Source organism: Candidatus Phyllobacterium onerii (assembly GCF_028331445.1).
GTDB lineage: Bacteria > Pseudomonadota > Alphaproteobacteria > Rhizobiales > Rhizobiaceae > Phyllobacterium > Phyllobacterium onerii.
In genome coordinates this window covers 1-57,671 of record NZ_JAQMHX010000015.1, presented here as the reverse complement: position 1 = coordinate 57,671, position 57,671 = coordinate 1, and the positions used below count along the sequence as shown (strand labels likewise).

General features: G+C 56.6%; 51 protein-coding genes, 1 tRNA gene and 1 pseudogene (1 of these 53 running past the window's edge). 19 read left to right on the top strand and 34 right to left on the bottom strand.

All coding sequences use genetic code 11. From position 1 onward, the window contains the following. The 3 genes in view from PHA01_RS24585 to cysG are tightly spaced (at most 23 nt apart) and all read right to left on the bottom strand, a layout consistent with a single transcriptional unit that may run on beyond the window. Positions 1-894 carry the 5' portion of a nitrite/sulfite reductase gene (locus tag PHA01_RS24585; RefSeq protein ID WP_271898915.1) on the bottom strand. Its footprint begins 777 nt before the window's first position, so the window shows 894 of its 1,671 coding nt (coding positions 1-894); its start codon is at positions 892-894; the stop codon falls past the left edge of the window. A gap of 23 nt (positions 895-917) precedes the next feature. Beyond that, positions 918-1,226 (bottom strand): DUF2849 domain-containing protein, encoded by a 309-nt coding sequence (locus PHA01_RS24580; protein WP_271898914.1) that lies wholly within the window; start codon positions 1,224-1,226, stop codon positions 918-920. A gap of 18 nt (positions 1,227-1,244) precedes the next feature. Further along, complete coding sequence (gene cysG / locus PHA01_RS24575; protein WP_271898913.1) at positions 1,245-2,696, bottom strand: siroheme synthase CysG; 1,452 nt, start codon at positions 2,694-2,696, stop codon at positions 1,245-1,247. A 342-nt stretch (positions 2,697-3,038) separates the two neighbouring features. On the opposite strand from cysG, the gene PHA01_RS24570 reads away from it, so the two are divergent. After that, the gene (locus tag PHA01_RS24570) at positions 3,039-3,434 is read left to right on the top strand and encodes a VOC family protein (RefSeq protein WP_271898912.1); all 396 of its coding nucleotides are present in this window, start codon (positions 3,039-3,041) and stop codon (positions 3,432-3,434) included. A 50-nt stretch (positions 3,435-3,484) separates the two neighbouring features. On the opposite strand, the gene PHA01_RS24565 is transcribed toward PHA01_RS24570, so the two are convergent. The 7 genes from PHA01_RS24565 to rph are packed head-to-tail and all read right to left on the bottom strand — an operon-like array spanning position 3,485 to position 8,406. Continuing rightward, positions 3,485-4,180: a methyltransferase family protein gene (locus PHA01_RS24565; RefSeq protein ID WP_271898954.1), complete on the bottom strand. Its 696-nt coding sequence runs from the start codon at positions 4,178-4,180 to the stop codon at positions 3,485-3,487. A 14-nt stretch (positions 4,181-4,194) separates the two neighbouring features. Further along, positions 4,195-4,560: a YraN family protein gene (locus PHA01_RS24560; RefSeq protein WP_271898911.1), complete on the bottom strand. Its 366-nt coding sequence runs from the start codon at positions 4,558-4,560 to the stop codon at positions 4,195-4,197. Beyond that, entirely contained in the window at positions 4,557-5,456 is a 900-nt protein-coding gene (gene rsmI, locus PHA01_RS24555; RefSeq protein ID WP_271898910.1) for a 16S rRNA (cytidine(1402)-2'-O)-methyltransferase, read from the bottom strand. Before rsmI ends, PHA01_RS24560 begins: the two co-directional genes overlap by 4 nt. 9 nt (positions 5,457-5,465) lie before the next feature. Beyond that, positions 5,466-6,629 (bottom strand): radical SAM family heme chaperone HemW, encoded by a 1,164-nt coding sequence (gene hemW, locus PHA01_RS24550; protein ID WP_271898909.1) that lies wholly within the window; start codon positions 6,627-6,629, stop codon positions 5,466-5,468. Beyond that, on the bottom strand, positions 6,626-7,273 hold the full coding sequence (rdgB, locus tag PHA01_RS24545) for an RdgB/HAM1 family non-canonical purine NTP pyrophosphatase (protein ID WP_271898908.1): 648 nt from the start codon (positions 7,271-7,273) through the stop codon (positions 6,626-6,628). The genes hemW and rdgB overlap by 4 nt, the downstream gene beginning before the upstream one ends. Next, the gene (locus PHA01_RS24540) at positions 7,270-7,677 is read right to left on the bottom strand and encodes a VOC family protein (RefSeq protein WP_271898907.1); all 408 of its coding nucleotides are present in this window, start codon (positions 7,675-7,677) and stop codon (positions 7,270-7,272) included. The genes rdgB and PHA01_RS24540 overlap by 4 nt, the downstream gene beginning before the upstream one ends. A 12-nt stretch (positions 7,678-7,689) precedes the next feature. Further along, entirely contained in the window at positions 7,690-8,406 is a 717-nt protein-coding gene (rph, locus tag PHA01_RS24535; protein WP_271898906.1) for a ribonuclease PH, read from the bottom strand. A 135-nt stretch (positions 8,407-8,541) separates the two neighbouring features. Here rph and hrcA point away from each other — a divergent pair, with 135 nt between their 5' ends. From hrcA to PHA01_RS24520, 3 genes are all read left to right on the top strand, one after another. Next, positions 8,542-9,609 carry a heat-inducible transcriptional repressor HrcA gene (hrcA, locus tag PHA01_RS24530; RefSeq protein WP_271898905.1) on the top strand — a complete coding sequence of 356 codons (1,068 nt, stop codon included), beginning with the start codon at positions 8,542-8,544 and terminating at the stop codon, positions 9,607-9,609. 74 nt (positions 9,610-9,683) lie between these two features. Next, complete coding sequence (gene grpE / locus PHA01_RS24525; protein WP_271898904.1) at positions 9,684-10,397, top strand: nucleotide exchange factor GrpE; 714 nt, start codon at positions 9,684-9,686, stop codon at positions 10,395-10,397. A gap of 114 nt (positions 10,398-10,511) precedes the next feature. After that, entirely contained in the window at positions 10,512-11,165 is a 654-nt protein-coding gene (locus PHA01_RS24520) for a trimeric intracellular cation channel family protein (protein WP_271898903.1), read from the top strand. Here PHA01_RS24520 and PHA01_RS24515 read toward each other — a convergent pair. After that, positions 11,157-12,149, bottom strand: a complete 993-nt coding sequence (locus PHA01_RS24515) for an adenosine kinase (RefSeq protein ID WP_271898902.1) — start codon at positions 12,147-12,149, stop codon at positions 11,157-11,159. The genes PHA01_RS24520 and PHA01_RS24515 overlap by 9 nt on opposite strands. 164 nt (positions 12,150-12,313) lie before the next feature. Here PHA01_RS24515 and PHA01_RS24510 point away from each other — a divergent pair, with 164 nt between their 5' ends. Continuing rightward, on the top strand, positions 12,314-13,033 hold the full coding sequence (locus PHA01_RS24510) for a sulfate transporter family protein (protein ID WP_271898901.1): 720 nt from the start codon (positions 12,314-12,316) through the stop codon (positions 13,031-13,033). On the opposite strand, the gene nth is transcribed toward PHA01_RS24510, so the two are convergent. Further along, positions 13,026-13,784 carry an endonuclease III gene (nth, locus tag PHA01_RS24505; protein ID WP_417021031.1) on the bottom strand — a complete coding sequence of 253 codons (759 nt, stop codon included), beginning with the start codon at positions 13,782-13,784 and terminating at the stop codon, positions 13,026-13,028. The two genes, PHA01_RS24510 and nth, sit on opposite strands and share 8 nt — an antisense overlap. 34 nt (positions 13,785-13,818) lie before the next feature. On the opposite strand from nth, the gene PHA01_RS24500 reads away from it, so the two are divergent. The 4 genes from PHA01_RS24500 to cueR all read left to right on the top strand — a co-directional run bounded on the left by PHA01_RS24500 (position 13,819) and on the right by cueR (position 18,430). Next, positions 13,819-14,313: a DUF2244 domain-containing protein gene (locus PHA01_RS24500; RefSeq protein WP_271898899.1), complete on the top strand. Its 495-nt coding sequence runs from the start codon at positions 13,819-13,821 to the stop codon at positions 14,311-14,313. A 77-nt stretch (positions 14,314-14,390) separates the two neighbouring features. Next, entirely contained in the window at positions 14,391-15,290 is a 900-nt protein-coding gene (locus PHA01_RS24495) for a bifunctional helix-turn-helix domain-containing protein/methylated-DNA--[protein]-cysteine S-methyltransferase (protein WP_271898898.1), read from the top strand. Between the two features lie 242 nt (positions 15,291-15,532). Further along, on the top strand, positions 15,533-18,025 hold the full coding sequence (locus tag PHA01_RS24490; protein ID WP_271898897.1) for a heavy metal translocating P-type ATPase: 2,493 nt from the start codon (positions 15,533-15,535) through the stop codon (positions 18,023-18,025). Between the two features lie 6 nt (positions 18,026-18,031). Further along, positions 18,032-18,430 carry a Cu(I)-responsive transcriptional regulator gene (cueR, locus tag PHA01_RS24485; protein ID WP_271898896.1) on the top strand — a complete coding sequence of 133 codons (399 nt, stop codon included), beginning with the start codon at positions 18,032-18,034 and terminating at the stop codon, positions 18,428-18,430. Here the strand turns inward: cueR and PHA01_RS24480 are convergent. The 6 genes from PHA01_RS24480 to PHA01_RS24455 all read right to left on the bottom strand — a co-directional run bounded on the left by PHA01_RS24480 (position 18,423) and on the right by PHA01_RS24455 (position 29,567). Next, complete coding sequence (locus PHA01_RS24480) at positions 18,423-18,716, bottom strand: Dabb family protein (protein WP_271898895.1); 294 nt, start codon at positions 18,714-18,716, stop codon at positions 18,423-18,425. The genes cueR and PHA01_RS24480 overlap by 8 nt on opposite strands. A 96-nt stretch (positions 18,717-18,812) precedes the next feature. Beyond that, the gene (gene preA / locus PHA01_RS24475; RefSeq protein WP_271898894.1) at positions 18,813-20,123 is read right to left on the bottom strand and encodes an NAD-dependent dihydropyrimidine dehydrogenase subunit PreA; all 1,311 of its coding nucleotides are present in this window, start codon (positions 20,121-20,123) and stop codon (positions 18,813-18,815) included. Positions 20,124-20,134: 11 nt separating this feature from the next. Continuing rightward, a complete protein-coding gene (locus PHA01_RS24470) occupies positions 20,135-21,592 on the bottom strand; it encodes an NAD(P)-dependent oxidoreductase (RefSeq protein WP_271898893.1) in 1,458 nt (485 codons plus the stop codon). Positions 21,593-21,808: 216 nt separating this feature from the next. Continuing rightward, the gene (locus tag PHA01_RS24465; RefSeq protein ID WP_271898892.1) at positions 21,809-25,018 is read right to left on the bottom strand and encodes a hypothetical protein; all 3,210 of its coding nucleotides are present in this window, start codon (positions 25,016-25,018) and stop codon (positions 21,809-21,811) included. Positions 25,019-25,268: 250 nt separating this feature from the next. Further along, positions 25,269-28,343 (bottom strand): efflux RND transporter permease subunit, encoded by a 3,075-nt coding sequence (locus PHA01_RS24460; RefSeq protein ID WP_417021034.1) that lies wholly within the window; start codon positions 28,341-28,343, stop codon positions 25,269-25,271. Between the two features lie 72 nt (positions 28,344-28,415). Beyond that, positions 28,416-29,567: an efflux RND transporter periplasmic adaptor subunit gene (locus PHA01_RS24455; protein ID WP_271898890.1), complete on the bottom strand. Its 1,152-nt coding sequence runs from the start codon at positions 29,565-29,567 to the stop codon at positions 28,416-28,418. A gap of 270 nt (positions 29,568-29,837) precedes the next feature. Between PHA01_RS24455 and pncB the strand changes: the two genes are divergently transcribed. Beyond that, complete coding sequence (pncB, locus tag PHA01_RS24450; RefSeq protein WP_271898889.1) at positions 29,838-31,145, top strand: nicotinate phosphoribosyltransferase; 1,308 nt, start codon at positions 29,838-29,840, stop codon at positions 31,143-31,145. Positions 31,146-31,162: 17 nt separating this feature from the next. Here the strand turns inward: pncB and PHA01_RS24445 are convergent, their stop codons facing one another. Beyond that, on the bottom strand, positions 31,163-32,179 hold the full coding sequence (locus PHA01_RS24445) for a LacI family DNA-binding transcriptional regulator (RefSeq protein WP_271898953.1): 1,017 nt from the start codon (positions 32,177-32,179) through the stop codon (positions 31,163-31,165). 421 nt (positions 32,180-32,600) lie between these two features. Here PHA01_RS24445 and PHA01_RS24440 point away from each other — a divergent pair, with 421 nt between their 5' ends. Next, positions 32,601-33,188: a hypothetical protein gene (locus PHA01_RS24440; RefSeq protein WP_271898888.1), complete on the top strand. Its 588-nt coding sequence runs from the start codon at positions 32,601-32,603 to the stop codon at positions 33,186-33,188. Positions 33,189-33,251: 63 nt separating this feature from the next. Here the strand turns inward: PHA01_RS24440 and rpsA are convergent, their stop codons facing one another. From rpsA to aroA, 4 genes are all read right to left on the bottom strand, one after another. Then, positions 33,252-34,952, bottom strand: a complete 1,701-nt coding sequence (rpsA, locus tag PHA01_RS24435) for a 30S ribosomal protein S1 (protein ID WP_106714926.1) — start codon at positions 34,950-34,952, stop codon at positions 33,252-33,254. Positions 34,953-35,074: 122 nt separating this feature from the next. Continuing rightward, the gene (cmk, locus tag PHA01_RS24430; RefSeq protein WP_271898952.1) at positions 35,075-35,755 is read right to left on the bottom strand and encodes a (d)CMP kinase; all 681 of its coding nucleotides are present in this window, start codon (positions 35,753-35,755) and stop codon (positions 35,075-35,077) included. A gap of 293 nt (positions 35,756-36,048) precedes the next feature. Further along, on the bottom strand, positions 36,049-36,375 hold the full coding sequence (locus tag PHA01_RS24425; RefSeq protein ID WP_271898887.1) for a hypothetical protein: 327 nt from the start codon (positions 36,373-36,375) through the stop codon (positions 36,049-36,051). Between the two features lie 21 nt (positions 36,376-36,396). Then, positions 36,397-37,746 (bottom strand): 3-phosphoshikimate 1-carboxyvinyltransferase, encoded by a 1,350-nt coding sequence (gene aroA, locus PHA01_RS24420; RefSeq protein WP_271898886.1) that lies wholly within the window; start codon positions 37,744-37,746, stop codon positions 36,397-36,399. Positions 37,747-37,988: 242 nt separating this feature from the next. Here aroA and PHA01_RS24415 point away from each other — a divergent pair, with 242 nt between their 5' ends. Both PHA01_RS24415 and PHA01_RS24410 read left to right on the top strand, forming a co-directional pair. After that, positions 37,989-38,372, top strand: a complete 384-nt coding sequence (locus tag PHA01_RS24415) for a TIGR02300 family protein (protein WP_114429811.1) — start codon at positions 37,989-37,991, stop codon at positions 38,370-38,372. Positions 38,373-38,533: 161 nt separating this feature from the next. Then, a tRNA-Ala gene (locus tag PHA01_RS24410) sits at positions 38,534-38,609 on the top strand. A gap of 191 nt (positions 38,610-38,800) precedes the next feature. On the opposite strand, the gene PHA01_RS24405 is transcribed toward PHA01_RS24410, so the two are convergent. Continuing rightward, positions 38,801-39,571, bottom strand: a complete 771-nt coding sequence (locus tag PHA01_RS24405) for an alpha/beta hydrolase (RefSeq protein WP_271898885.1) — start codon at positions 39,569-39,571, stop codon at positions 38,801-38,803. A gap of 212 nt (positions 39,572-39,783) precedes the next feature. On the opposite strand from PHA01_RS24405, the gene PHA01_RS24400 reads away from it, so the two are divergent. After that, the gene (locus PHA01_RS24400) at positions 39,784-40,746 is read left to right on the top strand and encodes an AraC family transcriptional regulator (RefSeq protein ID WP_271898951.1); all 963 of its coding nucleotides are present in this window, start codon (positions 39,784-39,786) and stop codon (positions 40,744-40,746) included. A 299-nt stretch (positions 40,747-41,045) separates the two neighbouring features. Then, positions 41,046-41,177: a hypothetical protein gene (locus tag PHA01_RS29610; RefSeq protein WP_465248743.1), complete on the top strand. Its 132-nt coding sequence runs from the start codon at positions 41,046-41,048 to the stop codon at positions 41,175-41,177. 335 nt (positions 41,178-41,512) lie between these two features. Here the strand turns inward: PHA01_RS29610 and PHA01_RS24395 are convergent, their stop codons facing one another. Beyond that, the gene (locus PHA01_RS24395; protein ID WP_271898884.1) at positions 41,513-41,788 is read right to left on the bottom strand and encodes a DUF2277 domain-containing protein; all 276 of its coding nucleotides are present in this window, start codon (positions 41,786-41,788) and stop codon (positions 41,513-41,515) included. Positions 41,789-42,051: 263 nt separating this feature from the next. On the opposite strand from PHA01_RS24395, the gene PHA01_RS24390 reads away from it, so the two are divergent. Further along, complete coding sequence (locus PHA01_RS24390; protein WP_271898883.1) at positions 42,052-42,792, top strand: response regulator transcription factor; 741 nt, start codon at positions 42,052-42,054, stop codon at positions 42,790-42,792. Between the two features lie 3 nt (positions 42,793-42,795). On the opposite strand, the gene PHA01_RS24385 is transcribed toward PHA01_RS24390, so the two are convergent. The 5 genes from PHA01_RS24385 to PHA01_RS24365 all read right to left on the bottom strand — a co-directional run bounded on the left by PHA01_RS24385 (position 42,796) and on the right by PHA01_RS24365 (position 48,361). Then, the gene (locus tag PHA01_RS24385; protein WP_114429814.1) at positions 42,796-43,077 is read right to left on the bottom strand and encodes a transposase; all 282 of its coding nucleotides are present in this window, start codon (positions 43,075-43,077) and stop codon (positions 42,796-42,798) included. 102 nt (positions 43,078-43,179) lie between these two features. Beyond that, the gene (locus tag PHA01_RS24380) at positions 43,180-44,616 is read right to left on the bottom strand and encodes an HlyD family type I secretion periplasmic adaptor subunit (RefSeq protein ID WP_271898882.1); all 1,437 of its coding nucleotides are present in this window, start codon (positions 44,614-44,616) and stop codon (positions 43,180-43,182) included. Between the two features lie 11 nt (positions 44,617-44,627). Then, positions 44,628-46,343 (bottom strand): type I secretion system permease/ATPase, encoded by a 1,716-nt coding sequence (locus tag PHA01_RS24375; RefSeq protein ID WP_271898881.1) that lies wholly within the window; start codon positions 46,341-46,343, stop codon positions 44,628-44,630. A gap of 92 nt (positions 46,344-46,435) precedes the next feature. Beyond that, complete coding sequence (locus PHA01_RS24370; RefSeq protein WP_271898880.1) at positions 46,436-47,011, bottom strand: PE-PGRS family protein; 576 nt, start codon at positions 47,009-47,011, stop codon at positions 46,436-46,438. Positions 47,012-47,275: 264 nt separating this feature from the next. Further along, on the bottom strand, positions 47,276-48,361 hold the full coding sequence (locus tag PHA01_RS24365) for a hypothetical protein (RefSeq protein WP_271898879.1): 1,086 nt from the start codon (positions 48,359-48,361) through the stop codon (positions 47,276-47,278). A 404-nt stretch (positions 48,362-48,765) separates the two neighbouring features. Between PHA01_RS24365 and PHA01_RS24360 the strand changes: the two genes are divergently transcribed. The 3 genes from PHA01_RS24360 to PHA01_RS24350 all read left to right on the top strand — a co-directional run bounded on the left by PHA01_RS24360 (position 48,766) and on the right by PHA01_RS24350 (position 52,681). Continuing rightward, on the top strand, positions 48,766-50,214 hold the full coding sequence (locus PHA01_RS24360) for a gluzincin family metallopeptidase (protein WP_271898878.1): 1,449 nt from the start codon (positions 48,766-48,768) through the stop codon (positions 50,212-50,214). A gap of 16 nt (positions 50,215-50,230) precedes the next feature. After that, a complete protein-coding gene (locus PHA01_RS24355; protein WP_271898877.1) occupies positions 50,231-50,836 on the top strand; it encodes a nuclear transport factor 2 family protein in 606 nt (201 codons plus the stop codon). 111 nt (positions 50,837-50,947) lie between these two features. Further along, entirely contained in the window at positions 50,948-52,681 is a 1,734-nt protein-coding gene (locus tag PHA01_RS24350; RefSeq protein ID WP_271898876.1) for a hypothetical protein, read from the top strand. Here the strand turns inward: PHA01_RS24350 and PHA01_RS24345 are convergent. From PHA01_RS24345 to PHA01_RS24330, 4 genes and pseudogenes are all read right to left on the bottom strand, one after another. Then, the gene (locus tag PHA01_RS24345) at positions 52,670-55,864 is read right to left on the bottom strand and encodes an AAA family ATPase (RefSeq protein ID WP_271898875.1); all 3,195 of its coding nucleotides are present in this window, start codon (positions 55,862-55,864) and stop codon (positions 52,670-52,672) included. The genes PHA01_RS24350 and PHA01_RS24345 overlap by 12 nt on opposite strands. 128 nt (positions 55,865-55,992) lie before the next feature. Further along, a pseudogene (locus PHA01_RS24340) lies at positions 55,993-56,634 on the bottom strand (SDR family oxidoreductase); the annotation flags it as partial. A 3-nt stretch (positions 56,635-56,637) separates the two neighbouring features. After that, on the bottom strand, positions 56,638-57,192 hold the full coding sequence (gene rfbC / locus PHA01_RS24335; protein WP_271898874.1) for a dTDP-4-dehydrorhamnose 3,5-epimerase: 555 nt from the start codon (positions 57,190-57,192) through the stop codon (positions 56,638-56,640). Next, positions 57,185-57,671 (bottom strand): sugar nucleotidyltransferase (locus PHA01_RS24330; RefSeq protein ID WP_271898873.1); only part of this gene is annotated, 487 nt, incomplete at its 5' end. The genes PHA01_RS24330 and rfbC, both read right to left, overlap by 8 nt.

Here is a 57,671-nt window from a genome sequence, read left to right as displayed (position 1 = left end):
CAGATTTGGCGGCGCGAAGTAGGTGTCGATGGCATCGACGTCCTCCTGCGGCAGTTTGAGATCGGTTTCCTTGATCGCCTGCCATTCGGCCTCTATCTGACGGGTGATTTCTTCAGTACCGGTCTCGTGCACGAGGATCTTGATGCGCGCCTTGTACTTGTTATCCCGGCGTCCACTAAGGTTGTAAACGCGCACGATCGCTGTCGTGTAAGTCAGCAAATCCTCGACTGGCAGGAAATCGCGAATTTTCTTGGCGACCATCGGCGTGCGGCCCTGGCCACCGCCGACATAGACGGCAAAGCCGAGTTCGCCAGCTTCGTTCTTCTTCAGATGCAGGCCAATATCATGAACCTGGATCGCAGCGCGATCGCGGTCAGCGCCTGTTACGGCGATCTTGAACTTCCGTGGCAGATAGGAGAATTCCGGGTGCATCGACGACCACTGCCGAAGGATCTCGGCATAAGGGCGTGGATCCCCGACCTCATCCGCGGCGGCACCAGCAAAATGATCGGCGGTCACGTTACGAATGCAATTGCCCGAGGTCTGCAGCGCATGCATTTCCACCGATGCGAGCTCGTCGAGAACTGCTGGAATATCCTTGAGCGCAGGCCAGTTGTACTGGATGTTCTGGCGCGTGGTGAAGTGACCATAGCCGCGATCATAGCGGCGGGCGATATGAGCGAGCTTGTGCATCTGACGACTGGACAGCGTGCCGTAGGGAACTGCGACACGTAGCATATAGGCGTGCAACTGCAGATAGACGCCATTCATCAACCGCAGCGGCCGGAACTGCTCTTCAGTCAGTTCGCCGGAAAGACGGCGCTCCACCTGATCCTTGAACTGTTCAACGCGAGCAGAGACGAACGCGTGATCAAACTCATCATAACGATACATACTGCGGTCTTTCGATTTTCAGGTCAGGCGGCTTTAGGCTTTTCAGCCTGTTTGCCGAGGTCAAGACGAATGGTGGGTCCGAGCTGACGGATGCGCTCGCGCAGACGGACTGGATAAAGATCTGTACCGCGTTCTTCGACGTCGATGACATTCACGTCGATGACGAGGTTGGACTTGATCGCGGATTTGCCGGCTTCTTCGAGCGCATCAACCGCTTCCGCGTGACGCGCGATCAACGCTCCATCGATATGTTCCAGCCACTCGCCGTTGGCGCCGAGCCATACAACTTCGCCATCGGTCAGGCGGTTTGCAGTCAACACTTTAACGCTCATGATCTTCATCCTTCGCAGTTATGCAGCATTGGGTTCAAGGTGGTGCTGCTCCACGGAATTCTTTGCATTGGCGGAAAGAGGTTCGGCCTTGTCGATGGCAGCGCCCGCTACCGCATCGCCGATAATCACCATAACCGGGCCGTCGAGATCGTCGCGCTGTTCCAGCGCCGGCAAATCACTGAGCGTGCCATGGAACATGCGCCGGTCTACGCGCCCGGCATTCTCGATGACGGCAACGCCGGTATCGGCATGAAGCCCCGCCTGCATCAACCGTTCAGCGACGGAAGCAGCGACGCTGCGGCCCATGTAGACAGCGATGGTCGCACCGGAAATAGCGAGGCGCGCCCAGTCGGGCAGCACTTCGCCAGCCATGTCGTGACCCGTGGTGAAGACGAGGGACGATGCGACACCACGCAGGGTAAGAGGCAGCTGCATATCCGCTGCAGCGGCAAAGGCCGATGTGATGCCGGGTACGATCTCGAAGGCAATGCCGGCGTCGCGCAACGCGGCCATTTCTTCACCTGCACGGCCGTAGACCAATGGATCACCCGACTTCAGGCGAACGACGCGCTTGCCTTCACGTCCAAGCGCGACGAGCAGATCATTGATCTCGCTCTGGCTCTTGGTGTGGCAGCCTTTGCGCTTGCCGACGGAGAGCCGGGTCGCATCGCGGCGACCCATCGCAACCACAGCTTCCGGCACCAGGGCGTCATAGACGATAACATCGGCCTCCATGAGGACGCGGTGCGCGCGCAATGTCAGAAGATCTTCGGCGCCAGGCCCCGCACCGACAAGCCAGACGTAGCCCTTCGGGGCGGCCTGATCGTCGAGGAGACCGGCTGCTGCCTGGTGGGCGCCTGTCAGGTCATTGTTGTAAATCTTGCTGGCGACATCGCCCGAAAAGAACGAGCGCCAGAACAGGCGGCGCGGCAGTCCTTTTTTGACCAGCTTCTCGACCACAGGGCGATAGGCATTGGCAAGACGTGCGAGATCGCCGAGCCGCGGCGAGAAAGCGGCATCGATACGGGCGCGGATCATCTGCGTCAGCACCGGGCCGGTGCCTTCCGAACCGATGGCAATGGCGAGCGGCGCGCGATTGACGATGGCGGGCGTGTAGAAATCGCAAAGGTCGGGGCGGTCAACGACGTTGACTGGAATGTGCTGGCGGCGCGCTTCATCCGCGATCTCCGCATCCTGGTCTTCATCGCCAGTGGCGACGAAGACCAGCTTTGCGCCGGTCAGTTGCTTGGGAGCAAATTTTGTCGCGATGTGTTCGTAGCTGCCGTCACGCAGGAAAGCGGCAAGTTCGGGTTCAGGCTCAGCCGCGATTACCCGAACGGTAGCGTTGGTCTGGCTTAAAAGTCGCGTTTTGTTCAACGCTTCCTCGCCATTGCCAATCACCACAAGCACTTCATTCCGCACGCGGAAGAAGGCAGGAAAAACCGAAAGCTGGCTGGAACGCATGGACATAAACAGGGGTATCCCGATGGTTCCGAGGATTATCCCTGATCCGCTTTCGTTTTATAAGGAACAGAAGTGCGCCAATTGTCGCGGGTGAGCATGGAATTTCTGAAAATGCCGGAACAAGCGGATTCGCATTCTATGCGCTCAAAGGGACACACGCCTAGCCATCGCCTCCTGAGGCAAAGCACGACATGCTTGATCGTCCGTATTCGCGAGGCATCGATACACGACTAGATTTATCGTGTTAGCGAGCAAATGCAAGTAATTTTTTCTTGCTACGAATGTCGGATCGCGGAACTCCGGTTCGTCCTCTATAGGAAACCCGTTGAATGAAGAGGAGATTTATTCATGCGCATGATTTTCGTGAACCTGCCAGTAAAGAACATTGAGGCTACACGGGTCTTTTTTGCCGCTTTGGGATTCAGTTTCAATCCCGATTTTTCTGACGACAAGACCGCCTGCATGGTGATCGAGGAAAACATCTTTGCGATGCTCATGGAGGAGGATCGGTTTCGGGATTTCATCAACAACGATATCAGCGACGCCACCAAGGCGCAGGAAGTGCTGATCGCACTTTCTGCCGGGAGCCGCGCGGAAGTGGACGACATGCTGGCCAAGGCGCTCAGCGCCGGCGGCAAGGCGTGGAAGCCAAATCAGGATCTCGGTTTCATGTATGGGTGCAGCTTCCAGGACATCGACGGTCATGTCTGGGAAGTCGCGTACATGGACATGTCCGCACAGTAGAAAACTCTACAGCAATTGGCCGTCCTCATGTGAGGGCGGCCTGTTGCATTTTACCAGATACCGGGGATGAGGTGCGACTTTACCTTTCGACAATAGGCGTCATACCCCGATAGATTTGCTTTCAGATAGCGCTCCTCATCCAGCAACCGCATGGCAATGACGACGCTCAAGAGCATCGCAACGGGTAGCGCCCATAGCGAGCCGAGCGCCAGAGGCGTTGCCAGGAAAAATACCACTGCGCCCGAGTACATGGGATGACGCACCAAAGCGTAAGGGCCGCTGGAGATAACGTTCTGCCCGGATTTCACTTCGATGATGCTCGACGCGTGACCGTTCTCGCGTAAAGCCAAAAACATGATCCAGAATCCGACGATAACAAGGATGTTAGCCAAGACGACGAGCCAAACCGGCAAGGGCAGTCCGGTGCAGTGCCGCTCTATTCCCGGCACGATATACATCAGGAGGCCGACCACACTGGCCGCGCCCTGAATCCATTTCTGCGAGGTTTCTCGCTCGGCGCCCGCACCGGCTTTCTGCCGGCTGGCAACAAGCGCCGGATCGTGCTTGACAAAATAGAATGTCAGCCAGAACATGCAAAGCGTGAAGACAACCAGATAAAGCCACCCTTGCCAGAAGCGGAATGTCCATGCAGGAACGTGCACCAGAAGTACCAACACCACCAAGGCCTTGATGCATCCCCCGATTGCCGTTTTGCGCAGCTTTTCGAGGTCAAGTGGTTGCTTCATCACGCTATGTCTCCTCAGGCTGTAAACACCGCAGGCACGTGCACAGGCCAGCGCCATGGCAGGATAGCAACAAGATCGAAACGAAGGGAGAGACGGGAATGGTCTGGCTGGCGCGCGAGCCACAGATCGGCGGCGGCTTCGATGCGGCGCATGGTCAGGACATTGACCGAATCCATCGCCTGTTCGAGTGTTGTTCGAGCCTTGACCTCGACGATGAGTACGACATTTCTACGCCGGGCGATCAGGTCGATCTCCCCGAGTTTCGTGCGATAGCGGCGGCCGATGATGCGATAACCTTTCAGTATCAGGGCAAGGGCAGCAAGGCGCTCGGCGGAGTGACCGCGACGGTAGGCCTTGTGGCGCTTGCCAGACGCGGTCATTTCATCGCCAGGAGTCGTTGATACAGCTCGCCCTTGGGCCGCCCGGTCATGCGCGAGGCCTCTCCGGCGGCCTTGGCGGGCGACATTTCAAGGCTAAGCGCACGCAATAACGCATCGATGTCATCATCGGTTCGAGGCACGTGCTCGTCTTCAGGAGGAGCAGCGATGACCAGCACTACCTCTCCCCGTATGCGATCTTCGCCGTCGAATTCCGCCGCCAGCTCCTTGAGTGGCAGGGTGACGATCGTCTCATAGGTCTTGGTCAGTTCGCGGCAAAGCGAGGCCTGTCGTTCAGGGCCGAACACTTCGACCATATCTGTCAGAGTCGTTGCTGCACGATTGGGCGATTCAAAGAACACCAATGCAGCATCGAGCGACTTCAATTGCTCAAGTTTGGCGCGTCGCTGACCCTGTTTCGACGAAAGAAAGCCGGCAAAATAAAACGCATCCTTGAATAAACCAGACGCCGTGAGCGCAGCGAGAACCGACGATGCACCGGGGATCGGTACGACGCGAATGCCTGCCGCCTTTGCTTCCGGCACCAGCCGCCCACCCGGGTCGGAGACCAGCGGCGTACCTGCATCGGAAATCAACGCCACGCTTTTACCCGCCAGCAGCGCTTCGATCAGCTTGGGTCCCGCCATATCCGCATTGTGTTCGTGATAGGCATAGGGACGCCGCGAAATACCATATCTGTCGAGCAAAACCCGGCTGACGCGCGTGTCCTCGCAAGCGATGACATCCGCAGCGGCCAAGGTTTCGATCCCGCGAATGGTCATGTCGCCGAGATTGCCGATCGGTGTCGCCACGATATAAAGCGCCGGTTCCAACGGCCGGGCGCGGAACGAGGCACTGCCGATCTGATAGTCCCGCTCTTTTGCTTCCCCTTCGGACAAGTCTCTTCCTTAAGCTGCGAGATCGGCGATGACTGCATTGAGCACGATTGCACCTTCGGGCGTCGTGCGGATGCGACTGTTGCCGATATATTCGATAAGACCCTGTTCGGCCAAGGAAATCACACGGCTTTCCTTGACACTATGTCCGGTCAGACTCTCGTAACGAGAGAGATCTATACCCTCGACGAGACGCAATCCCATGAGCAGGAATTCGTCGCCCTCTTGTTCGTGCGTCAGAAACTCTTCTTCGACGACGCCATGACCTGTAGTTTCGACCTTCTGCACCCAGGTTTCGGGATGACGTTCGGTGATCGTCACTGCGCGGGTGCCGTTTTCGAGGAACCGCCCATGCGCTCCCGGACCGATACCGACATATTCGCCGTAGCGCCAATAGATGAGATTGTGCTGCGACTCCGCACCCGGCGCGGCATGATTGGAAATCTCGTAGGCGGGCAGGCCATGCCGTGCCGTGACCTCTTGCGTCTCCTGATAGAGCATTGCCGCATGATCACCATCGGGCGTCACGAGTTTGCCGGCTTTCCAAAGGTTATAGAACTGCGTGCCCTCTTCAATCGTCAATTGATAGAGCGACAGATGGTCTGCGGCATAGGAGATGGCCTTCGCCAGTTCGTCGCGCCATGCGGCAATCGTCTGATCGGGCCGCGCATAGATCAGGTCGAACGAGAGCCGGGGAAAAATCTCCCGCGCCAGTTTGATCGCGGCAAGCGCCTCCTCGACATTGTGCATCCGGCCGAGCCGGCGCAAATCTGGATCGTTGAGGGCCTGAACGCCAAGCGAAACGCGGTTCACACCGGCGGCGCGGTAACCTAGGAAACGGTCGGCTTCAACGCTGGTCGGGTTGGCTTCGAGCGTGATCTCGATATCGTTTGGCACATGCCAATTGCGCGAAATCTCGTTGAGAACGGATGCCACGGTTTCCGGCTGCATCAGCGAGGGTGTGCCACCGCCGAGGAAAATGCTCGAAACGGTGCGCGATCCGGTCCGTTCCCGCATTGTCGTCATTTCGCGTGCGAAGGCTGCGGCAAAGCGCGGTTGATCAACAGCTTGATGCCTGACATGCGAATTGAAGTCGCAATACGGGCATTTGGCCATGCAGAACGGCCAATGGACATAGACGCCGAATCCCGACTCGCCTTTGTCGGACTGGTTCATCCGGCGTCCAGACAATCTTTGGCAAAATGCTGGAAGGCGCGGGCGCGATGCGACAGTGCTATAGCATCGCCAGGCTTCCAGCCATGCTTTTGTTCGGCCGTCATTTCGCCGAATGTCAGGTCGTAACCTTCCGGTTTGAACACCGGATCGAAGCCGAAACCGGCCGTACCGCGGGGCGGCCAGACAAGTTCGCCTTCCACCTCGCCGCGATAATAATTGGCTTCGCCATCGGGCCATGCAAGGCAAATGACCGAGACGAAACGGCCGCTGCGATTCTCGGGGGCGCTAGCGCCCGCTTGCTGCATCTCAGCTTCGACCTTCTGCATGCCATGGGCAAAGTCGCGCTTGCCATCGGGCAATTCCGCCCAATTGGCCGTATAGACACCCGGTTTACCCTCTAGAGCGTCGACGCAAAGGCCCGAATCATCGGAGAGCGCGACAAGACCGGTGGCCTTGGCAGCGGCGAAAGCTTTGATATAGGCATTTTCCTCAAAGGTCGTGCCGGTTTCATCCGGTTCCGGCAGCCCAAGATCTTTCGCCGATACCACTTCGAAGCCAAAAGGTCCAAGCAGGTCGATCATTTCATCGATCTTGCCTTGATTATGGCTGGCGACAAGCAGCTTGCCTTTTTCGAGTGTCTTCATTTCAGATTCCATAATTTCGGTTCGGCAAATTCGATCGAATTGCCCGACGGATCGCGGAAATACAGCGAATGCGCCCCGTTCGGCCAGTCGAATTCGCTTTCGATGGCAACTCCATGCGCCTCAAGATGGGATTTCCACCCGGCAATTTCATCCCGCGTCGCTCGAAAACACACATGACCTGGACCGGTGGCACCATGGGAGGGTATCGGCAAACCACCTTTCGAGCGTTCCTTCAGTTTTTCCGGGTCAAACAGGATCAGCACGCCCGGCCCGCAGCAGAAGAACACGGATTCTTCGCCAGCACGCAGGATGCATTCAAGCCCGAGCACATCGCCGTAGAATCGTGCAGCCGCCTCGACATCGGTCACATAAAGCGCTGTTTCCAATATTCCCGAGGGCTGCATGGTGAAATCCCGTTAACCAACGGCCATTTTCTGCAAGGAGACCAAGCGGGTGATGCCGTTGCGGGCAAGGCCCATCAGCGACAGCAATTCCTCTTCGGTGAAGGGTTCGCCTTCGGCGGTTCCCTGTACTTCGACGATACCACCCTTGCCGGTCATGACGAAATTGGCGTCGGTCTGCGCGGTCGAGTCCTCAAGATAATCGAGATCGATCACGGGTGTGCCATTGGAAATGCCGCAGGAAATGGCCGCGACGTGATCCTTCAGCACCTTTTCCACCTTGAGCATCTGGCGCGTTTCCATCCAGCGCAGGCATTCGTGCAGCGCAACCCAGCCGCCGGTAATCGCTGCGGTACGGGTGCCCCCGTCAGCCTGGATGACATCGCAATCCACGGTGATCTGCACTTCGCCGAGCGCCTGCAGGTCAACGACCGCGCGCAGCGAACGGGCGATCAACCGCTGAATTTCCAGTGTGCGGCCGCCCTGCTTGCCCGAAGAAGCTTCACGGCGCATGCGATCGCCGGTCGAGCGCGGCAGCATGCCGTATTCTGCAGTTACCCAGCCTTTTCCGGTGTTGCGCATCCAGCCCGGCACTTTTTCCTCAAGACTGGCGGTGCACAAGACGTGCGTGTCGCCGAACTTGACCAGGCACGAGCCCTCGGCATGTTTGGAAACGCCGCGCTCAAAGGAAATGGCGCGCATTTCGTCGGGGGCTCGCTTGGAGTGACGCATTGGTAGACCTCTTGTTGATGTGTTCTCGGCCTTTTAACCGTGATGGGGTGATGAAGCAAAGGCTTTGATCAAAGGCTTTGATGATTGCGCGGAGAACGCTTATATCAAGGTCTGACAAGCAAAAGCTGAGGCACGATGAACAGGACCGTTGTTCCGGACACATTGCAATCGCTCGACGAGCGATCGCGCGATATTTTCCGGCGCATTGTCGAGAGCTATCTCGGCGATGGCGAGCCGGTGGGTTCACGCAATCTGTCGCGCATCCTGCCTGTTTCATTGTCTCCGGCGACGATCCGCAATGTGATGAGCGATCTCGAGCATCTCGGCCTCGTCTATGCACCGCATATATCCGCCGGCCGCTTGCCGACCCAGATCGGCCTACGCTTCTTCGTGGATGCCTTCATGGAAGTTGGCGATCTTTCCAAGTCCGAACGCAACTCCATCGAGGCGCAGGTGAGGGCCGGTGAAACGCAATCTGCCGAAAACGTGCTGACGCAGGCGAGCCAGATCCTTTCCGGCATGTCACGCGGGGCAGGGCTGGTGCTCGCGGCCAAGGCTGAAGGAGCGCTCAAACATATCGAATTCGTCAGGCTCGAACCAACAAGGGCCCTCGCCGTGCTGGTCACGCAGAGCGGCGACGTCGAAAACCGCGTCATCGATCTGCCGATTGGCGTGACGCCGTCGCAATTGATCGAAGCCTCGAATTTCCTCAATGCACATATCCAAGGCCGCACCATCACAGAAGCGCGGCAGGAAATCGCCCGGCTGAAGGAAGAAACCCAGCAGGCGCTCGACGCCCTCTCGCAACATCTCGTCGAACAGGGGCTCGCCATCTGGGGCGGCGATGGCGGCGGCCAGCCGGCACGGCTGATCGTGCGCGGGCGAGGTAACCTGCTTGAATCGGTGAGCGCCGAAGCGGATCTTGATCGTTTGCGGCACCTTTTCGATGATCTCGAAACCAAGGAGGGCACGCTGCAACTGCTTGATCTGGCGGAAGCCGGACCAGGCGTGCGCATCTTCATCGGCTCGGAGAACAAGCTGTTTTCGCTTTCCGGCTCATCGCTGGTCATCGCGCCTTACCGCGATTCCGAACAGCGCATCATCGGCGCGCTCGGTGTCATCGGCCCGACAAGGCTGAATTACGCGCGTATCGTACCTATGGTAGATTATACCGCCCAGCTCGTCTCGCGCCTCTTGAGATAGTCATTTGCACTTGATTTTTATGGCCTAAACCTCGATATCCAGCGCAACTTACGAATAATGAATGGACAGGATACATGGCTGAAGACAAGAAAAATCACGACACTCCCGATCTCGACCAGCGCGACCTGAAGAATCCGCGCGATCGCGATGCGCTGAAGCGCGCTGCCGATGATTTTCTCAAATCACGCAAGGCTGAAGAATATGCCCTCGCTCAGGACGACGAGATGGAGGCAAATGCCAACAACTGGGCCGAGCTTGATAAATTGCGCGCCGAGAACGGCGATCTGAAGGACCAGCTGTTGCGGCTTGCTGCCGATATGGAAAACCTGCGCAAGCGTACCGCGCGCGATGTCCACGATGCGCGTGCCTATTCGGTCGCGAATTTCGCCCGTGACATGCTCTCTGTTTCCGACAATCTGAAGCGTGCTTTGGAGGCCATTCCGGCCGATGTGCTGGCAAGTGGCGATGCAGGGTTCAAGACCCTTGCTGAAGGCGTCGAGATCACCGAGCGTTCGCTTATGTCGGCAATGGAACGCCATGGCGTCAAGAAACTCGATCCCTTGGGCCAGAAATTCGATCCGAATTTCCACCAAGCGATGTTCGAAATTCCAAATGCCGATGTGCCGCACAACACCGTGCTGCAGGTCGCCCAGAGCGGGTTCGTCATCGGTGACCGCATGCTGCGTCCGGCGCTTGTCGGTGTATCAAAAGGCGGTCCGAAACAGGCTGCTGCCGAAGGTCAGCCGGAGCCTGGCCCGATCAATCCGCAGGCAGAAAAAGACGCCTGATCCGACCACCAGAACAGCTTTGGGAGCCACATTTCTACAGCGGAATGTGGCTCTTTTCATTTTGCCGGGTCATGCACTATCGTGACGAGAACAACGGCGCAGGGGGGACAGCCGATGACCATGATCCAGCTCTTCAACTATGCCGGAGTATTCGTCTTTGCTGCGACAGGCGCTTTGGCGGCATCGCGTCGCCAGCTCGATATCATCGCCTTCGTGTTTCTCGCCGCCGTCACCGGCATCGGCGGTGGCACATTGCGCGATCTGATCCTTGGTGTGCCGGTATTCTGGGTCAAGGATCCCGGAAATCTTATGGTCTGTGCTGCGGCAGCGATTCTCGTCTACTTTTCCGCCAATCTGCTCGAATCGCGCTACCGCGTTCTGCTTTGGCTCGATGCACTCGGTCTTGCCGCTTACAGTGTTATCGGCGCGGCCAAAAGCCTGGCACTGGGCTTCGACTCAACGATTGCGATTGTTACCGGAATCATGACGGCGACGTTTGGTGGAATTCTGCGTGATATCATATCCGGAGAACCGTCCGTGCTGATGCGGCGAGAGATCTATGTGACCGCCGCCCTCGCTGGGTCAGTCACATACATCGTGCTGCACAGCCTCGCCGTCGGGCCGGAGATTTCCGCACTCGTCGCAGCGCTCGCCGCGTTTGTCGTACGCGGCGGTGCGCTCTATTTCGGCTGGGCGCTGCCGACATATCACAAGCGCGGTCGCACATCGGAAGAGCTGAAGCGCGAGGGCTATATCAAATCAAAGTAGTCCGGCTTGCTCGGCAGCCGCTTTCAGGTTCTGCTGCGGGCGCGGACCGATTTGCTGAATGACAAGACCTGCCGTGAGCGAACCAAGCTTCGCGCAATCCGTCAAGGACCGGCCATTCGTATAGCCAAACAGAAAGCCGGCGGCATAAAGATCGCCAGCGCCAGTCGTATCGACCAGTTCCGTAATCTCGATCGCCGGTACGGCAACGGTCTCATCCTTGGAGACCACGACCGAGCCCTTTTCCGAGCGGGTGACGGCTGCAAGTTTGCAATCCTTGCGGATGAGTTCCAGGCCCTTTTCGAAATCATCGGTCTGATACAGCGACTTCAATTCCGCCTCATTGGCAAAGACGATGTCGACCGTGCCGGAGCGCATGAGTTCGAGGAATTCCTCGCGATAGCGATCGACGCAGAAAGGGTCTGATAGCGTCATCGACACTTCGCGACCATGTTCATGCGCGATCTTCGCCGACAGGCGGATTGCTTCCTTGGCCCGTGGCGGATCCCAGAGATAACCTTCGAAATAGGTCACCTTGGCTTCGGAAACCTTGGAGCTTTCAACATCTTCCGGTCCAAGCTCGACGCAGGCGCCGAGATAGGTGTTCATCGAACGCTCGCCATCGGGCGTAACGAAGATCATCGAGCGCGCGGTGGGCGGAGGGGCATTCAAAACACGGGTGTCGAAGGCAACGCCTTGTGAGCGGATATCGTGGATGAAGACATGCCCGAGTTGGTCGTCTGCGACCTTGCCGAAATAAGCGGCGCGTCCGCCGAGACTGGCGACGCCTGCGGCGGTGTTGCCGGCACTTCCACCAGAAGCTTCGATCGCTGGACCCATGCGCTCGTAGAGGAACTCCGCACGATCGGCATCGATCAGGTTCATGGCGTTCTTGATGATGCCGTTCTTGATGATGAAATCATCATCGGTGCGGGCGATGATATCGACAATGGCATTGCCGATGCAAAGCACGTCAAAGTTGGACATGAAAACTCCGGGATTGAACTGTTCGGTACCTGTTGGCGGTTATTTTGGCGCCTGTCCTAGCGCGTCGGCAGCCGGTTGACTACCCCTTCTTTGGTGTGCTGCCTTGTCTTGACTATGGACTACTCCTATGTCCGCAACCCGGAAACTTTTGAAAGCGACCCTAAATGATCGTGGAAAGCGCCCGCGCTGCGGCCAATCATCTGTTTCACCCGGAGTTTCGTGCTGTCCTGTGGAAATCTATTGGACTGACTGTTTTACTGCTCATCGGCATATGGTTCGGTCTGCGGGAACTGTTCGAAGCGCTGGCCTGGCCGTTTTTCGATCAGATGCTGCCGGAACTGCCGTCGTGGGTTGGATGGCTCGGCTTCATCGCCGGCATTTTTGCCAGCATTGGGCTTGCGCTTGGACTGGCGCTGCTCATCGCACCCGTCACGGCAATCGTTGCCGGGCTCTTCCTCGATGATGTGGCGGAAGTGGTGGAAAAAGAAGATTATCCACTTGATCCAAAAGGACGGCCATTGCCTGCTGTCCGATCACTGATCCTGTCCGTGAAATTCCTTGGCGTCGTTATCCTCGGCAACATTGCTGCTTTGCTGATGCTGCTGATCCCCGGGATCAACATCATCGCGTTCTTCGTCGTCAACGGCTATCTGCTCGGCCGCGAGTTCTTCGAATTTGCAGCGATGCGCTTTCGCCCGGAAATGGAAGCCAAGGCGCTGCGCTCAAAACATGCAACGACAGTGTTTTTGGGAGGGCTGGTTATCGCCGCCTTCATGGCGATCCCGATCCTCAATCTTTTGACCCCGCTCTTTGCTGCGGCGATGATGGTTCATTTGCACAAGGCGGTCGCGCAGTCCGAGCCGCCAGCCACTGTGATCAGATAATTTGTGGCGGTAGCGGCACCAGTGGCGCCGGTATTTCCGAGGTCTTCTCCGCCGCCTTGCAAATATCCGCGATAACGCAGGAAGGGCATTCCGGTTTGCGCGCCTTGCAGATATAGCGGCCATGCAGGATAAGCCAGTGGTGCGCGTGATAGAGATATGCAGAAGGAATTACCTTCATCAACCGCGCTTCTACCTCCTCCGGCGTCTTGCCAGGTGCAAGGCCCAGCCGATTGCCGATACGGAAGATATGCGTATCGACGGCCATGGTCGATTGGCCGAAGGCCATATTGAGGACGACATTAGCCGTCTTGCGGCCAACGCCGGGCAATTTGATCAGCTCGTCGCGGTCATCCGGAACCACGCTGGCATATTGGTTGACGAGCGCCTTGGACAAAGCGATGACATTCTTCGCCTTGTTGCGCCAAAGTCCGATGGTACGGATATAGTCGCCGACCTTTGCTTCGCCCAGAGCCAGCATCTTTTCCGGCGTGTCCGCAACCTTGAACAGGGCTCGCGTCGCCTTGTTCACACCGGCGTCGGTCGCTTGCGCTGAAAGCACCACGGCGACGAGCAGGGTGAAGGGATTGATATGCTCGAGCTCGCCCCGGGGCTCGGGGCGCTGGATCGAAAAACGCCGGAAGATTTCATGGATTTCCGCAGCGGTGTAGCGTGTGCCGGGAACGTTGCGCGCCTTAGCCGATTTAGCAGGCTTCACATAATCTTCATCGATTTTACGCTTGGGATTTTCCATGGTGCATCTATACTTAAAGCCCATGAGCCAAACAATGAACCCATTTGACGCTGCGGGCCAAAACGAGGAAGAAATTTTTCGTGCGCTTCTCGTGCCTCATCGTTCGCTGGGTCAAACTGGTTTTCTCATTCTTATGGCAACGATGGGCGTCAGCAGCTTCTTCACCGGCCTGTTTTTTCTGTCGCTTGGCGCCTGGCCGGTTTTTGGCTTCTTCGGTCTCGATGTTCTGCTGGTCTATATCGCGTTCCGGATGAATTATATCTCGGCAAAGGCCCATGAAGAGGTGAGCGTTTCGCGTATCGCCTTGCAAATCCGCCAGGTTGCCCCGTCAGGCCGGGCCAAACTGCATGAATTCAATCCCTTCTGGACGCGGTTCAGCGTCGCCCGTCATGCGGAAATCGGCATCACGTCGATGTTGGTCGAAGGACAGGGCAAGGCAGTGGCGATTGGCTCGTTTCTCAATCCCGATGACCGTGAAAGTTTCGCTTCCGCGTTCCAGATGGCGCTTGCGACAGCCAAGCGACGGTAAATCCACGCCTTGCAAGAATCGGGTGGCGACAAGAGCCCCACAGTGGTCATATAGCCTCAAAAGAGAGGTAAAAGCTCATGAAACCACATGCCATACTTCAGAAAGACATCACCCCGACCGGCGACGATTATGCCATCGTCAGTCATATCATCGAACGTATCAGCAAGGACTATCGCGACCAGCCGTCGCTTGAGACGCTGGCCCGCGATACCGGGCTGTCGCCAACCGCGCTGCAGAAGCTGTTTACCCGCTGGGCGGGCCTTTCTCCCAAAGGCTTCCTGCAGGCAGTGACCATCGACCACGCCCGTCGTCTGCTGGACGAGGGTATGCCCTTGCTCGAAACTGCCTACGAAACGGGACTTTCGGGTCCGAGCCGGCTGCATGATCTCTTTGTCACGCACGAAGGCATGTCACCGGGCGATTACAAGACCCGCGGTGCAGGGCTGACAATCCGCTACGGCTTTCTGATTTCGCCGTTTGGCCTGGCGCTGGTGATGGTGACGGACCGCGGGCTGGCGGGTCTGGCTTTTGCTGATCCGGGCAAGGAACGCGAGGCATTGGCCGACATGACATCGCGTTGGCCAAATGCCAATTATGTCGAAGATCTGGCGGCCACTGCACCCTATGCAGCGCGTATCTTCAACCCGGCAGAATGGCGCGCCGACAGGCCGCTCAAGGTGGTCACGATCGGCACTGATTTCCAGCTGCGTGTCTGGGAAGCACTGCTGAAGATCCCGATGGGCAAATGCGTGGCCTATTCGGATATCGCTGCCGATATCGGGTCTCCCAAGGCTTCGCGCGCCGTGGGTGCCGCTGTCGGCGCCAACCCGGTCAGTTTCGTCGTCCCCTGCCACCGGGCAGTCGGCAAGTCCGGAGCTCTGACGGGCTATCATTGGGGCTTGACCCGCAAACGCGCCATCCTCGGATGGGAAGCCGGTCAGCTGACCGGCGAGGCGGCCCAAGCGCAGGCGGGTTGAGCTCTGTTTCTCAACCTCCCCCTTGTGGGAGGGAAGCTGCGTAGTAGCGGGGAGGGGCCTTTGAAACACTAAGTTTTCAAGAGACCCCTCCCGGATCTGCGGTCCTGCCCTCCCCACAAGGGGAGGGTTCGTGTCGGCGCCTCATGGAAAGGCTCTCCATCTCCCAAGAACCCTCTTGACCTTCCAGTTACTGGAAAGACTACCTTGGATGCACTATCTGGTTCATAACCGAAAGTTGCATCATGAAACACCACCATACAAGCCACGATCATTCCTGCTGCAGCGGGGAGAAACGCGCGGAAGTTCCAATCGTGCGCGATCCGGTATGCGGGATGATTGTAGACCCGGAGGCGAACAAACCGGTAGCCGAACATGGCGGGCGGCTGTTTCATTTCTGCTCCGCGGGCTGCCAGAGCAAATTCATAGCGGAGCCGGACACCTATCTCGATGCGATCGATTCTGTCTGTGGCATGAAAGTAGACCGGGCGAGCGCGAAACATTTCCTGCGCCATGAAGGTGAAAAATACTATTTCTGCTCGGCAGGTTGCTTGGCCAAATTTGAGAACGCGCCGCAGGACTATCTCGGCGACCGACCAGCGCTCAAAGCCCTGCCCGCCGGGACGCAATATACCTGTCCCATGCATCCAGAGATCATCCGGGATGGTCCGGGTTCGTGTCCGATCTGCGGGATGGCGCTGGAGCCTGCGGGCATCCCGACTGGAGATGAAGGGCCGAACCCGGAGCTGGTGGATTTCACCCGCCGCTTCTGGGTCAGCGCCGCGTGTTCCGTTCCCCTGCTTCTGATTACCATGGGTCCGATGTTGGGGTTGCCGTTGCGTGCCTGGATTGGCGAGAGTTTGGCTACGTGGCTGGAATTCGCGCTGGCAACTCCGGTCGTGGTCTGGTCGGCCATTCCCTTCTTTGAGCGGGCCTGGGCATCTTTCATCAACCGCAGCCCCAACATGTGGACGTTGATCGCCATCGGTGTCGGCACAGCCTACGCTTTCAGTGTCGTCGCCACGTTCTTGCCGGATATTTTCCCGCATTCCTTCCGCATGCATGGTGGCTCCGTACCAGTTTATTTCGAAGCGGCGGCGGTGATCGTAACGCTCGTCTTCCTTGGCCAGATCCTCGAACTGAGAGCACGTGAACGCACCGGTTCTGCCATCCGCGCACTTTGGGACCTTGCACCCAAGACGGCCCGGCGCGTTGCCGAAGATGGGACAGAAACGGATGTGCCATTGGACGAGATAATTGTCGGCGACCGGTTGCGCGTGCGCCCAGGCGAAAGCGTGCCGGTGGACGGCATCGTGCTCGAAGGACACTCCTCCATCGACGAATCCATGCTGACGGGAGAACCGCTACCGGTCGAAAAGATCGAACATGACACCGTGACCGGCGGCACGCTCAATCGTAACGGCACTTTGATGATCAAGGCGGAAAAGGTCGGCGCTGATACGGTTCTGTCGCAGATCGTCGGCATGGTCGCGTTGGCCCAGCGTTCGCGCGCACCGATCCAAGGCCTTGCCGATCGCGTCGCCGCCTGGTTTGTTCCGGTTGTGGTGCTGGTTGCAATCGTCGCCTTCATCGTCTGGTCGCTCGTCGGACCGGAGCCAAGCATGATCTATGGCCTGGTTGCCGCTGTTTCCGTGTTGATCATCGCCTGCCCTTGTGCGCTCGGTCTGGCAACACCGATGTCAATCATGACCGCCACCGGGCACGGGGCGCACGCGGGCGTACTGATCAAGGATGCGGAAGCTCTCGAACGGTTCGCAGCCGTCGATACGCTGATCGTCGACAAGACCGGAACATTGACGGAAGGTAAGCCAAAACTTACTGATATTGTTGTGCAACCGGGTTTTGCTGAAGACGAATTGCTGGCTCTTGCCGCAAGCCTCGAGAAAGGCTCCGAACACCCGCTCGCCGAAGCGATTGTCGAGGGGGCAAAGTCGCGCAGTCTTACGCTTGCCGATGCGATCGATTTCGAAGCAGCTACAGGCAAGGGCGTATCCGGAACGGTCAACGCCAGAAGCGTGACGCTTGGCAACAAGGCCATGATGCAGGACACCGGTACAGATGTCTCACAATTGATCGAGCAAGCCGACCAATTACGTGCACTAGGCAAGAGCGCGCTTTTCATCGCGGTCGATGGCAGGGCCGCCGGGATCGTTGCGGTTGCCGATCCAGTCAAGGCGACGGCCGTGGAGGCAATCCGCTTGCTGCATGAGGCGGGGCTGAAGGTCATCATGGCGACCGGCGACAACGCTGTGACAGCGCAGGCAGTTGCACGCTCGCTCGGCATTGATGAGGTTCGGGCCGATATGCTGCCGGAGGGAAAGAAACAACTCATCGATGCGTTGCATGCCAAAGGCGCCAAGGTCGCGATGGCCGGCGACGGCGTCAATGATGCACCTGCGCTTGCTGCGGCCGATGTCGGCATAGCGATGGGTACGGGAGCGGATGTAGCGATGCAGAGTGCCGGAATAACTTTGGTGAGGGGTGACCTGAACGGCATCGTTCGCGCTCGCCATCTTGCCACGGCCACGATCCGCAATATCAAGCAGAACCTGTTCTTCGCCTTCGTCTACAATGTGCTCGGTGTGCCGGTCGCGGCGGGGGTGCTGTATCCGGTGTTCGGTCTGTTACTCTCGCCCATGCTGGCTGCAGCGGCCATGAGCCTTTCATCCGTGTCGGTCATCGCGAACGCGCTGCGGCTACGGACAATAAGATTGTGAGGTCCCATGAATATCGGTAACGCTTCTGATAAATCCGGCCTGCCCGCCAAAACGATCCGCTACTACGAGGATATTGGCCTCCTGAAGCCGGATCGGGCGGACAATGGCTATCGCGATTATTCGATGTCGGATGTGCACAAGCTGCGCTTCTTGCAGCGCTCTCGCGGACTGGGGTTTTCGGTGGAAGAGTGCCGCCAGTTGCTGGCGCTCTATGGGGATAAGAGCCGTGCGAGCGCCGACGTCAAGTCGATCGCGCAGTCAAAGCTTCAGGAAATCGAGCGCAAGATTATCGAACTGCGCGAACTACAGCTCACACTGAAACATCTGGTTACGCATTGCCATGGTGACCAGCGGCCAGATTGTCCTATTCTGGAGAGCATTTCCGGCACGGCTGGGTCTAGCTGAGCGTAGATACGACATCCGCAGAAATGCGCAGTTCACGTAGCGGGCGAACGACAGCGGTCGTTTCGCTGTAGATCGGATGCGCCTTGTAGGCTGCCAGCGCTTCGGCGCTCTCGAACTCGCCATAGACGACCACATCGATTTCGCCGGAAATCGGGTCCGTTTTCGTATTGGGCATCACTTCGAAAACAGACGAGTAGGGGATTTCACCAAGGCGCCGAAGGCCCCTCACGATTGTCTCGACGTCTTTCCTGTCACGGGCGCTGAAGAATACAATATGGCGGATCACGATGTTGCTACCTGCTGCATTTTCACTGCGCCGGACTTTTCATACTCCGCCCCTGTCAGTCAATAGATGCGCTGTCGCAGCTCCTAGTCCAACCCGTCACTCGGCGGCGAGCTTTGCCATCGGATTGTTCGGATGCGTGGTCCAGTTGGCATAATCCGGCTGGATCGGCATTTTGGTACGCGGATCGACGCCTGAAACCATCGGTTCCATAGTGATGCAGTTTTCAACAGGGCAAACACTGACGCAGAGGTTACAGCCGACGCATTCCTCGTCGATGACTTCAAAGTGCCGCGCGCCATCGACCATCGATGTGATCGCTTGATGCGATGTGTCCTCGCAGACGATGTGGCAGCGGCCGCATTTGATGCAAAGTTCCTGATCGATCTGCGCCTTGGTAATGTAGTTCAGGTTAAGGTACTGCCAGTCGGTGACATTCGGCACGGCAAGGCCCTGGAAGTCGTCGATGGTGCGGAACCCGCGGGAATCCATCCAGTCGGAAAGACCGGAAATCATTTCCTGCACAACCTTGAAACCATAGGTCATGGCTGCCGTGCAGACCTGTACATTGCCGCAGCCGAGTGCGATGAATTCCGCCGCATCTCGCCATGTGGTGATACCGCCGATGCCGGAAATCGGCAGGCCGCGTGTTTCAGGATCGCGGGCGATTTCCGCTACCATGTTCAGCGCAATCGGCTTGACTGCCGGGCCGCAATAGCCGCCATGCGAGCCGCGTCCATCGATGGTCGGGTTCGGGGCGAAGTTATCGAGATCAACTGAAACAATCGAGTTGATGGTGTTGATGAGCGATACGGCATCGGTTCCGCCGGATTTGGCGGCGCGGGCGGGTTTGCGAATGTCCGTGATGTTTGGCGTCAGTTTGGTGATGACCGGCATGCGGGTATATTGCTTGCACCAGCGCACCACCATTTCGATGTATTCCGGCACCTGGCCGACAGCGGCACCCATTCCGCGCTCGGACATGCCATGCGGGCAGCCGAAATTCAATTCGATGCCATCCGAGCCAGTCGCTTCTACGAGCGGCAGGATGGCCTTCCAGGCTTCCTCCTCGCAGGGCACCATGATCGAGGCGATCAGGGCGCGATCCGGCCATTTCTTCTTGACCTCGGTCATTTCCCGCAGGTTTACTTCGAGCGGGCGGTCGGTGATGAGTTCGATGTTGTTGAAACCGAGCAGGCGCCGGTCCGGACCGTGAATAGCGCCATAGCGCGGTCCGTTGACATTGACGACAGGTGGGCCTTCTTCACCTAGGGTTTTCCAGACAACGCCGCCCCAGCCCGCCTTGAAGGCGCGCTCGACATTATAGGCCTTGTCCGTGGGTGGAGCAGAGGCAAGCCAGAAAGGGTTCGGAGATCTAATGCCAAGAAAATTCGTTGAAAGATCAGCCATGGCGGTTTCCTTTAGCTGACTAAATGACTTGGATGATTGGGTTGATGTTCTGGAACAGACGCGCCGTCTGGACTATCAGCCATGATGGCTTCGACGAAGCCGCTGACCTTTTCCGGTTGTTGCATCAGCGTACGGTGAATGGATTCAGCGGCTGACTTGCCGTCCTGTACGGCAGCGACGGTCAAATCCTCGCCGTCTGCAACACAATCGCCGCCGGCCCAGATTCCCGCGACCGAGGTCCGCCCTTCGTCGTCCACGCTGATACGGCCGCGCGACAACGCAAGGCCAGCCTCGCCAAGGATTGCTTCGGCTGGTGTCTGACCTATCGCCTTGAATATCTGATCGCTGGCAAGCGTGATGCTCTCACCTGAAACGCCCAGACGGCCATCGGTCATGACGGTGTAGTCCAGCGTTATGCCGCAGACCTCGCCATGTTCGTTGCGGGTGAGCGCGCGAGGCTGCAGCCAATGGCGGATGATCACGCCATTCTTCAGCGCGAGTTCCTGCTCGAAATCACTGGCATTCATGTTTTCCGGCCCGCGGCGATAGGTGATAATGACATTTTCTGCGCCAAGCAGTTTTGTTTGTACAGCGACGTCAATCGCGGTCATGCCGCCGCCGATAACGACGACATCCCGGCCGACGGGGATTTCGGACAGATTGTCACTCTGGCGAAGCACCGAAATGTAATCCACCGCATCGATACAGCCGGCAGCGTCTTCGCCCTCGAGGCCAAGGTCGTTGACGCCCGGCAGCCCCATGCCGAGAAACACCGCATCGAAACCTGCTCTCAGCGCATCGAGACTGATATCGCGCCCGAGAGCCTTGTCGTTCTGGATGGTGATGCCGCCGATTTCGAGAACGAAGTCGAGTTCCTTCTGGGCGAAGTCGTCGACGCTCTTATAGGCAGCGATACCGTATTCGTTGAGGCCGCCTGCCTTGGGTCGCGCTTCGAAAATAGTCACATCGTGACCGTGCATGGCCAGACGGTGGGCGGCGGACAGACCCGCTGGTCCAGCCCCGACGACTGCGATGGATTTACCCGTAGGCTCGGCGCGCTTGAAGGGATGCTGGCCATTGGCCATCAAATGATCGGTAGCGTAGCGCTGCAACAAACCGATCTTCACTGGCTTGCCCTCTGCCACTTCGCGCACGCAAGCCTGCTCGCATAACGTCTCGGTGGGGCAGACGCGGGCGCACATGCCGCCAAGGATGTTTTCGGAGAGAATGGTCCTGGCAGAACCGGTAGGATTGTCTGCAGCTATCTCGCGAATGAACAGGGGAATATCGATGCCGGTCGGGCAGGCGTTCATGCATGGCGCGTCATAGCAGAAATAACACCGGTCCGATTCGACGAAGGCTTCGTGCCGGCTTAGCGGCGGATGAAGATCGGCAAACACTTCCGTATAGGCGCCGGATGCAAGCCGCCCGGCTTTGACGTCACGGATTCCAGAATCCATCGATCCCATGAAATCTCATCTCCTCGTTTGACTGAGTCCAGTTCCCACGGATCAGCAGTCTTTTCGATGGCCGGTATCTCCGAACCTGTACGGAAGAATGGCAGATTTTCTCGGAAGGTCAAATTTTTTATCAAACGGTCAAGAAATGTTGCAATTCCCGCGCACTTAAAAATGACATGGCCCGGACTTGCCGGGCCATCTCCGTACATCGCTAGTACTCACCCCTCAATCGGCCATACGCCGCAATATCAGCTCAGTAATATTGGCCCGGTTCAATATACCCTCCTTGCCACCGCGGTCGTTATAGGTTGCGTTCGAGGCAAGATAGGACATGTTGTAAAAGTCGCTAAGCTTTATTGTGTACTCTGTCCCCGCTTCAAGCTTCACCGGGACAACCGTGGATTCGCCCCAGATATCCCAGCTTGGCAAATGCGGCATGACTACAACGCCTTTGATCGGAGTCTGACCCGCGCCCACTATCTCCATTTGCTTGACGGCCGCTGTTACGCCGGTATTGACAGGGCCAAAGCTATTTCCGTAGCGCAAGAGAACATGATAGCTCCCGCTGACTGTTGGGGTGAAGGCGAATGTCAGCTCTTCGCCAGGGACACCCCAGTCTGACCAGGCTTTGCGACCATGGTCGTCCTTCAGTTGCGCCGGCGAGCCAGAAACAATGTTGTTTACTGCCGTATCGGCCCTGAGAAATGTCAGCTTGTCATTGCCCCAATAGCAGGCAGGATTTGTGCGTTGCGAGACGTTCCTCAATCCATTGGTAATTTGCGCCTCCAGCGAATAGCACAATGTCTGACTGTCAAGTTTGCTTTTGTCGTCTTTCCATTCGTTACCGACTACGTTGGCCTTAACCAATTCTCCATTGCGGTAAACGTTGATTGCAATAGGATATATTGACGACGTCGGCGTCCAGGACAAATTAATCAATCCGTCCGCGCCTTTTTTTATCGCCCAGTCGCCTGCGGTTAGACCAAGGTTGAGGGGTTCAGGGCCATAGTACTGGCTAGGTTCGACAACGCGTGCCGGCCCGCCCTCCTCATTGTTTTCAATCAAGCCGATGACAAAGACATTAACCTTGTCATCCTTCAGATCGGATGAAGGTGTGTATCTATCCAAATCGATCTGGGCGCCGTTCAATTCTGCTGTTGAGACTGAGTAATATCCATCACTACTTGTACCAACTGCCGGCAAATTCACCTTTACCGTGATTTTCTTACTGCGATAAACGAGGTCCTTCAACTGCAGCTGACGGGCACCATTAAAGATGGTCTTGTGCATCTTTTTGGTGATGAAAGGCTGGAATCGGATGCCCGTCATATCGGCATCACGCCCGAAGACAACGTCGAGTACGGAACCAGTGTAGCCGCCCACCGACCACAATTGCTTATCGGAATCGATGTCCGGACGGTCTTCGTCCTTTGGCGCTGTTACTGCAAGCTTGGTGAACTCGAAGTTCTCCATGTTCGACAGGTTCAATGCCGCGCCATTGATGAGTGTATCGAAGTTTCGGTTAACCACATCGGCATTGCGTCCCTTCGCTGCCTTGATCAGATAGCTGGAAGCAAACGGCCAGATAGCCCGGTTGTGGTAGACCTTCACACCCCGCATTTGGGGCCAGACAACCGCTGCACCGGCAGCCGTGTGCGGATAGTTCTCAAGGATACTTGTTGTCTGGCCCTTGTCGGCAATGCCATCCTGAATGGCCAGAGCCTCTCCCAGCAATTCGTAGCGTCGGACTGGAGCTTGATCGAGTTCCGTCGTCTTCATCATGCTGAACAGGCCAGAATCAGATCGCCACAATCCAGTCTTGATCGACGTTTTCAGCGTGCTTGCCCATTGCCCGTATTTTGCAGCATTGGCAGTTTGGTTCAGTTCGGCAGCCATCTTCGCGGCGACATCAAGAATTTTCCAGTGATTGACATTGGTCGAGAGGGTTTTCGACATTGCGAGGTGAACCACCGCATCTTTCGTCCACTCAGGATAGATCTGTTCGCGCCAATCGAGGAATGAGGTCTCGCCGCGATAGAGCCCGTCGCGGGCGTCATAGGCGGCAATACGATCGTTTTCGATCGTGTTGCCGATAGCCGTGTAGGCCTCCTTGAGGAATTGCGTGCGATCAGCGCCATCGAGATATTTGAGCAGCTCGAAAGCGGCTCGTGCCCAGACGACGCGGTCTGTGCTGACCGGCCAGCTTCCGCCACTGCCGGTGTCCTGAACGATTTCAGTTGTGTCTTCTCCAAGCGTTCCGCTCGCATTGCGACGCTTTGACAATTTGAACAGCAGGCTGTTTTTGGCTACCTGCGGGTTGATCTGCGCAAGGCCAAGATCAACGGCATAGGCAGTATCGCGCGTCCACACATACGTCCACTCGTCTCCCGACTGATAACAGCCGATCGTGCCGCCACAGGGTACGGGATTGCCGTTATTGTACGCGCCATCCTTGATGGAGGTCACGGTCAGTTCCCTGGCTTCCTGCATCGCCATAGCAAACAGCCCGTCAAACATCTGGCTGCCGGTGCGGATCGTCGGAGCGTCCGCCCGTTCCTCAATTGTTAGTTGTTTACCTTTGTTCGCTTTTCGTTGGTCCTGGGTGGTCGTCAGCTGATAGGTGCGCAGCGTAGACACTGAATCGGCAGTTGTTATCGTAGCACTGCGGCCATTCCAGGTGAGCGCTTTCATCCCATCATCAAGATTGACGGGATCGGTAACGGACGGAATTTTGATTTCGACACATTCGCCATCGACCAGAGTGCCCCTGTCGCACCGGGTGACGACCACTGGCTTGATGACGCAAACGTCACCATCAAGCGTGCCTTTGTCGCAACGGGTAATCGGGACCGGCCTGATGACGCACTTGTCAACCTCAAGGGCGCCCGCACCGCATACAAAAGTCACCTGAGGTTTGATAACGCATTCGGTGCCAACAAGTGTTCCTTTTTCGCATGCGCCGGTAGTTATGCTCGGCTTGACAACACACTTGTCAACCTCAAGGGTGCCAGTAACGCATGCAAAGGTCGCCTCGGGCTTGACCACGCATTCGGTACCAACGAGTGTTCCTTTTTTGCACGCACCGGTAATCACGCTCGGTTTGACGACGCACTTGTCGTCTTCAAGGGTGCCGGTCTGGCATACAAGTGTCACAGCGGGCGAGACGATGCATTTGCCGTCAACAAGCTTGCCGGTCTCGCAGACAGAGATCGCAACGGGTGTCACAATGCATTTTCCGTCGATTAGTGTGCCCTTCTCGCATGCGCTTGTAACTACTTCCGGCGTGATGATGCACTTGCCATCAACAAGGGTGCCTGGGCACGAGACAAAGGTTCCGGACCCGTCGTCCGTACCCACGGTTCTGTTTGAGTCATTGCAGCCAGCCAGCATGATACAACATGCCAGGGCTCCCAACAGCATTCGTAACGAAGCCATGATTCCTCCCAATAAATAAAAAATGCTTCTTTTTAAAAATAGTGCGCATGCAGTAACGACCGGCCATCGACATGCATGGTCACCCACACGGTGGCACGGACTTTAGAAAAGAGTTTGGAGGTTCCTCCCGAGGAAACCGCACGATTTTGGCTATAGGTCCAACGGAACGCCGTCAATAATACGATAGTCAAAGAAATTCGGAAATCGGGCCGATTAGCGCAACTTGATGTCCGAAAATCTCGGATCGTGGCTATTCAGCGGCCAAGGGCGGTTGCGAAGCGACTTCCAGGAGCTCGCGGTTGAGACGTGCTTCTTCCTCGGCTTTCGGCTTTGAGAAGCCGGCCAGCAACAGGTAGGCGACCGGTGTCAGGAAGAGCGTCGAGGCGGTTGCCATGCCGAGACCGCCGACGATGACCCAGCCGAGGGCGATGCGAGCTTCGGCGCCCGCACCGCTGGCGAGAACCAGCGGCACACCGCCAAGAATGGCGCAGAGCATGGTCATCACGACGGGGCGCAGACGGATGTTCGATGCCTCTTCGATGGCTTCTCTTACATTCCTGCCCTGATCGCGCAAATGATTGGCAAACTCGACGATCAGAATACCGTTCTTCGCCATGATGCCCACAAGCAGCACCAGTCCAATTTGACTGTAGACATTCATGCTGGTGCCGGTCATGACCATGGCAAAGACAGCGCAGGCAAGGCCAAGCGGAACCGTAGCCATCACAACGGCCGCACTGATAAAGCTTTCAAATTGCGCTGCGAGAACCAGTAGAATGATCAGGATGGCAAAGCCGAAAGTCGTGACCATGCTGGAGGAATTTTCCCCAAGCGTCGCGGCTTCCGCCAGCGGAATGATACGATAGCCGGAGGGCAGCAAAGGTGCGGCGACCTCCTGCACGTCCTTATAGGCATCGCCGAGTGCAAAATCCGGTCTAAGGCTCGACGTGATGGCGACGGAACGCATCTGCTGTTCGCGCGTCAATGCCGGGGGGACGGCGACTTCGGTGAGTTTGGCAATCGTCGACATCGGGACAAACCGGCCGTCGCCGGTGCGCAGGAACACGTTTTCAAGGTCTGTCGGGTCATTGATGGGATTTGTGCTCGATACGAGTTTCACATCGTAGGAACGATCTTCGATATAGACGGAACCGACCTTGTAACCATCGAGCACCGATTGCAGCGCTTCGGCCAGGCCAGTGATATTGATATTGAGATCCGAAGCGCGCTCGCGGTCGATCGACACGGCCAGTTGCGGCTGGGTCGGCTCATTGGTCAGACGCGGACGATCAAAGCGGCTGTCTTTCTCAAGCTCGGCCACGATCTTTGCAGCCGTGGTCCCGAGCTCGGCATAACTTGTACCGACGACAGCGAATTGCAGGCCATTACCGGCACCGCGGATGCCCAGCGAGTTTGGCTGTGCGGCAAAAACCTGGATACCTGGAATGTCGCGAACCCGTTTCGAGACGTCGGCGAGGATCTCCTGCTGGCTCCGCGTCCGCTCTTTCCAGGTGGCGAGACTGAGGACCATGAAGCCACGGTTGGTATTGCCATTCTGGCCGGCGATCGAGAACGTATTTTGGATTTCGCCACTATCGCGTAGCGGCTGGATCAATTGCTCGATCTGACGCATCTCGTCACCGAGATATTCGAGACTGACGCCCTGCGGCGCGGTAATGCGCAGGAACGCCGAAGCCCGGTCTTCCACCGGTGTCAGCTCCTGCTTGAGAAGGGAAAACGCGCCAAACGCTGCGCCAGCAAACAGCACCGAGATCACGACAACAATCCAAGGGGCGGCAAGGCAAACATGCAACATGCGTTTGTAAAGATTGCCGAACCAGCTGCCGACACGTGCGACCCGTCCTGGCGTGTGGGTGACATCCTGATGCTTGGCCTCACTCGCACTGAGCAGGCGGGAAGCCAGCATCGGGCACAGCGTCAGTGCCACCACAGCGGACAGAAGCACGCAGATCGCCAGAACGAAACCAAACTCGCGGAAGAGTCCCCCGGTCTGGCCAGGAAGGAAGGACAGCGGCACGAAAACAGCCGCGAGCGTCACCGTTGTCGCGATGACTGCAAAGAACACTTCCTCGGTGCCGAGAACTGCGGCAGCGCGTGGCCCCATGCCCTGATTGCGGCGGCGCACGATGTTTTCCAGCACCACGATCGCATCATCCACCACCAGACCGGTCGCCAGCACCAGGGCGAGCAACGTCAGGATGTTGATTGAAAAACCGGCAAGATAGATAGCAGAAATGGTGCCAATCAGCGCTACCGGCAGACTGACAGCCGGGATAAGGGTCGCGCGAATGTCCCAGAGGAAGAGATAGATAATCAGGATGATGATGACGACAGACACACCGAGCGCAATTTCCACTTCATGCACTGCGCCATTGACGAAGTCCGCATCGTCGCTTGTCACGCGGATGTCGACACCCTCAGGCAGCGTTTGCTGCAATTGTGCGACCGCGGCGCGAACGCCTTTCGAAATATCGAGCGTGTTGGATTGAGCCTGGCGGATAATGCCGAGGCCAATGCCGGTCTTGCCATTGGCACGCAGAATCGAGGTGCCGATGTCGGGGCCCATCGTCACCGTGGCCACGTCGCGGATCTTCGTCTGACCTTTGATGATGATGTTTTCGAAGTCTTCCGGCGTTGATACGGGAGCCGTTGCACGAACGACGATGCTCTGGTCATTGCTGTTGAGCTGACCGGCAGGGGTATCGAAGGCCATCGTCGTCAGTGCGTTGCGAATGTCCGCGATGTTCATTCCGAGGCTGGCAACCTTGCCCTGATCGATGTCGATGCGGAATATCTTGCTGCGGTTGCCATTGACCTGAACGTCGGCGACGCCCGGGACCGACGCGAGCACGTCCTCGATCTGGTCTTCGACGAGGACTGTCATGTCCTCGACCGCCATGGTGTCCGAGGTGACGGCCAGGCGCATCACCGCATCGGAATTGGCATCGGCTTTGACGATACGCGGCGGGTCGGCCTCGTCGGGCAATGTGTTGGTTATGCGGCTGATGGCATCGCGCATATCAGCCGCCGCGACGTTGAGGTCAACGCCATCGTTGAACTCAACGGTGACGCGGCTGCTGCCGAACGACGAACTGGACGAAATCGACTTGACGCCTGAAACGCGCGATACAGCGCCTTCGATCGCCGAGGTTAGCTCCCGGTCCACAGTCTCGGCGGCGGCGGACTCGAAATCCGTCGAGACCGTAACCACCGGGCGGTCGACATCGGGCAATTCGCGGACATCAACGCCGTACCAGGCGGCAAGACCCGCGACGACGATCAGGGCATTGAGCACCAGCGCCATGACGGGTCGACGAATGAAAAGTGCGGTAAAACTGGAATCGTTCTGTCCGTTTGACGTGCTCACTGCTGGACCTCAGCCCCGCTCGCCGACGGAAGCAGTTGGCTCCGCGCTGGTATTGGTCTCTGGAGCCGGTTGTCCCTGAATTTGGACAAGACCGTCCTGACGGACTGACTGCACACCTTCGGCCACAATCTGATCGCCGGGCTTTATGTCGGCATCGACCAGCACATAGGCGGTGTTGCGCTGGACAACCCGCACCGGAACGCGCGTCGCCTTGTTATCGTCAATCCTCCAGACATAGGCGCCCTCAGTACCCCATTGAACGGCGAGGGGATCAACAGTCGGGTAAGTGTCTCCCGGAAAGCCGACTGCCATCTGGAAGGCCATGCCCTCGCGCAAGGCATCATTAGGATTGGTGATTTTCGCCTGAACATGCAGCGTACGGCTCGTCGGATCGACACGGTTATCGATGGCGCTGATGGCACCTTTGAAGGTTTCACCCGGGCGGGCGATAGATGTCGCTGTCACTGGCAGGTCAATTGATATGGCCGGCGCAAAGCGTTCAGGCACCCAGAAATCAACCAGAAGATCGGAACGATCATCGATCATTGCGACCGTCGTGGAGATTGTGACGTAATTGCCCGCGTTTATAGGCAGGATGCCGACAATGCCACCAATCGGGGCTTTGATTGCCCGGCGGTCAAGGGCGAGTTCCGCCTCGCGAACGTTGAGGGCGGCGTTATCGACCACCAATGCTGCTTCGGAAAGCTGAACAGCGGAGACCGTGTTGCTTGAACGCAGGCTTTCCGCGCGCTTGAGCTTGGTCTGTGCGTCCCTCAGTGCTACCCGCGCTTTGTCGACAATGATGCTTTCGGCTTCTGAATCAAGACGGGCAATGACATCGCCGCCTTTTACTTTGGTCCCTGATGTGACGAGAATTTCGGTCAGTCGCCCGGCGGTGAATGGAGTAACTGCAACGGAACTCTTGGCCTTGCCGGTGCCAATGGCCGACAATTTGTCGTTGATCTTCGCTTCAGCCGCAGCACGGACGACGACGAGCGGCAAGGCTTGTCCGCCGCGACGCTGTCCCCGGGTGGTGGTTTCTGTTGCTGCGGTCGAGTTGCGATCGATACCAGCCTTCGAGCCTGAATAGAAGTACAGCCAGCCGGTTCCAGCAAGAACCAGAATCAGCACTGCAAAAATGAGTTGCTTCGAAAGCCGCATATATCGCTCCAAAAGGCCGGTCCCGCACAAGCAGAGCCAGCACAAAATGATCATATCCCAACGCACAAGTCAGCGCGAACGGTTGTTTGTCGGGCAGAATAAGAGGGTTTTACCTAACCGGTAATGACAATTCCGTTATGTTACAAATATTTAATGGAGAAAGCATGGCCACTCGATCCGTCGAAATTAGCCGGATTTGCTTGTCCCTCCTTGAAGGCCCGGTTCTGGCGTGCAACATGACGGGCGGAAAATTCGCAAGGAAAGCAGTCAATGGCGACGAAGACCGATATCGCACGGCGCGTGTTCAACCACACGTTCAAGCTCGATCCGATCGTCCGTAGTCTGCTCGACACGGATTTCTACAAGCTGCTGATGCTACAGATGATCTGGGGTGTCTATCCCGAAGTGGACGCGACATTTACGCTGATCAATCGCACGACCAGGGTACGGCTTGCTGACGAGATCGACGAACAGGAATTGCGCGAGCAGCTTGATCACGCGAGGACGATAAGCTTTTCCAAAAAGGAAATGATCTGGCTCGGAGGTAACACCTTCTACGGCAAGCGTCAGATATTCGAACCGGACTTTCTCGAATGGCTGTCAAACTTCCAATTGCCGGAATACGAACTGACGAAGCGGGACGGACAATACGAACTGAATTTCTACGGGCCGTGGATGTACACGACGATGTGGGAGATACCGGCGCTGACCATCATCAACGAGCTGCGTTCGCGTGCTGCCATGAAGAAGATGGGCCGGTTCGAACTTGACGTCCTTTATGCCCGTGCCAAGGCCAAGATGTGGTCGAAGGTGGAGCGGTTGCGTTCACTTCCCGACATCAAAATTTCTGACTTCGGCACACGTAGGCGCCATTCCTTCCTTTGGCAACGCTGGTGCGTCGAAGCCCTGAAAGAAGGTATCGGTGAGGCCTTTACCGGCACAAGCAATGTGTTGATGGCAATGGACAACGATCTGGAAGCGCTCGGCACCAACGCACACGAACTGCCTATGGTCCTTGCTGCATTGAGTACCACCGACGCAGAGTTGCTGAAATCACCCTACAAAGTTTTGCAGGACTGGAACCGCTATTATGGCGGCAACCTGCTCATCGTCCTGCCGGATGCATTCGGAACGGCAGCGTTTCTTCGTGACGCGCCGGACTGGGTGGCGGACTGGACAGGTTTTCGCCCGGACAGTGCGCCTCCGATCGAGGGAGGAGAGAAAATCCTTGCCTGGTGGCGATCAAAGGGCAAGGACCCACGGGAAAAGCTGCTGGTGTTTTCCGACGGGCTCGATGTCGATACGATTGAGGAAACCTATCGCCACTTCGACGGCAAGGTGCGTATGAGTTTTGGTTGGGGCACCAACCTTACAAATGATTTCGAGGATTGCGCGCCACGCTATAACGATCAGCTGAATGCGATTTCACTGGTGTGCAAAGTCAGTGACGCCAATGGACGTCCCGCGGTCAAGCTTTCCGATAACCCAAAGAAGGCAACTGGCGATCCGGCAGAGATCAAACGTTATCTGCAATTGTTCGGCGCAGAGGACCGTGTGGAGCAGGTCGTGAAAGTTTAGCGGCACGGATCCCGAAACTATGCCGACATGCGCAACATGATTTCGGCGTTTAGAAGGATACGCTGGTCGGCGGGAATCTCGATCTTCGAGTCATCGTTTTCGCCGAGCTTGTCGAACAATAGCTTGATGGCCAACCTGCCGATTTCATTGTAGTTCTGCGCAACGGTCGTCAGTGGGGGGCACATATAACGCGACAGCGGCTGGTCGTCATGGCCGGCAACGCGCAGGTCGCAATCCGCGCCACGCCCTACCTTGAGGCCGGCTTGGTAGGCGGCAGCCACTACGCCGAAAGCGATGCGGTCGGTGGCACAAAGCACGGTCTTTGTCGGGAAACCGCCTTCCCTGAGGATACGAGCCGTCGCATCGAAGGCAAATTTTTCGAACTCCCAGGTCAAACCCGGATCGACCTTCACGAAGCGGGGTTCGAGGTTCAGGTTCTTCATTGCCTCGTTATAGGCGTCGCGCCGCTCATAGGCGTTGCTGTTGACCGGAGACATGCCGAAATAGCATGGCTGGTCACCGGACCGCGTCAGATAGTCTACGATCAGTTTGAAGCTTTGCCGGTTGTCGGTGCCGACGAACGGCGACGTCGCATCGAGCGGTGAATCTACGTAGATGAGTGGAATTGACTCGCCGAGCTTGGCCAGCTTGTCGTGATGCGACTTTACGCCGAGCGGTCCAATAATGGCACCCGCGACGTTCATGGACTTGAACGTCTCGATGGCACGTTCTTCAAGCTCCGGCTTGCCGTCGGAACTCAAAACGAAAGCCAGATAACCTGTTTGTTCGGCGATGCCTTCGATGCGCCGGGTCAGCGTCATGTAAAACGGGTCGGTCGAATTCGGAACGATGATACCAAGAATATTGGTGCGGCGGCGGTTGAGATTGACGGCGAATATGTTTGGCCGGAAGCCGGACTTCTTGATGGCCGCTTCGATGATGTCGCGGGTTTTCTTGCGCACCGAAGTGGGGTCGTTGAAATATTTAGACACAGTGGGGCGCGACAATCCTACAAATGCAGAGAAGTCTTCCATTGTCTTGATCGGCTGATTCACCGCGGCATTCCTTTTTACAATCCCTTGCTCATTCCAAAAACCGTATGCCGGCGAAGAAATTGCGAAGGACATTTGCAATCATTGCTGAAAACTACGCCGACGCAATACATCTCATGATTGATATAGGGCCACTCTTAATGGTTGAAAATTTACAGCATGAGTGACATGCGTCAAGATTTTATTTAAACCGCATCAATTAGATAGAGCTATTTGCGGTTCGCTCGCTCTCCTCAACGCACCGCACCAAAAAGTTTTCTCGTTCGATCATTAAAGTTTACGTGCGATAACTTGCGCCAAGCTGACGTCGCTGAAAATGGCATGTGAGGTTGCATTGAGTTGCTACTCCAGTAGCATGTGACCTCTGATTGCAAACATCGACAAGCGGCAACGGGAGGATGCAATGGAGGGCGGTATTCCGAATCCGGAAGTCTTCACGCACGTACGCGTAATTATCGGCATCGTACTTGGCCTGAGCGTCTCGCGTTTGCTGACCGGCATCGCCCGCATTATCCAGCACCCACAGCGCAAGAATATCTATGCGGTGCACCTTGGCTGGGTGTTGTTCGCTTTCCTCACCGTCGTGCATTTCTGGTGGTTCGAGTTCTATTTGCATGCGCTGGTCTTGTGGAAATTCGAGGCATATCTCTTCGTCATTTTTTTTGCCAGCCTGCACTTTCTCGCATGCAGCATGCTTTTCCCCGACAGCATGGAGGGCTATTCCGGCTATGAAGATTATTTCATGTCGCGTCGGGCTTGGTTCTTCGGGATCTTGATATCGATATTTATTTTCGATTTTCTCGACACGATCATGAAGGGCACGGCTCATTTTCAAACACTCGGAGCTGAATACCCCTTTCGCAACCTCTTCCTGATCGCGCTTTTCGGATTGGGAATTTATGTTCGCCGGCAAAAAATCCAGCTGGTCATACTGGCGCTGGCGCTTGCTACGCAAATGGCGTTCATCCTGGTGCAGTTCGACACGATTTGAGGCAAGAAAAACCCGCCGGTTCGCACCGGCGGGTTTCATTTGTTTCAAGGTCAGGAAAAGAACTTAGTTCTTTTCGCGGCTCTTCAGAGCGGCACCGAGAATGTCGCCGAGCGAAGCACCGCTGTCGGTCGAGCCGTACTGGGCAACAGCTTCCTTCTCTTCGGCGATTTCCAGCGCCTTGATCGAGACCTGCAGCTTGCGGGTCTTCTTGTCGAAGGCGATGACGCGGGCGTCAACCTTCTGACCAACCGTGAAGCGTTCCGGACGCTGTTCGTCGCGATCGCGGGACAGATCAGCGCGGCGGATGAACGAGTCGAGGTCATGATCGACCAGACGCACTTCAAGACCACCATCGGTGATGCCCGTGACTTCAACTGTAACAACGGCGTTTTTGCGCAGTTCACCCGAAGTTGCGGCTTCACCGACCTTGTCGCCGGTCAGCTGCTTGATGCCGAGCGAGATGCGTTCCTTCTCGACGTCGACATCGAGAACCTGAGCCTTCACAACGTCACCCTTGTTGTACTCTTCGATGACCTGCTCGCCTGGACGGTTCCAGTCGAGGTCGGAGAGGTGAACCATGCCGTCCACATCGCCGTCGAGGCCAATGAACAGGCCGAACTCGGTCTTGTTCTTGACTTCGCCTTCGACGATCGTGCCGACAGGGAACTTGTCTGCGAAGGTCGTCCACGGATTGTCGAGAGTCTGCTTCAGGCCGAGGGAGATGCGGCGCTTGACCGGATCCACTTCGAGAACAACGACTTCGACTTCCTGTGTTGTCGAGAGCAACTTGCCCGGATGCACGTTCTTCTTTGTCCAGGACATTTCGGAAACGTGGATAAGGCCTTCGATGCCCGGCTCGATCTCGACGAATGCACCGTAGTCGGTGATGTTCGTAACCGTACCGGTGATCTTTTTGCCGATCGGGTATTTTGCACCGATACCATCCCAGGGATCGCTCTCGAGCTGCTTCATGCCAAGCGAAATACGATGGGTTTCCTGGTTGATACGGATGATCTGCACCTTGACCGTCTGGCCAATGGACAGGATTTCCGACGGATGGTTGACACGGCGCCAGGCCATGTCGGTCACATGCAGAAGACCATCGATGCCGCCGAGGTCAACGAACGCACCGTAATCGGTGATGTTCTTGACGACGCCTTCAACGACCTGACCCTCTTCGAGGTTCTGAACGATCTCGGAACGCTGTTCCGCACGGCTCTCTTCAAGAACGGTACGGCGCGATACAACGATGTTGCCGCGACGCTTGTCCATCTTGAGGATTTCGAAGGGCTGCGGGTTGTGCATCAGCGGGGTAACGTCGCGGATCGGACGGATGTCGACCTGCGAGCGCGGCAGGAAGGCTACGGCACCGTCGAGATCGACGGTGAAACCACCCTTGACCTGGTTGAAGATCACACCATCGACGCGTTCGCCGCGATTGAACTTCTCTTCGAGACGGACCCAGCTCTCTTCGCGGCGTGCTTTTTCACGCGACAGAACTGCTTCGCCGAGGGCATTTTCGATACGCTCGACGTAAACTTCAACGATATCGCCCGGCTTGAGCGAACCGTCCTTGGCTTTCGCGCCGAATTCCTTCAGCGGAACGCGGCCCTCGACCTTGAGGCCGGCGTCGATGATCGCCATGTCTTTTTCGATGGCGACGATACGGCCCTTGACGACATAACCTTCAGCAAGGTCATTGGTGGCAAAGGACTCGGCGAGAAGAGCTTCGAAATCTTCGCGCGTTGGATTGGCTTCAGACATAAATACTCCTGAGTGTCCGGAAAACTCGTCGGACACAGCACCGGTGGTTCGTGTTTCGGTTCACCTGCATGCCAACCCGCCCATTGAAGGGCAATCCGGTGCGTGGGTCGGTTGCAGATGGTCTAATGCGTGTTCTTCGCGAGAGCCTGATCAATCAGGGTTTTGGCACTAAGAAACGCGGTCTCTATATCCATTTCCGTCGTATCTAGCAAGTGCGCGTCGGCAGCGGGCTTTAATGGCGAATCGGTGCGCCCCATATCACGGGCATCGCGGCGCGTGAGATCCGCGAGAATCTCCTCATAATTGGCACCGCCGCCATTGGACCTGATTTCATCATAGCGTCTTCTGGCGCGTGCCTCGGGCGACGCTGTGATGTAGAGCTTTACCGGAGCATCGGGGCAGACGACCGTGCCGATATCGCGTCCGTCGAGGACCGCACCGGGTGGGCGCTCGGCGAAACTGTGCTGCATGGCAACAAGTGCACGGCGCACTGCCGGCATGACCGCAACTTTTGATGCCGCCTCGCCAACAGCGTGGTCGGACAGTACTGCGCGATCGAGCTTTGTAAGATCGATGCTGCGCGCCGCCTTCTCGGCGAGAAATTCATCGTCCAGCGGCATGTTCTGATCCATCAAGGCCTTGGCGACGGCGCGGTAGGTTAGGCCCGTGTCCAGGTGATGAAAACCGTAAGCGTCGGCAATCCTGCGTGCGAGCGTTCCCTTGCCCGAAGCCGCGGGACCATCGATGGCGACCGTAAAGTGCGTCTGCGGCGTTGGTAGATCTTTTTCGTCCTTGTCGAACAGCCATTGTCCGAGCGCAAAGAGGAGGTACGCCGCAGCCAACACGAGGGTGATGATAGGCGTTATCCCGATTGTAACGAAGGCAAAGCCACCGAGTGTCGTCAACATGGATTCCAGCCAGTCGGGCATGGAAGTTGCAAAATTCTGCAGCAACGCGTCGATGCTGAAGATCAACACGAACTGGAAGACGAACAGCCAGAACAGCAGCGCAAACAGGCCAAAGCGAACCCGCAGACCGAACTGTTCGATCACATAGGGAATGGCAACGACGGTAAATGACGTCAGCAGGAAAAACATCAGATGATCCTTCTCTTGCCCATGAAATAACCAATACCGTATCCGGCGATGGATCCAAGTGCCGGTGGTAGCAGCAGAAACTGGAATGGTTCCCACTCGCTCGTATTCGCCGCCTCCGCACCGGCCGAGACATTCCACGCATAGAGGAAGATGATCGTCAAAGGAAGAAGGACGCGAAATATCGTGCCGGTTATACCCGGCCATGGTGCTTGCGCCGTGCTCGCGACCGTGCCGCTATAGGCGCTTCGTCCTGCCCAGACAAGAAAGGGCACGCTGGACATGGCATACAGGAAATATACTGTGAGACGCGATATGAGCTCGGTCATCGCTGATTTTCTTGCTCGTTTTCAGATTTCGAGTTCGGAAATCTCCGCACCCATTCCCTTCATCATGTCCATGAATTCCGGGAAACTGGTAACGATCATGGTCGAATCGTCGATTGTGACGGGCTTTTCGGCGGCGAGGCCGAGGACAAGAAAGCTCATTGCGATGCGATGGTCGAGATGGGTTTCGACGCTGCCGCCGCCAAGGCCCTTGCCATCCGGACGGCCGCGAACGGTCAAAATGTCATGACCTTCGGTGCAGTCGGCGCCATTGGCCTTGAGCCCGTTGGCAACAGCAGAAAGCCGATCGGATTCCTTCACGCGCAGCTCTTCGAGGCCGTTCATCACCGTCTCGCCAGTGGCAAAGCAGGCCGCGACTGCAAGGACGGGATATTCGTCAATCATCGATGGCGCGCGGCTCGCGGGCACATGGACGCCCTTGAGTTCGGAGGCGTGAACGCGCAAATCCGCGACATCCTCGCCGCCTGCGAGGCGCGCATTGAGGATCTCTATACGAGCACCCATCTCCTGCAGCGTCAGGATAAGGCCGGTGCGTGTCGGGTTCATCAACACATTGCGAATGGTGATATCTGAGCCCGGAACGATGATGGCCGCAACCAGCGGAAAAGCCGTGGACGACGGATCACCCGGTACGTCGATGGTCTGGCCGGTCAGCTTGCCCTGACCCTCGATGCGGATATGGCGCACATTATCCCTGTCGGTCTCTACGGAAAGGTTGGCGCCGAACCCTTGCAGCATCTTTTCCGTATGATCGCGCGTCATGACCGGTTCGACGACCGTTGTAATGCCGGGCGTATTGAGCCCGGCGAGCAGCACGGCGGATTTCACCTGTGCTGAGGCCATCGGCACGCGATAGGTAATCGGCGCTGCGACCTTCGGACCGCGTAGCGTCAGCGGCATACGGTCGCCTTCCGCGGCAGACACCTGCACTCCCATTTCACGCAAGGGATTGAGCACGCGGCCCATCGGCCGCTTCGACAATGAAGCATCGCCCACGAAGGTGGTCTCCATGGCATATGTGCCAACCAACCCCATGGTCAGGCGCGCACCGGTGCCGGCATTACCGAAATCGAGCGGCGCTTCCGGCGCAAGCAGGCAGCCATTGCCGGTTCCCTGAATGACCCAGACATCGTCTTCCTTGGCGATTTTCGCGCCCATCGCCTGCATGGCACGGCCCGTATTGATAACGTCCTCGCCCTCGAGCAGGCCGGTGATGCGTGTTTCGCCGGAAGCGAGCCCGCCAAACATGAAGGAGCGGTGTGAAATCGATTTGTCGCCGGGAATACGGATATCGCCGGAGAGAGCCTGTGAGCGGCGGGCAGTGGCGGGTTTTGGCGGCGCGGAATGGGACATGGGGAGGATCAATCGCGATAAAAGAAGGTCATTGGGATGCGGGCATCCTACTAACACAGCTTGCCAGTACGGTCATCTTGCAAATTCAATGATTGACACAAGCTTTTTTCGCTTTGACAAATGCGTCGAATTGCGTTTATGGACCGCAAATTCATTTTTGATGAGTATCGGCATGAACGGTTGGGGCCAATAGGGTCTGATACCAGCCGGTCGCAGGCGAGCGCAGCAAGACGAGGCAAAACGTGGCGAATCCAAAACTTGGCACCAAGCGAGTTGACCCGGAGACCGGGCAGAAATTTTACGATCTGAATCGCGATCCGATCGTCTCGCCCTATACGGGCAAGAGCTATCCGCTCAGCTATTTCGATTCCACCGCTTCGTCCGCGCGCGAAGAAGAGGAAGAGGTCGAGACGGAAGAACTCGATGTTGCTCTCGAGAAGCCGGAATTCGTTGCGCTTGAAGAAGCGGACGCCGAAGGCGACGACGTTCCGGATATCGGTGATGACGATGTCGAGGTCGAGGACGCCGACGATGACGACACGTTCCTCGCGACCGACGAAGAAGATGAGGATGACGATGTCACCGATATTCTTGGTGGCGGCATCGGCGACGACGACGAGAATTGATTTTGATTATCCTGTTCACCGAAAATATCCGGTGAACAGGACTTGATCTTCCGGGCGGCGGGCGATAAGTACCGCCATCTTTGCGAAAGCAAGAGGCAAGGCTCCAGACCTTGCTCGACAGTTTACCGGATCATCCGGTGGCCTAAACGGCCATTTTGAATGGGGCCATAGCTCAGCTGGGAGAGCGCTTGCATGGCATGCAAGAGGTCAGCGGTTCGATCCCGCTTGGCTCCACCATAATCTTTTCAGTCACTTACAGAATTGCATATCCCTTCGAATCTCCAACGCGCTGTTCCAAGCAGCAGGCGCGAAGGGCTTTGCTCAGTTCGTTTTTCTTGAGTCGAATCTTCGTCTTGTAACGATCTTCGACTCTATCCAACGCTTCGTTCAGCGCCTTCATATACGCCTGCTTCTGGTTTTCGTTCGTGTTACTGCACGAGCGCGGCCTTTTCAATTACCGCGGCGACATCCTTCGCATGAACGACGAGGGAGGCATGGCTGCCTGCGACTTCCGTCGTGTGAGCATGCATTCTGGCTGCAAACATTTTCTGGGTCTCCGGTGCGATTACCTTGTCCTTCGTGCTGACCACGTAGAACGTCGGCTTGTCGTGCCAAGCTGCCGTATCGACAGGAGCCTCGAACGCTGTGTGGTTCAACGGGAGCTGATGGTTTGCCAAGGATACGGCGATCTCCGAAGGAAGGTCAGCCGCGACTGCCGAAGGAAATACTTTGGGATCGATGTAGAGGTTGCCCTTTTCGTCGGGATGAATGGCCGCGGCGCCTTCGGTTGCCGGGCCGCTCTTGGCTAAGATCGCCAAAGATTGCCCCACGTCGGGCGCGAATGCGGAGACGTAGACTAGGGCCGAGACTTTCGGATCGTCACCTGCTTGCGTGATGACGACGCCCCCCCAGGAGTGGCCAACGAGGACGGTCTTGCCGTTCTGTTTCGCGAGCGCCTGTTTCGTTTCATCGACGTCCGCTGCGAGGGAGGTGAGCCGGTTTTCGACAATCGTTACGTTGTAGCCCTTCTTCTTGAGAATATCGGCAACCGGCTTCCAGCTGGTTTGGTCGACGAATGCGCCATGGACGAGCACGATATTGTGTGCCGCCCCCTTGGGCAGTTGAGCCGATTTGGCGGGGGCAGCAAATGCTGCTCCGGCCATGAGGATGGTGGCGACTGAGAGTAGAAGATTGCGCATTCATTGCTCCTGTAAAGATGATGGACGACGCGGGTCCGGGGGGAAGGGCAGGCGCCGGCAAGGTCGGGGCTTTTCCATCTGTTGTTTGCAAAAATGGTTTGCCGCGGCCTATTGGCTCGCCTTTAGATGAAATAGGTCATGGAGTTCTCGGACGTTAGGCCTCGATCGTCCGAATATTGTGTCCGAACGTCCATTCGTGTAATGTCGGGATGATGGACATCCTCGCCCAAGTGCTTGATCGCGTCCGCCTTAGCGGGTCTCTGCTCTTCCACTTCGAGCTCGGCCATCCATGGAACCTGGCACTACCAGCGCGCCCCTACGCCCTTTTCCATTATCTCAGCCGTGGCTCAGCTACCCTCGCGCTTGAACAGGGGCGAGAGCTCCGCTTGACCGAGGGCGACTTTGTTGTAGTGACACGCGGCGAGCCCCACGTGATTTATTCAGACCGCCAGACGAAGCCGCTACCGATTCGGGACCTCGATAGATTGGCCGGACGTCTTGGCATCGTTCGTCACGGAGGCTGCGCGCAGCCGCTCTCGACGATGATCTGTGGCAATTTCACTGTGGCGCGGCCCTCCCGCGGTAGCGTGTTGGAACTACTTCCGCCCGTGCTTCTCCTGAAGCCCATGGCGGACGGTGGATGGCTCGAGGCGATCCTGCAACGCATGGTGAGCGAGGCGGCGCTTGAGCGCCCCGGTCAAGGCGTCGCACTCTCACGACTGACAGAAGTGCTCTTCGTCGAGGTGTTGCGAAGCTGGATCAAATCTCTCGGTCCAGGAGAAGGCGGGTGGTTGGGAGCGATGGCGGACCCGCACATAGGACCAGCCCTTCAGTTGATTCACGATCGCCCGGATAGGCCCTGGACCCTTGGCGACCTCGGACACAGCGTGGGGCTTGGTCGTTCGGCGTTTTCGGCTCGCTTCACCAAGCTTGTTGGCGAGTCCATGTACCGCTATTTGATCGCACGCCGAATGTCGGAGGCTGCGTTTCTACTCGAAACAAGTGACGAGGGGATTGCACGGATTGCGACCCGTGTCGGCTACGAGACCGCGACTGCGTTTTCCAAGCTCTTTCATCGACATCATGGCCTATCGCCTGGCCGCTACAGAGCAGTTCTCCGGTCTGACGGTGGCCGAAGGCAAGGGGATGTACTCAAAGGAGAACTCCCCGATTGACCTCGGCCAAGCTAATATCCATGAAGTGTTGTCATCATCGGCGTAAAGTCGAATAGTGCCCGTATTGATCAATGTGCTGGCAACCGTCGCAGGGCTGGCGATCAAGAAGACACCGCTGCCTCCACGTACGCCTTGGCCGTCCCCGCCCAGCACGAGACCGTTATTGACCAGCGTGAAGCCGTCGGCGACCTGCGCCCAATTCCTCCAGCAGCACAGCTCCCAAGCGGCGGGAACATCTTCGCTGTTCGGTTTACGGGCAGTTGCCCAATTGTCGTCACAACGCCAGGCGAGCCTTGGGTATGGCTCTCGGAATAGCTCTTGGTATTGGCATCGGCGCAATGCTTGGAAACGCGATGTTTGACAGCATCTCGATGGGGATTGTTGTCGGCACTGCAATAGGTGCCGCGGTGGGGCACACGGTGTCCAGATGATCACATACGGCTCACGACGATCTGATTCGTAACACGCAATATCGAACCCATGTGTAATAAGGCGCACAATTGTGCCAAAGAACATCGTGGAGGAGAAATGCGATGTCGATCAAGACTATGTTTGTACTGGCCGCGATGGCATTTTCAAGCTCGATGCTTGCGGGATGTCTTGACAGCAGCGGCGCCACCCAGTGGCAACCCTATCACCCCGATTGGACAGGCTCTAACGGGGTAAGCTCGGGCCACAGCAAGCACTAAGTCATAAGCCGCTCAATGGCACAAATACCATGGTAGTGCTGCCTGCTACTTAGTTGCAGGCTGGGTAGGACATTGCCCTACCCAGCCTGCGCGAACCGTGCTCTTGAGCGCTCGCGCGCCTTCTCGGCTTCGATCGTGCGGTCACGTGTTGGCGCTTGCGTATGAAGGGAGGCCAGCAGCCGCCGTGCAGCATCCGATACTTCCTTGACGGCTCGATCGAAAGCTGCGGCGTTGGCTTGCGAAGGTTTGTTGAAACCAGACAGCTTGCGCACAAATTGAAGAGCAGAAGCGTCGATCTCATCCTTGGTTGCAGGCGGGTCGAAGTTAAACAGCGTTTTTATATTGCGGCACATAATGGTCTCCTCAATGTCGATTCCTGCGACGTGGCAAGGCCACTGATGTCGTTCCTCCTGTCCGCTGGTCGAGTCTTACTCCATCATATCAGCGGCCGATGAGTTAAATCCTTCGGTAGTACGATCAGGGTCATTCCTCAGGAGCCCCTAACTAATTGGTAGTACTTTTCCAATTTTATCACGACAGGACGGGTAAAGAGATATAATATGTAAATGTGGCATTTGCATTCAAACTCTGCAGAGACGGGGAGAATGGGGGAGCAGTGTCCAATAATTATGAAACAAAACGCCGTCGGGTGCGTCAAGTTCCTGCCGTTATCATCATAGATCAACACACGCTTGCACGGACGACTATCGTAAGACTCCTTGCGCACGAACTTGCGGGTTGGGATTTTATCGACATGATGGGCATCGAGAACCTCGATAGCGCCATTGGCATGGATGTGCGTCTGGTTGCGCTGGATGTGGCGGGAAGAAACGTCGAAAGCTCCAGCTTGCACAATGACCTTGCGGCAATATACGAGCTCTTTCCCGAAGCTGCGATCGCACTTTTGTCCAGCACGGACGATTCGGCTATGGCCTCACATGCGCTGGCGATGGGAGTTCGCGGGTATTTCACGACGTCGCTGCCCATTGAAATAGCGATTGCCGGGATACGGCTGGTTCTTGCAGGCGGCATATTTTGTCCAAATCCGCTCGGCACATTTGCTACCGAGATGCCAAAGAGCGACAGACCTCCTCCCCGCGAGAACCGGACAAACGGTAATGGACATGCACGTTACCTAAGCGTTGCGGACTTTACGCCCCGCGAGGCGGACGTCCTTGCGGAATTGCAGCGCGGTCACCCGAACAAGGTGATTGCGGGAAAGCTCAATCTGTCGGGCAACACCGTGAAGATGCACTTGCAGCACATCATGCGCAAACTCAACGTCCAGAATCGGACTGAAGTGGTCGCGCGGTTGGGTCAGGCACCATCCACGGATCATGAATACACCGCCTCGTGAGCCCTAGGCATTTCCCCTTGATGGAGTATTGGCAAGCATCTCACTGAGTGTCGCTGCCGCCAGCATAGCTTCGGCCAACAGCTTCTTAAGCTTCTGGTTCTCATCTTCCAGGGCCTTGAGCCTCTTTACGTCAAAGCCGGCGTTTCTGAGTTGCAAGGATTGCCACCGGTAGAATGTGGGCTCGCTGATACCGTGTTCGCGGCATAACTGCGCCACGCTCATTCCGCTGCGATGTGCCTTGAGAATGTTCATAACCTCGTCATCATTGAATTTTCTTTTACTCATCGCATCGCCTCCCTCCGACAGTATGAGTTCACGACCTAGAAGCACGGAGCTTGATGGAATGCCGTACTGGCTTCACCGACCATCGACCGATCAAATTCCTGCTCAATCCTCGCGGAACGCCCTGTTGAAACTGTCTATGAGCGGACGGACCGCATAGAAGGCCACAGTGCTTTCTCCCGTTTCAATCAAGGTCTGGGCCGGCATTCCGGGGACCAAACCAACATTTTTCATCTTTGGCAGCCGCTCATCCGTCACTCGGATTGTCGCCGCGTAGTAGGGTAGACCGGTCGCCTTGTCGACAAGACGGTCCGCGGAAACATATTCGACGAGGCCTTTGAGCAGCGGGACACGACGTTGATTGTATGGGAGGAGGTGAACCTGTGCGGACAGCCCGGAATGCACGAGGTTGATATCTTCAGGACGGACATGCGCGGTGATGATAAGCCGTCCTTCACGCGGGACCAGATCCACTAGCGGTTCGCCAGCACCGATGACGCCGCCCGTCGTATGGATGCGCAGATCCATGATCACGCCATCTTCCGGGGCCTTGATTTGTGTCCTTGAGAGTTGATCATCGATCGCCCGAAGTCTTTCACTCAGCTGCATTATCTGGCTTTCCGCGTCGCGCAAACCCTGCGCCACCTCGTTCAATCGGTCGTTCTCAATTTTGACGAGGTATGCCTGACTCTCGCCTATCACCTGATAGGCTCGCGAAATCTGCGCAATCACCTCGCCGAGCTGACCATCTATGTCGGCTTTTTCGCGCCCAAGATTGAGAAGCCGGCTCTTTTTCTCGATGCCCTTTGCGACAAGCGGCGTAACAGCGGCAAGCTCCTGCCGGGCGATCTCCGCCCTTTGTGTCAGTCCAGCCTTTTGCGCCGTAAGGCCCGCGATCTCCTGTTGTACTTGCTCCATTTTGCTCTGGGTGATTGCGATCTCGGATCGCATAACCAGCCTGCGCGTCGCGAAAATGCGCTGCTGGCCTGTCAGGATGCTATCAACTGCGGGATTCGTGGCCCTGATGGACTCGAGATCCGCGGGATAAACAACGTTACTACTGCTTGTTCGCTCGGCAGTCAGGCGCGCATGGTTTGCCTCGGCATCCCAGAGCTGCCCCTGCAAGGCGTCACGCTCGGAACGAGATTTTGTATCTTCAAGCTGAATCAGGGTCTGTCCGGCTTTGACTGCATCGCCATTCTTGACGAGAATTTGCCGGACAATACCACCTTCGAAATGCTGGATCGTTTTACGGCTCGATTCGGGTTCAACCACACCCGAGGCGATAGCAGCACTCTTCAAAGGCGCAAAGACAGACCAGGTGCCGAAACCAAGGATGAAGGTGCAAATCAAAAGGTTGCCAACCAAGGCGACCTTGCGGAGCCTCGGCATGGGGGACACGGGTGCCAAGGCTGTCGAGGTGTTTGGTGTCGGGGCATAGGTCAAAAATCGTTTTCTGATTCCTGACGTTTCGACGGCGTGCCGAATTGTGGTCAAAGCGCCTGTAAATTTCTCCGGAATGCCGAATTGAACGAGGGCCATGGCTAGCATCCTTATGTCCCTGTCTGCGACGGCGGTTGAAGATAGGTGTCGTAAATTTCGTCGCTATCTCCAAAGGCATCGACGGTCCCGTTGCGCATGATTGCAATCTTGTTGGTGACTGGTAGGATCCCCATCCGGTGGGTGATGACCACCACCGTCATTCCCCTTGCTTTCATACGTTCGATCGCATTGAACAATACCCGCTCGCCGTCATAGTCGAGGCTCGAATTTGGATCGTCGAGCACAACCAGCGATGGGTAGCCGTAAACCGCTCTGGCGAGACCGAGCTGCTGGCGCTGAGCCCGCAGCAACAAGTTGCCGCCTTCGCCGACGTCGGTCTCGTAGCCTTGCGGCAGCCGCATGATCGCATCGTGCAGACCAACGAGTTTCGCCGCTTCGATTGCCTTGCCAGGACCCGAGCCATCGAGCCGACCGATCACATCCTTGATGGCGCCGCCGAACAGCTCGATGTCCTGCGGCAGATATCCGATGTGATGTGTTCCTCCACAAAGACGCAAGGCGGATATGTCGACGCCGCCAAGAAGTGCGCATCCGCTCGTGGGTTGGAGGACGCCCGCGATAATGCGGCCAAGTGTCGACTTGCCGGATCCAGAAGCGCCAATCAGCGCCACGCAGTCCCCGGGGGCGAGCCGAAGCTTGACTCCGCCCAATAGTGGCCGGCCGGAAAAGGGCAATGCATAACCGACATTGTCAAGGATAAGCCCGCTGGGCTCGGGGACCGGCACCATGCGAGCATCGGTGTCCGAAGCAACAGCGATAAGCATTCTGTTGAGACGATTGAAGGCGTTGCGGGCATAGGCAAAGGAGCGCCAGGCACCGATTGCGCCTTCAACTGGAGCGAGGCCGCGGCCGAGCAAAAGGCTGGCGACGAAAATGATGCCGGGGCTGCTGTTTTCGGCCAGGACCAGCCACGTCGCAGCACCCATCACGAGTATTTGGGTCAAGGTGCGAATGGACTTCGAGAAACCAAGAATTATCTCGGTCCGGTGCATGGCGCTATCTTGCGCTTTTCTTGCAACTTCCGCATCGCGATAGACGATCTGCGCTGCACCATCCTGCATGCCCATCGCCCGGATGACCTGGATATATTTGAGCGCTGTTGCAAACCGGGCGTAGCTCCTTGCTAGCGCAACATTCGCATGGGTGAGTGGTTCACGCGTGGCGACTTCCGTAAGCAGCGCCAGTAATAACAGTGCGATCGCGCTCAACACACCGATTGCTCCGAGCAAAGGATGGACGAGGAAAAGCAGCAGCAGGAAAACTGGCGCCCAAGGCACATCGAAAAGCAGCGCGCTTGCGGGCGAATCGAGAAATTGGCGCAGAGAGGCGAGGTCCCGGTAGCAATCGGTAGCCACGCCCGTATCGGCTCTTGCCGCGTACTCGAATGATGCAGTAAGGACGCAGGGCCGCAAGCGATGGTCGAACCAGCTTCCAATGCGCGAAAGAGCTGCACGTCGTACGATATCAAGCACGGATCCGACTACGACAGCGACCGCTATGATGAGCGTCAACATCAGCAGCGTGTCGGTGCTGCGGCTGGACAAAACGCGGTCATATATCTGCAGAAGATAGATGGACGGTGCGAGCAGAAAGAGGTTGTAACCGCAGCTATAGATGAAAACCAGGCCGAAAGCTCCGGCGCAAGCACGAAGTGCTACGACCAGATGCGTCGGTTGACGCTGCGATTGTACGAGACTCGTTGTCATGGTCAGGGTGCTCACTGAAAGGACAGCCATCTGGTCTCGCTGTCCGGATTTAAGGATCGCCGGTTGCAACCGGCGATCCTGACAAATTGATTTTATGAGCCCAGATCGTGCAGATCGATCGACCCGAAGGCATTGATGAAATGGTCGAGAGCATTGTTGACGGTCGTGGTTTCGGGATCCGAGTGAACCACTGCTGCCGAGATATCGCCGCCCTGTGCCAGATTGCCGTTACCGCCATTGCCGCCGACGCCGGCTAGAATAGTGGCATGCTGATCTGCGAAGAATTGAGTATTCTGCTGTGCAGTCGTAGCTGCAGAAACCGCTGCGATATCGCCGCCGCTTGAGTTTCCCTGACTGCCATTGGAATTGGCGTCGCCACCCGGGCCGCCCGAGCCGTTGTTGGTGATGTTGGCCAGGAAGCCATTCTCTGCTTCGGCTTCGCCGCCATTCCCGGCTGAGCCAGCACTCCAACCTGCGTCTTGCCAAACGTGATCGCCATTGTGCAAATCAGTATCTGCTCCATACACTGTCTGTGTATTGGAAACATATGCGGTGGGATCGTAGTGGATGTTACCGTAGTTGTATCCTTCGCCGCCATTACCGGCGCTCGCGTCGCCTGCATCGGAATGGTTGAGCTGGATCGTGTCAGACAATTGTGGAATAGGCATAATCTTACTCCTTACTTAAGTTTTCCGTGTTTCTCCCACGGCCAGGTACCCGCGACGTCATCGTCAGGCAGAATAACCGCCGTGAAAGAGTGCTCGCGATTTGGCCTGCGGACTAGCTGGATATTCGGGGACGTTCGTTTGGGTGGGGTGTGTACTTCATGGGAGGGTGTATTGGATGAACAGCAAAATGGTTACATGTGGTCGCGCCAAGGCGCGCGGAAAGCCGCCGACGACGAGGGGGTCTATTTGAGTATCGAGGTGATGCTAGGTATGCAGGAACGAAAGGATATCATCCACGAGCGCGGAGTGGTTGTCGGCAAGGTTGCCGTCTCCGCCATGGCCGCCTATGCCTGCCATTTGCAATGCGTGCTGATCGTAGAGCACATGATCGATCTGCTGCGCATCGGCCGTGCCGCCTGCAGGTACGGCGATATTGATCGGATGGAAATATCCGATGTTAACGTCGACAAAACTGCCGTTCGAGTAGCCTGAGCCACCCCCGCCGCCACTGTTGCTGCCGGTAAATATCGTATCGGAACTCAAATTGAATCCGCCGCCATCGCCGCCTATACCTGCGATCTGGACCCCGCCCTGATCAAAGACCGCATTGTTGGTCTGGTGCGCCTCAGCGGAGCCACCTGCCGCGCCAACGGCAATATTGATTGGCGAAAAGATCGCGACATTCACGTCAATCATACTACCCATGAAATAGCCGTTGCCACCGTGGCCCGCAAACATATCACCGGTGTACACATGTGTTCCAACGCCTCCGGGAGTAGTGTCGATTGCCCCGTTGTGATCCCCGCCGGAACCGCCCACCCCGCCAATCTGGGTGGCGCCTTGCAGCATGACGGCGTTATTTGTTTGATGCGCAATCGCTGAAGAACCACTGCCACCCGCGACGGCGGCATTGACGGGGGCAAAGACGCCTACATCGGCGCTGACAATACCACCAGCGAAGAAACCATTGCCTCCGCTTCCGGCATTGTGAATGCTGTTGTCACCGCCACCGAGGGCGAGATTGCCGTTTCCACCGTTTCCGCCCATGCCAGCTATTTCCGTGGAGTGTTGATTGATCAAGGCGTCATTACCTTGGTGCGCTTCCACTGCTGAATTGGGGCCTGCAATTGCCGTGTTGGATGGAGTGAAGACAGCGAGCGGAGTGCTGCTGATGACACCCATGGCTATTCCGTCGCCTCCAGCGCCGGCTGAATAGGATGGGCCGCCGGCGACATCGAACGGCAGCCATGTTGGCACCAAAGCCAGGTGGCCGGATGCGGAACCAGAGATCGCACTTTGGCTCACGTTCGGGTTGGGTGCTTCTTCCGACATAGGGCGAGTTTCCGGCATTGCGTCTCTCCATTCAGTCCGCAAAACTTGCGTCCATTCTTCGACCTATTGTGAAGTCAGATGAAGAAAAAGAAGAGCCTGCAATTCGGCTATATCCATTTGGGCGGGGGATGGGCGGTAATCAGACTAAGTCGTTCTATGTATTCATAGTTGTTCAAGATTGCTATATCATACAGGGTAAGTGAACAATCAATCGACTTACCTTATGGGGGAGATATGGTTGTGCAATCGGGCAATCAATACAATGAAATCTGCCCGGGGGACGCATTTTTTATAGCTCATCGTTTTTATATTATAGCAGTGCTCGCATGTTGTTTCTGCATTATCAAGTGTGAATGACCGCCCGAACTTCGAACAATACACTGTGCCTCACTGGCGCAGGCTCGATCATATGGGGATGTGTTATGGCCATAATTCTGATTTGGGAGAACGACCCTGGTGCAGGCGGGTTCGCAATTGCCGACCAGCCCGATATCAAAAAACCGCCGTTCAAATTTGGATTTCCACTGCCTGCGCTGCTCCCGAGCCTGGATACGACTACAGAAGAATTCAGGTACTGGATCGCTGCTGAAGCTTTGCGCCGAGGCGCCGATTTTTGGGGTCCCAAAGTCACGGCAAGGCCCGCATGGTATTGCGGTACAGAGCTCGAAGTAAGACTGGACGTCGGTCCCCGATGGGACGCTAACTACGAGAGGCTGGCACTCAATTTCTTCCACGGCGTATTGTCGTCTGGAGTGAACATTTATGCAGCGGCCAGCGGCGACATGCTTTGCCACGAACTGGGTCACGCCATGCTGGATGCGATTCAGGACCGGCTTTGGCACACGGTCTACAAAGAAGTCGATGCCTTTCACGAATCGTTCGGCGATGTGAGCGCCATACTGTGTGCCCTTCAAATCCCAACGATGCGACGTTCGATCCTTACGTACACGGGTCCCAATCTATATCGCGATTCCAAACTCTCGCGGATTGCGGAGCAATTTGGAGCGGGCCTCCACGCGCAAGATCCCGCCGAGGCGTATCCGAATTGCCTTCGCAATGCGTGGAATTCTTTCTACTATGTCCGACCCGATCTCTTGCCCGGCTGGGCTCATATCACACAGCTCTCCTCGGAAAGACATTCCTTCTCACGGATTTTCACTGGTGCGCTGTTCGAAATATTGGCTGGCATGCTGACGGTCCATGCGGCCAATAGCTTGGCACCCACCCCGGCCGAACTGCTCGATGTTACGATGGATATGAGGGACATTATGGCGGCAGCAGTGGTATCTGCTCCGATTGACACCGGCTACTATGCTCTGGTTGCGGCCGAGATGGTTTTGGCAAGTGAAACGAAAAATCCGGCATATCCTGCAGTATTCTGCACCGCATTTGTCGGGCGCTTGATTCTCTCGTTGGCATCGGCATCAGCCATAATGGAAATGCTGACCACTGGACCCAATGCAGGGGCCAGGAGGGCCCCCACGCGATCTCGCACCGCTAACATCAAACCGGGGCATCAGTCCTACACTCCGGTGTTCAGTCCGCTGCCGTCCGAACGTTTTGGACTGGGCGAGGATTTGTACGTTGAAATGCCAGCAGATGCGGTGGATTCCAGTGCACGAAGCGCAACGCGTGAAGGCGATTCCATAGAGCCCTTGAATTCCGAGGCCGCAGCCACTCTCTTCGTGGCCGAACTTTTTGCTCTGGGGCTCGTCGACACTGACGCTGACCGCGATGATGACGACGGCAAGAAAAACGAGGAGCGTGTTCTGGAGCGCACGACCCATCGCCTTAAACGCGTAGGCAAGCAGCTTCGGTTGATAAGAATCAGAATCAGCTGCCGAAGCGAACACGCCTGCTCATGGGCATGATCAACAGGAGGTCGGAATGTCAAATACATGCAGGAAGTTTTTTAATCGCCGCGCCAAATTGATGGCTTCGGTGGTCGGTGTCGGTCTCTGGCTCACCCTCGCGGCTACCGGGGAATCGTTTGCAGTAGGTTGCGAAAACGGACCGGGAATTGTCTGGCCGCCGAACTTGGCTGACGCGCCGGCGACCGATGAAAGAGAAATCCTGAAATTGATTCATCGCTTTCACTGGGCTCTGGACGACCACAAAATGATGCAACTAGAGGGCCTCTTTGCGGACAATGTAACTTACGAGTTGTGCAATGCCGTCGGAGATCAATTGCAGAAAACGACGGGAAAGGATCAGCTGGGGGTCTATCTTAAGACTTATTTTAATGAGCTTACGTTCAGAGGCACACAGACGCGGCATATCGCAAGCAACACCCTTCTCAATTTCGTTGGCGCAGGCAATATCCAAGCGAAAACGACGGTCGTAGTAACACTTCAGCACCCTGATATCGAAACGCCGGTGCTGGATTACACCGCCGTACTACGAAGCGTGTTCACGACGGATGGAACTATCTGGAAGTTTTCACAGATGACCCTCATCCTGGATGGACCGAAACTCGAATTGCGAGCTCGATGAAGCCGGATTGAGAATCGCCCAGTGAGGTATTTTAGCCAAATCGTCATCATTGGAGCCGCGGCTATCGCCTTGGCTCATAGCACGAGTTGGCCAGGAGCCAGAACTGTTGACATGGACGAGGGTTCGTTTGCCGAGACTGTGCAGAAATGGAATGGAACTATTCTTTGGGAGCCAGCATCGGCGAGCGGCAACGTAGTCAGCAGGTTCGGGGACGAGGCACGCGCTGTGTTCGGTCCGATCCCTGACGGGGATTGCTCAGACGGTGCTGCAAAAACGATACCGCTGCAAATTGACGGCAACAGTGTCGATCTTAAACCGAACCCCGGTAAGCCGAACCATCCGCTGGAATTCGAACACCGTTATATCGACGGGAAGATAGTCAAATGGACGAGCGGTGTCGCACAGTGCGACAAGCCTTCATTGACCGGAAGCGCCACCTATTGCGGCCTGAACTCAAGGCTGAACCGTGTCGAGAATGGCAATGTGGAATGGCTTTTCCTCTGCCGCAAGTCGAGCCCCAGCCTTGAAGTAGAACCCATCCCCTACTGGCAGCGTTCAAATCCGAAGTTTGCGCTGTTCGGCGTTATCGGATTCAACAGGCGCTCTGGAGAGATCGTGTTCTTTGATGGCAGGAAAGACCAGAGCGAATTCGACTGGTCGCAAAAATTCGTACCACCAGGCGGCCATTCCTACACGGACAGCGAAGGTCGTGCCGAAGCAGAAGCCCTATATGATCCAACGTTTCAGGTAGAGTGCTCAGGGTGTCACGACAACAAAAGCGCTTACGTCATCAACCCCAACATCCAGCAGGCGAGAGTGGGCTATTTCGGAGGAAAGCAGGATTCGTTAGCGTCTTCCTTCAGCCTCGGCAATTTCCTCCCGGCGCCGCCGCGCGGCAGGTCGACACCATTCCGCGTCGTGGGATCGGGCTATACCGCCACCCATCGGGTCAATCTCGAACGCGCCATGACCGTGCGCGATCCCACCGGAAACTGTACGGAGTGTCACACGCTGACGACACAAACCACCGGGCAACGCTTTTCGGCTGATGCAGTGGCCAGGGATCCGGTTATTTCAGAACCTGACAGGGCACAGTTCTTGCGGCTGCAGGCAGAGCGGCGAAAATTATTTGAAATAGACGCGCATAGGACGGAGTGGGCATCCCGATCCGGCGTCGGGAAAATCCATCCGTGGATGGTTCCGATCGATGGAAATGAATTGTCGGCTCTACCGCCCGAAATCAGCGCCTCCGACTGGAGCGTGTTGAGCAATTGCCTGTGGGGCGCAGGGGGAACCGAGTGCTCTTACGCGCCGCTCTATACGTCCTGTCCCGCGCCAGAAGCGGCGATGCAGGGCGATAACTCGAAACCTGAGGACCTGTCCATTGCCGTTGTAAGGTCACCGGAAGCAGAAGTGATTGCGGACCGGGTAGTTCGGCTGAACTGGCGCTATCTGAACAGTTACGGCAATATTCCGCAAAGAGACGACGTGCGGTTCAATGTGGCGGTCAAGTCCACGGAAATCCCGACATCAGGTGCAGCGCCGTCGCCACTGGACTATCCTGGTTTGGAGGAAGCGACGGATAAAAATTTTATCGCCATAGACGGCGAGACGGGGACATCGGGTTCGGCCACGCTGATCCGCAACGTTTCCTATTTCGGCCATTCGAAATTCACCGATCCTGTCCCGTCAAAGGCTATGCGGGCCTTCAGGCTGGATTTGCCTGCCCAATGCAATCGCCGTTACCTCGTCCGCATAATGCCCAAGAGATTTTGCTTCGATCAAAGCAGCATTACCTATGCGCAGGCCGACCATCTTCTCTATGCTGACGTCTCATGCGATTGAAGAAGGCCGATCATTCTTTATTTTTTTATCGAACGAACGCCTCAGTTCCGTCAGGCTTTGGGTGGCCTTCTGCTCCCACGAGCGAGCTCCTTGTTTGCGCGCAAAAGCAATGGCTTTTTTAAACAATGCTTCGGCAAAGCCGGTCGCATTTTTCTTGCGCAGCACTTCGCCTTTCAGCCGGAGCAGCTCCGCGGTGAAATAGTTTTCATTGGTGTTGCTCACGAGATCCAGTGCTTCGTCAACGGCGTCAGATGCCTTTTCGATTGCCTGAGCCTGGAGATAGCATTCCGCCAGCAGCCCCAGATAGCAAGATTTGTCGATCTCCTGATCGCCGAGGTTATCGCAGGTCTTCCGCATTTTTTCCAAGCCATCAAAGTTGCGGTCAGCGCGGACCATGGCCCAGCCCTCGAAGAACGAGCCCATATTCAGCCATAGTTGAAATCCGTTCTCCGTTGCCAAAGGGATGAGCTCGTTGGTTAGCTCGCGTAGTTTGATGACATCATTGCGCAGTGCTAGCAGAATGCAGCCATTGCCAAGGCAGGCGGCAAGTCTGTAAGCCGACTGCTGACGTGCATCGAGTTCCGCAGCGTTATAGAGGTCAATTGACCTTTGATGTTCACCGAGCAAATGCAATGTCCAGGCGAGGTAAAGCATCGGCATGCTCGGAAAGTCGCTGCCGATTATGGCCTTATGTGCTTCGTACCCAAGCGAACGTTCGAGATAATCACGGGCACCTTTGAGATTACCCTGAGAAAACAGGCTCATACCCTTGAACTGCAGTCCCAATACCCGGGCCTTGATATGATCGCGTTTTCTGCCGATGTCGAGCAACCGGTCACTAGCCCATTCGGCATCGGCAAAGTGCGCAGAATTGAAGGCCGTACCGAAGAGACCGTCGAGCGCCCGGACAGGCGATTCCGTATCACCGAGCTCGTCACTCAACCGCATGGCATTTCGGTAAGCATCGCTACCTTCGCGCGTGACATATCCAAATGTCGCGTAGTGCACGTCGCCGATCTCCAGCCAGAGCCGCAACTCCTTCCCTTTGCGCTCCAGCGTAGCCGGAAGCTTCTGCAGACATTCTACGCCGTGTGCAAACATGTTTGCGGCTTCTACTTTGGCCCAGGTCTTGCCAACATTCAGACCTGCAGCAAGCCAGCAGTCTGCTGCCCGTTCCAACTCGTCTGCTTCGGAATAGTGTTGCGCCAAGAGCTCGGGGTGTTCTGCTGCCAACTTGGGATAGATCTTCTGAATGGCCTCCGCAACCTTGCCATGAAGTTCGCGGCAACGTTCTCGCAACAAAGTGTCGTGTGCGGCCTCCTGGAGCAGCGCATGTGTGAATATGTAGCTCTTCCGGTTTGGCTGGGGTGCGAATAATCCCGACTCGACAAGGTGGCGCAACGCGGAATTTAATGAACGGGCCGACAAGCCGCTAAGTCGGCTTAGCAACTTGAGATCGAACTCCCGTCCAATGACAGAGGCGGTTTGAGCGATCATCTTGCCAGGGCCAAGTTTGTCGAGACGCGACAACAGCGAAGATTGCAGCGAATTCGGGACCCCGACGGACTGCTCCCGCACCTCTGACTCCGAAGGAAAGAGTGGGCCGCCTGTCTCCAGAACTGTCCGCGCCAATTCTTCGACGTAGAGAGGAACACCCTCGGCTCTGTTCAGCACTGAGGTTTGAATTTCGCTCGGCAGGGGGGTGCCGCCGCTAACATTGCTGACGAGCATACGAGCTTCGTAGTCGCTTAGCCGCTTGAGTGCGATCTTGCGCAAGTTTTCGCCCTTCAACGGCCTGCAAAGTGTATTCTCGCGCGTTGTGATGAGGATCAGCATCGGGAACGATGCCACCTCTTCCAAGAGCGCCTCAAGCACATCGCTCGAAGAAGGGTCGATCCACTGTTCATCCTCGATCGACAACAGGACGCGGTTGATACGCGATACGTGATGGAGCCAGTCGATGATTATCCGATGCGAAACACTGCGCTGCCGTGGGGCCGTCAGTTCAGAAGGTGGGTAGCGCCGCTGGTCGATGGAAAGCAAACCCGCAAATATAGGCAGGGATTCAGCGAGGGGAACGTCGCTCAGAGCGAGAATTGCCTCGAGTTTTTCCAGACCCTGCGCGGGATTGTCGCCATGAATTCCAGCATAGCGTTTGAGCAATGTGAGAAATGGGAACAGAGCGCTGTTGGAGTATGCTGACGAACACTGAAGCGTCAAATACGTGCATTGCGGCATACGGCGCTGAGCTTCGAAAATGAGCCGTGACTTGCCGATACCGGCTTCACCCGAAACAAGCGCTGCCTGACCGCGGTTTTCTGCAACCACCTCTCGCCAGAGTTCGAGCACCTGGGACATTTCGTTGCGGCGGCCGACAAGTTCCGTCAATTGAGTTCGTTTGGCGAAGCGGTTCTCCAGAATTCGCTCTTTTTCGGCCCGCCAGACGTGTAGTTGCTTGGAAAAACCCTTTAAAGTTTGCTGGCCAAGATCGGTGAATTCGAATGCGCCGGCGGCATTGTTGTGAGTCTGTTGATCCGTCAAAATCGTTTGCGGCTGTGCCATTGTCTGGAGCCGCTGTGCCAAGTTGGGTATCGATCCTAAAGCGACCGTAGACACGCCTGCAGGCGCTCCTAGAAAATCCCCTACAACCACTAGGCCACTTGCTATTCCTATCCGGACCCGTAAAGGCGGTCCTTCTGCTACCGAAATCTCGGGTACCAGCCTCAGAATATCGAAGGCCAGAGCAAGTGCATGCTCTGCGTCGTCTTCTTCAGCAATAGGATAGCCGAATAGTGCCTGAAAGGCGTCGCCAATGTAGTTGGCCGCAATGCCGTTGTGGCTTCTCACCGCATTGTTGCATTGCCGCAGATAGTCTCGCGTCAGTTTGCTGAAATCCTCCGGATCCAGGAGAACAGCATATTCGGTTGAATCCACCAGATCACAAAACAGAATGGTCAATGGACGGCGCTCGCCCGAAATTTGGGATAGCTCGCCACGGCCTTCTTCGATCAATCGCGCGATACCCGCGAGAATCTTTTTTCTGGGACCGAGCGGGATCCGCATGCTCTGCAGGTCACTGTCCGAAAGGAGGCGAAGACTATCAAAGTCGACTTGAGATTCCGCGAACGCATCGGCAAAGTGATCAAGCTTCAGCTTGTTCAACCATTTCCTGACATCCTCCATAGGTCCCCCGTGAACGGCCTTGGATCAAGATGGTCTTTGACTCATCGCGAATGCCAACAAGAATACCATTCTTTTCAATTACTGACTAAAGCATTCGGGCCGCGGCACTAATCATTCCGAAGTAGTTTTCAGGAAGAGACCAACTTGTCCATCACCTGCGCAAGGGAAATATTCCATTTTGGGGCACGCCAATCGAAAACGTCAAAGAATTTGTCCGTCGACAATCTGGAATTGAGCGGGCGAGCGGCTTTTGTAGGATATTCAGCGGTAAGAATGTCCCTGACCTCGGCAAGAGGACCGCCTTTATTGCTGCTTGCCGCAAAGATTTCCCTGGCGAACGAGCTCCAGTTCGTGTCGCCGCTGCCCACGAGATGATAGATGCCGAAAGCATCGAATGCCGGGTCTGTCCGCAGCCGGTCGGCAACGCGCAAAATAGCATCTGCTATATCGAGCGCTGATGTGGGATTGCCCCATTGATCCGAAACCACCGACACGGTGTCGCGGCTTTCCGCCAGCTTGAGCATCGTCTTCACAAAGTTCCTGCCGAACGGGCTATAGACCCACGCTGTCCGCAAGATCAGATGGCGAGGGTTGGCGGCAGCGACGGTCATTTCACCCGCGAGTTTCGATTGGCCGTAAACGCCGCGCGGTCCAGTCGGATCGGTTTCCGTATAAGGCCTATCGCCCTCTCCAGAAAACACATAATCCGTGGAGAGATGGATTACTGGGACGCCGATCGCTGCTGCAGCCTGCGCCACACTTCCCGCGCCAACTCAGGGAAAAATATCGGCGCCATCGAGCAAGGGCGCCTTCCGGTCCTTGTCAGACAGCTGGATTGCAGAAGCCTCGAAGGGCCAATCAACACCTATGGAAGGATCGTCGAAACGGATACTGCGATCATGCTCGGGTGAATAGTAGTCCGTCACCTTATAGATGACCTCGGTGTTTTCCTCCAAGGTCAGAAACCCGTGTGCGAGGCCCTTTGGCACAAGAATCTGGTTCCATTTCGTAGCGGACACCTCAAGTGCAAGCCATTTCCTGAAAGTCGGCGATGATCTCCGGATGTCGACAACGACATCGAGTATCGAGCCGCTCACCACGCGTACCAGTTTATCCTGCGCGCGTGGCGGTAACTGGTAATGCAACCCGCGAAGCACACCCTTGGCAGCCGAAAGAGAGTGGTTGTCCTGAACGAATTCAAGATCGATCCCCGCTTTGGCCAAAGCTTGCGCGTTAAAGGTTTCGGAGAAGAACCCCCTGTCATCGCCGAATTTTGGCGGCTTGATCTCGAACACGCCGGCAAGGGCGAGAGGGTTGATCTCAATCATCGTTTCCGACCTCCGCCGCGCGGCGGCGCAGATAAGCGGCATATTCGGTCTTGCCCATTTTGGCGGCTCTCTCCAAAACCTGCCCGGCATTCAGCCAGCCCCACTCCAAGCCAATTTCCTCGGGGCAGGCGATCTTGATGCCTTGGCGGTGTTCGATGGTGCGCACGAACGAAGAGGCCTCATGCAGACTGTCGTGCGTCCCCGTATCGAGCCAGGCATAGCCGCGTCCCAATCGCTGAACCCGCAAATCGCCGCGCTCGAGATAGATATTGTTGACGCTGGTAATCTCCAGTTCGCCGCGGTGGGAAGGCTTGATGGATCGCGCGATGTCGACGACTTCATTGTCATAGAAATACAGGCCGGTGACAGCCCAGCTGGATTTCGGTTTGACCGGCTTTTCTTCGATGGAAAGCACCCGCCCCGAGGCCTTGTCGAACTCGACGACGCCATAGCGTTGCGGGTCCTCGACGTGGTAGGCA

Bases quoted from the DNA above. Each gene is read 5' to 3' on its own strand.
- PHA01_RS24580 (WP_271898914.1), bottom strand. From the start codon at position 1,226: ATGAGCGTTAAAGTGTTGACTGCAAACCGCCTGACCGATGGCGAAGTT.
- cysG (WP_271898913.1), bottom strand. From the start codon at position 2,696: ATGTCCATGCGTTCCAGCCAGCTTTCGGTTTTTCCTGCCTTCTTCCGC.
- PHA01_RS24570 (WP_271898912.1), top strand. From the start codon at position 3,039: ATGCGCATGATTTTCGTGAACCTGCCAGTAAAGAACATTGAGGCTACA.
- PHA01_RS24565 (WP_271898954.1), bottom strand. From the start codon at position 4,180: ATGAAGCAACCACTTGACCTCGAAAAGCTGCGCAAAACGGCAATCGGG.
- PHA01_RS24560 (WP_271898911.1), bottom strand. From the start codon at position 4,560: ATGACCGCGTCTGGCAAGCGCCACAAGGCCTACCGTCGCGGTCACTCC.
- hemW (WP_271898909.1), bottom strand. From the start codon at position 6,629: ATGAACCAGTCCGACAAAGGCGAGTCGGGATTCGGCGTCTATGTCCAT.
- rdgB (WP_271898908.1), bottom strand. From the start codon at position 7,273: ATGAAGACACTCGAAAAAGGCAAGCTGCTTGTCGCCAGCCATAATCAA.
- PHA01_RS24540 (WP_271898907.1), bottom strand. From the start codon at position 7,677: ATGCAGCCCTCGGGAATATTGGAAACAGCGCTTTATGTGACCGATGTC.
- rph (WP_271898906.1), bottom strand. From the start codon at position 8,406: ATGCGTCACTCCAAGCGAGCCCCCGACGAAATGCGCGCCATTTCCTTT.
- hrcA (WP_271898905.1), top strand. From the start codon at position 8,542: ATGAACAGGACCGTTGTTCCGGACACATTGCAATCGCTCGACGAGCGA.
- grpE (WP_271898904.1), top strand. From the start codon at position 9,684: ATGGCTGAAGACAAGAAAAATCACGACACTCCCGATCTCGACCAGCGC.
- PHA01_RS24520 (WP_271898903.1), top strand. From the start codon at position 10,512: ATGACCATGATCCAGCTCTTCAACTATGCCGGAGTATTCGTCTTTGCT.
- PHA01_RS24515 (WP_271898902.1), bottom strand. From the start codon at position 12,149: ATGTCCAACTTTGACGTGCTTTGCATCGGCAATGCCATTGTCGATATC.
- PHA01_RS24510 (WP_271898901.1), top strand. From the start codon at position 12,314: ATGATCGTGGAAAGCGCCCGCGCTGCGGCCAATCATCTGTTTCACCCG.
- nth (WP_417021031.1), bottom strand. From the start codon at position 13,784: ATGGAAAATCCCAAGCGTAAAATCGATGAAGATTATGTGAAGCCTGCT.
- PHA01_RS24500 (WP_271898899.1), top strand. From the start codon at position 13,819: ATGAACCCATTTGACGCTGCGGGCCAAAACGAGGAAGAAATTTTTCGT.
- PHA01_RS24495 (WP_271898898.1), top strand. From the start codon at position 14,391: ATGAAACCACATGCCATACTTCAGAAAGACATCACCCCGACCGGCGAC.
- PHA01_RS24490 (WP_271898897.1), top strand. From the start codon at position 15,533: ATGAAACACCACCATACAAGCCACGATCATTCCTGCTGCAGCGGGGAG.
- cueR (WP_271898896.1), top strand. From the start codon at position 18,032: ATGAATATCGGTAACGCTTCTGATAAATCCGGCCTGCCCGCCAAAACG.
- preA (WP_271898894.1), bottom strand. From the start codon at position 20,123: ATGGCTGATCTTTCAACGAATTTTCTTGGCATTAGATCTCCGAACCCT.
- PHA01_RS24470 (WP_271898893.1), bottom strand. From the start codon at position 21,592: ATGGGATCGATGGATTCTGGAATCCGTGACGTCAAAGCCGGGCGGCTT.
- PHA01_RS24465 (WP_271898892.1), bottom strand. From the start codon at position 25,018: ATGGCTTCGTTACGAATGCTGTTGGGAGCCCTGGCATGTTGTATCATG.
- PHA01_RS24460 (WP_417021034.1), bottom strand. From the start codon at position 28,343: ATGGCGCTGGTGCTCAATGCCCTGATCGTCGTCGCGGGTCTTGCCGCC.
- PHA01_RS24455 (WP_271898890.1), bottom strand. From the start codon at position 29,567: ATGCGGCTTTCGAAGCAACTCATTTTTGCAGTGCTGATTCTGGTTCTT.
- pncB (WP_271898889.1), top strand. From the start codon at position 29,838: ATGGCGACGAAGACCGATATCGCACGGCGCGTGTTCAACCACACGTTC.
- PHA01_RS24445 (WP_271898953.1), bottom strand. From the start codon at position 32,179: ATGGAAGACTTCTCTGCATTTGTAGGATTGTCGCGCCCCACTGTGTCT.
- PHA01_RS24440 (WP_271898888.1), top strand. From the start codon at position 32,601: ATGGAGGGCGGTATTCCGAATCCGGAAGTCTTCACGCACGTACGCGTA.
- rpsA (WP_106714926.1), bottom strand. From the start codon at position 34,952: ATGTCTGAAGCCAATCCAACGCGCGAAGATTTCGAAGCTCTTCTCGCC.
- PHA01_RS24425 (WP_271898887.1), bottom strand. From the start codon at position 36,375: ATGACCGAGCTCATATCGCGTCTCACAGTATATTTCCTGTATGCCATG.
- aroA (WP_271898886.1), bottom strand. From the start codon at position 37,746: ATGTCCCATTCCGCGCCGCCAAAACCCGCCACTGCCCGCCGCTCACAG.
- PHA01_RS24405 (WP_271898885.1), bottom strand. From the start codon at position 39,571: ATGCGCAATCTTCTACTCTCAGTCGCCACCATCCTCATGGCCGGAGCA.
- PHA01_RS24400 (WP_271898951.1), top strand. From the start codon at position 39,784: ATGGACATCCTCGCCCAAGTGCTTGATCGCGTCCGCCTTAGCGGGTCT.
- PHA01_RS29610 (WP_465248743.1), top strand. From the start codon at position 41,046: ATGGCTCTCGGAATAGCTCTTGGTATTGGCATCGGCGCAATGCTTGGA.
- PHA01_RS24395 (WP_271898884.1), bottom strand. From the start codon at position 41,788: ATGTGCCGCAATATAAAAACGCTGTTTAACTTCGACCCGCCTGCAACC.
- PHA01_RS24385 (WP_114429814.1), bottom strand. From the start codon at position 43,077: ATGAGTAAAAGAAAATTCAATGATGACGAGGTTATGAACATTCTCAAG.
- PHA01_RS24380 (WP_271898882.1), bottom strand. From the start codon at position 44,616: ATGGCCCTCGTTCAATTCGGCATTCCGGAGAAATTTACAGGCGCTTTG.
- PHA01_RS24375 (WP_271898881.1), bottom strand. From the start codon at position 46,343: ATGACAACGAGTCTCGTACAATCGCAGCGTCAACCGACGCATCTGGTC.
- PHA01_RS24370 (WP_271898880.1), bottom strand. From the start codon at position 47,011: ATGCCTATTCCACAATTGTCTGACACGATCCAGCTCAACCATTCCGAT.
- PHA01_RS24365 (WP_271898879.1), bottom strand. From the start codon at position 48,361: ATGCCGGAAACTCGCCCTATGTCGGAAGAAGCACCCAACCCGAACGTG.
- PHA01_RS24360 (WP_271898878.1), top strand. From the start codon at position 48,766: ATGGCCATAATTCTGATTTGGGAGAACGACCCTGGTGCAGGCGGGTTC.
- PHA01_RS24355 (WP_271898877.1), top strand. From the start codon at position 50,231: ATGTCAAATACATGCAGGAAGTTTTTTAATCGCCGCGCCAAATTGATG.
- PHA01_RS24350 (WP_271898876.1), top strand. From the start codon at position 50,948: ATGGACGAGGGTTCGTTTGCCGAGACTGTGCAGAAATGGAATGGAACT.
- PHA01_RS24345 (WP_271898875.1), bottom strand. From the start codon at position 55,864: ATGGAGGATGTCAGGAAATGGTTGAACAAGCTGAAGCTTGATCACTTT.
- rfbC (WP_271898874.1), bottom strand. From the start codon at position 57,192: ATGATTGAGATCAACCCTCTCGCCCTTGCCGGCGTGTTCGAGATCAAG.